At 59.4% G+C, this 56,029-nt stretch carries 52 protein-coding genes, 2 tRNA genes and 2 pseudogenes; 28 read left to right on the top strand and 28 right to left on the bottom strand.

Going from position 1 to position 56,029, the window contains the following annotated elements; genetic code table 11:
* Positions 1 to 100 precede the first annotated feature (100 nt).
* Both HNQ83_RS18540 and mqo read left to right on the top strand, forming a co-directional pair.
* Entirely contained in the window at positions 101 to 334 is a 234-nt protein-coding gene (locus HNQ83_RS18540; RefSeq protein ID WP_175390269.1) for a hypothetical protein, read from the top strand.
* 739 nt (positions 335 to 1,073) lie between these two features.
* Entirely contained in the window at positions 1,074 to 2,582 is a 1,509-nt protein-coding gene (gene mqo, locus HNQ83_RS18535) for a malate dehydrogenase (quinone) (protein ID WP_137803748.1), read from the top strand.
* A 63-nt stretch (positions 2,583 to 2,645) separates the two neighbouring features.
* Here the strand turns inward: mqo and HNQ83_RS18530 are convergent, their stop codons facing one another.
* The 3 genes from HNQ83_RS18530 to HNQ83_RS18520 all read right to left on the bottom strand — a co-directional run bounded on the left by HNQ83_RS18530 (position 2,646) and on the right by HNQ83_RS18520 (position 4,209).
* Complete coding sequence (locus HNQ83_RS18530) at positions 2,646 to 2,933, bottom strand: PA4642 family protein (RefSeq protein ID WP_175390268.1); 288 nt, start codon at positions 2,931 to 2,933, stop codon at positions 2,646 to 2,648.
* A gap of 63 nt (positions 2,934 to 2,996) precedes the next feature.
* Entirely contained in the window at positions 2,997 to 3,482 is a 486-nt protein-coding gene (locus tag HNQ83_RS18525; protein ID WP_175390267.1) for a hypothetical protein, read from the bottom strand.
* A gap of 169 nt (positions 3,483 to 3,651) precedes the next feature.
* Positions 3,652 to 4,209, bottom strand: a complete 558-nt coding sequence (locus HNQ83_RS18520; RefSeq protein ID WP_095192937.1) for a hypoxanthine-guanine phosphoribosyltransferase — start codon at positions 4,207 to 4,209, stop codon at positions 3,652 to 3,654.
* A 165-nt stretch (positions 4,210 to 4,374) separates the two neighbouring features.
* Between HNQ83_RS18520 and upp the strand changes: the two genes are divergently transcribed.
* Together upp and HNQ83_RS18510 are read left to right on the top strand one after the other, a co-directional pair.
* Entirely contained in the window at positions 4,375 to 5,013 is a 639-nt protein-coding gene (gene upp / locus HNQ83_RS18515) for a uracil phosphoribosyltransferase (RefSeq protein ID WP_008060213.1), read from the top strand.
* A gap of 2 nt (positions 5,014 to 5,015) precedes the next feature.
* Complete coding sequence (locus tag HNQ83_RS18510; RefSeq protein WP_175390266.1) at positions 5,016 to 6,290, top strand: uracil-xanthine permease family protein; 1,275 nt, start codon at positions 5,016 to 5,018, stop codon at positions 6,288 to 6,290.
* An 86-nt stretch (positions 6,291 to 6,376) separates the two neighbouring features.
* On the opposite strand, the gene hemH is transcribed toward HNQ83_RS18510, so the two are convergent.
* Both hemH and HNQ83_RS18500 read right to left on the bottom strand, forming a co-directional pair.
* Positions 6,377 to 7,399, bottom strand: coding sequence for a ferrochelatase (gene hemH, locus HNQ83_RS18505; protein WP_175390265.1), 1,023 nt, complete (start codon positions 7,397 to 7,399; stop codon positions 6,377 to 6,379).
* A 13-nt stretch (positions 7,400 to 7,412) separates the two neighbouring features.
* Positions 7,413 to 8,315: a TIGR01777 family oxidoreductase gene (locus HNQ83_RS18500; RefSeq protein ID WP_175390264.1), complete on the bottom strand. Its 903-nt coding sequence runs from the start codon at positions 8,313 to 8,315 to the stop codon at positions 7,413 to 7,415.
* Positions 8,316 to 8,512: 197 nt separating this feature from the next.
* On the opposite strand from HNQ83_RS18500, the gene HNQ83_RS18495 reads away from it, so the two are divergent.
* The 6 genes from HNQ83_RS18495 (at position 8,513) to HNQ83_RS18470 (ending at position 14,359) form a co-directional block, all read left to right on the top strand.
* Entirely contained in the window at positions 8,513 to 9,499 is a 987-nt protein-coding gene (locus tag HNQ83_RS18495; RefSeq protein ID WP_175390263.1) for an NAD(P)/FAD-dependent oxidoreductase, read from the top strand.
* Between the two features lie 176 nt (positions 9,500 to 9,675).
* Entirely contained in the window at positions 9,676 to 10,635 is a 960-nt protein-coding gene (locus HNQ83_RS18490) for a DUF523 and DUF1722 domain-containing protein (protein ID WP_175390262.1), read from the top strand.
* Positions 10,635 to 11,576, top strand: a complete 942-nt coding sequence (locus tag HNQ83_RS18485) for a MerR family transcriptional regulator (protein ID WP_175390261.1) — start codon at positions 10,635 to 10,637, stop codon at positions 11,574 to 11,576. The genes HNQ83_RS18490 and HNQ83_RS18485 overlap by 1 nt, the downstream gene beginning before the upstream one ends.
* Before the next feature lie 13 nt (positions 11,577 to 11,589).
* Complete coding sequence (gene phrB, locus HNQ83_RS18480) at positions 11,590 to 13,035, top strand: deoxyribodipyrimidine photo-lyase (protein ID WP_175390260.1); 1,446 nt, start codon at positions 11,590 to 11,592, stop codon at positions 13,033 to 13,035.
* Positions 13,036 to 13,185: 150 nt separating this feature from the next.
* Positions 13,186 to 13,962: an SDR family oxidoreductase gene (locus tag HNQ83_RS18475; protein WP_175390259.1), complete on the top strand. Its 777-nt coding sequence runs from the start codon at positions 13,186 to 13,188 to the stop codon at positions 13,960 to 13,962.
* A 91-nt stretch (positions 13,963 to 14,053) separates the two neighbouring features.
* The gene (locus HNQ83_RS18470; RefSeq protein WP_175390289.1) at positions 14,054 to 14,359 is read left to right on the top strand and encodes a YkgJ family cysteine cluster protein; all 306 of its coding nucleotides are present in this window, start codon (positions 14,054 to 14,056) and stop codon (positions 14,357 to 14,359) included.
* Between the two features lie 66 nt (positions 14,360 to 14,425).
* Here HNQ83_RS18470 and HNQ83_RS18465 read toward each other — a convergent pair whose 3' ends face one another.
* From HNQ83_RS18465 to hemA, 6 genes are all read right to left on the bottom strand, one after another.
* Positions 14,426 to 14,944: an acyloxyacyl hydrolase gene (locus tag HNQ83_RS18465; protein WP_175390258.1), complete on the bottom strand. Its 519-nt coding sequence runs from the start codon at positions 14,942 to 14,944 to the stop codon at positions 14,426 to 14,428.
* Positions 14,945 to 15,059: 115 nt separating this feature from the next.
* Positions 15,060 to 15,851: a glutamate racemase gene (gene murI, locus HNQ83_RS18460; RefSeq protein WP_175390257.1), complete on the bottom strand. Its 792-nt coding sequence runs from the start codon at positions 15,849 to 15,851 to the stop codon at positions 15,060 to 15,062.
* Positions 15,844 to 16,599 (bottom strand): molybdopterin-synthase adenylyltransferase MoeB, encoded by a 756-nt coding sequence (locus HNQ83_RS18455; protein ID WP_175390256.1) that lies wholly within the window; start codon positions 16,597 to 16,599, stop codon positions 15,844 to 15,846. The genes murI and HNQ83_RS18455 overlap by 8 nt, the downstream gene beginning before the upstream one ends.
* Positions 16,593 to 17,423, bottom strand: a complete 831-nt coding sequence (prmC, locus tag HNQ83_RS18450) for a peptide chain release factor N(5)-glutamine methyltransferase (protein WP_175390255.1) — start codon at positions 17,421 to 17,423, stop codon at positions 16,593 to 16,595. Before prmC ends, HNQ83_RS18455 begins: the two co-directional genes overlap by 7 nt.
* Positions 17,424 to 18,506: a peptide chain release factor 1 gene (prfA, locus tag HNQ83_RS18445; RefSeq protein WP_175390254.1), complete on the bottom strand. Its 1,083-nt coding sequence runs from the start codon at positions 18,504 to 18,506 to the stop codon at positions 17,424 to 17,426.
* Positions 18,503 to 19,792, bottom strand: a complete 1,290-nt coding sequence (gene hemA, locus HNQ83_RS18440; RefSeq protein ID WP_175390253.1) for a glutamyl-tRNA reductase — start codon at positions 19,790 to 19,792, stop codon at positions 18,503 to 18,505. Before hemA ends, prfA begins: the two co-directional genes overlap by 4 nt.
* A gap of 236 nt (positions 19,793 to 20,028) precedes the next feature.
* Here hemA and HNQ83_RS18435 point away from each other — a divergent pair, with 236 nt between their 5' ends.
* The 8 genes from HNQ83_RS18435 to ychF all read left to right on the top strand — a co-directional run bounded on the left by HNQ83_RS18435 (position 20,029) and on the right by ychF (position 26,946).
* The gene (locus HNQ83_RS18435) at positions 20,029 to 21,753 is read left to right on the top strand and encodes a tetratricopeptide repeat protein (RefSeq protein ID WP_175390252.1); all 1,725 of its coding nucleotides are present in this window, start codon (positions 20,029 to 20,031) and stop codon (positions 21,751 to 21,753) included.
* 4 nt (positions 21,754 to 21,757) lie between these two features.
* Entirely contained in the window at positions 21,758 to 22,375 is a 618-nt protein-coding gene (gene lolB / locus HNQ83_RS18430; protein WP_175390251.1) for a lipoprotein insertase outer membrane protein LolB, read from the top strand.
* Between the two features lies 1 nt (position 22,376).
* The gene (gene ispE / locus HNQ83_RS18425; protein ID WP_175390250.1) at positions 22,377 to 23,228 is read left to right on the top strand and encodes a 4-(cytidine 5'-diphospho)-2-C-methyl-D-erythritol kinase; all 852 of its coding nucleotides are present in this window, start codon (positions 22,377 to 22,379) and stop codon (positions 23,226 to 23,228) included.
* A 36-nt stretch (positions 23,229 to 23,264) separates the two neighbouring features.
* Positions 23,265 to 23,339 (top strand) — tRNA-Gln (locus HNQ83_RS18420).
* Positions 23,340 to 23,386: 47 nt separating this feature from the next.
* The gene (locus tag HNQ83_RS18415) at positions 23,387 to 24,328 is read left to right on the top strand and encodes a ribose-phosphate pyrophosphokinase (RefSeq protein ID WP_003171603.1); all 942 of its coding nucleotides are present in this window, start codon (positions 23,387 to 23,389) and stop codon (positions 24,326 to 24,328) included.
* Between the two features lie 141 nt (positions 24,329 to 24,469).
* The gene (locus tag HNQ83_RS18410) at positions 24,470 to 25,069 is read left to right on the top strand and encodes a 50S ribosomal protein L25/general stress protein Ctc (protein ID WP_175390249.1); all 600 of its coding nucleotides are present in this window, start codon (positions 24,470 to 24,472) and stop codon (positions 25,067 to 25,069) included.
* A 169-nt stretch (positions 25,070 to 25,238) separates the two neighbouring features.
* The gene (gene pth / locus HNQ83_RS18405) at positions 25,239 to 25,823 is read left to right on the top strand and encodes an aminoacyl-tRNA hydrolase (RefSeq protein WP_007905795.1); all 585 of its coding nucleotides are present in this window, start codon (positions 25,239 to 25,241) and stop codon (positions 25,821 to 25,823) included.
* A 22-nt stretch (positions 25,824 to 25,845) separates the two neighbouring features.
* Positions 25,846 to 26,946, top strand: coding sequence for a redox-regulated ATPase YchF (ychF, locus tag HNQ83_RS18400; RefSeq protein ID WP_175390248.1), 1,101 nt, complete (start codon positions 25,846 to 25,848; stop codon positions 26,944 to 26,946).
* 187 nt (positions 26,947 to 27,133) lie between these two features.
* Here ychF and HNQ83_RS18395 read toward each other — a convergent pair whose 3' ends face one another.
* Complete coding sequence (locus HNQ83_RS18395) at positions 27,134 to 28,351, bottom strand: MFS transporter (RefSeq protein WP_175390247.1); 1,218 nt, start codon at positions 28,349 to 28,351, stop codon at positions 27,134 to 27,136.
* A 333-nt stretch (positions 28,352 to 28,684) separates the two neighbouring features.
* On the opposite strand from HNQ83_RS18395, the gene HNQ83_RS18390 reads away from it, so the two are divergent.
* Positions 28,685 to 30,742 (top strand): methyl-accepting chemotaxis protein, encoded by a 2,058-nt coding sequence (locus HNQ83_RS18390; protein ID WP_175390246.1) that lies wholly within the window; start codon positions 28,685 to 28,687, stop codon positions 30,740 to 30,742.
* Between the two features lie 116 nt (positions 30,743 to 30,858).
* A tRNA-Met gene (locus HNQ83_RS18385) sits at positions 30,859 to 30,935 on the top strand.
* Between the two features lie 189 nt (positions 30,936 to 31,124).
* Here the strand turns inward: HNQ83_RS18385 and HNQ83_RS18380 are convergent.
* Positions 31,125 to 32,234, bottom strand: a complete 1,110-nt coding sequence (locus tag HNQ83_RS18380; RefSeq protein ID WP_175390245.1) for a DUF2817 domain-containing protein — start codon at positions 32,232 to 32,234, stop codon at positions 31,125 to 31,127.
* A gap of 165 nt (positions 32,235 to 32,399) precedes the next feature.
* Between HNQ83_RS18380 and ggt the strand changes: the two genes are divergently transcribed.
* A complete protein-coding gene (gene ggt / locus HNQ83_RS18375) occupies positions 32,400 to 34,244 on the top strand; it encodes a gamma-glutamyltransferase (RefSeq protein WP_175390288.1) in 1,845 nt (614 codons plus the stop codon).
* 64 nt (positions 34,245 to 34,308) lie between these two features.
* Here ggt and HNQ83_RS18370 read toward each other — a convergent pair whose 3' ends face one another.
* The 9 genes and pseudogenes from HNQ83_RS18370 to HNQ83_RS18335 all read right to left on the bottom strand — a co-directional run bounded on the left by HNQ83_RS18370 (position 34,309) and on the right by HNQ83_RS18335 (position 41,068).
* Positions 34,309 to 34,737: a molybdopterin-binding protein gene (locus HNQ83_RS18370; protein WP_175390244.1), complete on the bottom strand. Its 429-nt coding sequence runs from the start codon at positions 34,735 to 34,737 to the stop codon at positions 34,309 to 34,311.
* An 85-nt stretch (positions 34,738 to 34,822) separates the two neighbouring features.
* Entirely contained in the window at positions 34,823 to 35,917 is a 1,095-nt protein-coding gene (gene ddlA, locus HNQ83_RS18365) for a D-alanine--D-alanine ligase (protein ID WP_175390243.1), read from the bottom strand.
* Positions 35,918 to 35,927: 10 nt separating this feature from the next.
* Positions 35,928 to 36,566 (bottom strand): LysE family translocator, encoded by a 639-nt coding sequence (locus HNQ83_RS18360; RefSeq protein WP_175390242.1) that lies wholly within the window; start codon positions 36,564 to 36,566, stop codon positions 35,928 to 35,930.
* Between the two features lie 69 nt (positions 36,567 to 36,635).
* On the bottom strand, positions 36,636 to 36,848 hold the full coding sequence (locus HNQ83_RS18355; RefSeq protein WP_175390241.1) for a helix-turn-helix transcriptional regulator: 213 nt from the start codon (positions 36,846 to 36,848) through the stop codon (positions 36,636 to 36,638).
* A 7-nt stretch (positions 36,849 to 36,855) separates the two neighbouring features.
* On the bottom strand, positions 36,856 to 37,416 hold the full coding sequence (locus HNQ83_RS18350) for a DUF2975 domain-containing protein (protein ID WP_175390240.1): 561 nt from the start codon (positions 37,414 to 37,416) through the stop codon (positions 36,856 to 36,858).
* Between the two features lie 139 nt (positions 37,417 to 37,555).
* Positions 37,556 to 38,155 carry a flavin reductase family protein gene (locus HNQ83_RS18345; RefSeq protein ID WP_175390239.1) on the bottom strand — a complete coding sequence of 200 codons (600 nt, stop codon included), beginning with the start codon at positions 38,153 to 38,155 and terminating at the stop codon, positions 37,556 to 37,558.
* A gap of 159 nt (positions 38,156 to 38,314) precedes the next feature.
* Positions 38,315 to 38,752: pseudogene (locus HNQ83_RS31680) on the bottom strand (methyl-accepting chemotaxis protein); the annotation flags it as partial.
* Positions 38,753 to 38,902: 150 nt separating this feature from the next.
* Positions 38,903 to 39,541, bottom strand: a pseudogene (locus tag HNQ83_RS31675) (PAS domain-containing protein); the annotation flags it as partial.
* Between the two features lie 213 nt (positions 39,542 to 39,754).
* Positions 39,755 to 41,068, bottom strand: a complete 1,314-nt coding sequence (locus HNQ83_RS18335) for an MFS transporter (protein WP_175390237.1) — start codon at positions 41,066 to 41,068, stop codon at positions 39,755 to 39,757.
* A 200-nt stretch (positions 41,069 to 41,268) separates the two neighbouring features.
* On the opposite strand from HNQ83_RS18335, the gene HNQ83_RS18330 reads away from it, so the two are divergent.
* The 3 genes from HNQ83_RS18330 (at position 41,269) to HNQ83_RS18320 (ending at position 44,613) form a co-directional block, all read left to right on the top strand.
* On the top strand, positions 41,269 to 42,687 hold the full coding sequence (locus tag HNQ83_RS18330) for a TIGR00366 family protein (protein WP_175390236.1): 1,419 nt from the start codon (positions 41,269 to 41,271) through the stop codon (positions 42,685 to 42,687).
* A gap of 96 nt (positions 42,688 to 42,783) precedes the next feature.
* Entirely contained in the window at positions 42,784 to 43,956 is a 1,173-nt protein-coding gene (locus tag HNQ83_RS18325; RefSeq protein ID WP_175390235.1) for a hypothetical protein, read from the top strand.
* 141 nt (positions 43,957 to 44,097) lie between these two features.
* Positions 44,098 to 44,613: an SET domain-containing protein-lysine N-methyltransferase gene (locus HNQ83_RS18320; protein WP_175390234.1), complete on the top strand. Its 516-nt coding sequence runs from the start codon at positions 44,098 to 44,100 to the stop codon at positions 44,611 to 44,613.
* 18 nt (positions 44,614 to 44,631) lie between these two features.
* Here the strand turns inward: HNQ83_RS18320 and can are convergent, their stop codons facing one another.
* Entirely contained in the window at positions 44,632 to 45,276 is a 645-nt protein-coding gene (gene can, locus HNQ83_RS18315; protein ID WP_175390233.1) for a carbonate dehydratase, read from the bottom strand.
* 140 nt (positions 45,277 to 45,416) lie between these two features.
* Between can and HNQ83_RS18310 the strand changes: the two genes are divergently transcribed.
* Positions 45,417 to 45,812 carry a serine kinase/phosphatase gene (locus HNQ83_RS18310; RefSeq protein ID WP_175390232.1) on the top strand — a complete coding sequence of 132 codons (396 nt, stop codon included), beginning with the start codon at positions 45,417 to 45,419 and terminating at the stop codon, positions 45,810 to 45,812.
* 125 nt (positions 45,813 to 45,937) lie between these two features.
* Here HNQ83_RS18310 and rimI read toward each other — a convergent pair whose 3' ends face one another.
* Both rimI and HNQ83_RS18300 read right to left on the bottom strand, forming a co-directional pair.
* A complete protein-coding gene (rimI, locus tag HNQ83_RS18305; RefSeq protein WP_007981794.1) occupies positions 45,938 to 46,390 on the bottom strand; it encodes a ribosomal protein S18-alanine N-acetyltransferase in 453 nt (150 codons plus the stop codon).
* Entirely contained in the window at positions 46,383 to 47,129 is a 747-nt protein-coding gene (locus HNQ83_RS18300; protein WP_175390287.1) for an energy transducer TonB, read from the bottom strand. The genes rimI and HNQ83_RS18300 overlap by 8 nt, the downstream gene beginning before the upstream one ends.
* 219 nt (positions 47,130 to 47,348) lie before the next feature.
* Here HNQ83_RS18300 and mksB point away from each other — a divergent pair, with 219 nt between their 5' ends.
* From mksB to mksF, 3 genes are read left to right on the top strand one after another with little or no spacing between them, the layout of a single operon-like run.
* Positions 47,349 to 48,629 (top strand): Mks condensin complex protein MksB, encoded by a 1,281-nt coding sequence (mksB, locus tag HNQ83_RS18295; protein WP_175390231.1) that lies wholly within the window; start codon positions 47,349 to 47,351, stop codon positions 48,627 to 48,629.
* Positions 48,619 to 49,320, top strand: coding sequence for an Mks condensin complex protein MksE (gene mksE / locus HNQ83_RS18290; RefSeq protein WP_175390230.1), 702 nt, complete (start codon positions 48,619 to 48,621; stop codon positions 49,318 to 49,320). The genes mksB and mksE overlap by 11 nt, the downstream gene beginning before the upstream one ends.
* Positions 49,317 to 52,157, top strand: coding sequence for an Mks condensin complex protein MksF (gene mksF / locus HNQ83_RS18285; protein ID WP_175390229.1), 2,841 nt, complete (start codon positions 49,317 to 49,319; stop codon positions 52,155 to 52,157). Before mksE ends, mksF begins: the two co-directional genes overlap by 4 nt.
* Positions 52,158 to 52,308: 151 nt before the next feature.
* On the opposite strand, the gene HNQ83_RS18280 is transcribed toward mksF, so the two are convergent.
* Genes HNQ83_RS18280 through HNQ83_RS18270 form a run of 3 tightly spaced genes read right to left on the bottom strand, consistent with a single transcriptional unit; the run spans position 52,309 to position 55,874 of the window.
* The gene (locus HNQ83_RS18280; RefSeq protein WP_175390228.1) at positions 52,309 to 54,612 is read right to left on the bottom strand and encodes a PqiB family protein; all 2,304 of its coding nucleotides are present in this window, start codon (positions 54,610 to 54,612) and stop codon (positions 52,309 to 52,311) included.
* Positions 54,605 to 55,228: a paraquat-inducible protein A gene (locus HNQ83_RS18275; RefSeq protein WP_175390227.1), complete on the bottom strand. Its 624-nt coding sequence runs from the start codon at positions 55,226 to 55,228 to the stop codon at positions 54,605 to 54,607. The genes HNQ83_RS18280 and HNQ83_RS18275 overlap by 8 nt, the downstream gene beginning before the upstream one ends.
* Positions 55,215 to 55,874 (bottom strand): paraquat-inducible protein A, encoded by a 660-nt coding sequence (locus tag HNQ83_RS18270; RefSeq protein ID WP_175390226.1) that lies wholly within the window; start codon positions 55,872 to 55,874, stop codon positions 55,215 to 55,217. The genes HNQ83_RS18275 and HNQ83_RS18270 overlap by 14 nt, the downstream gene beginning before the upstream one ends.
* Between the last annotated feature and the right edge of the window lie 155 nt (positions 55,875 to 56,029).

Here is a 56,029-nt window from a genome sequence, read left to right as displayed (position 1 = left end):
TAGGTCGGGGTTCGATGTCACACATCGTTCACCCTCCTTTCACCGGCGCGTCACGACTGGCTGACAATGTAGATGGCAATCACCCACAAGGTCATTTGCCATGCGCTTTCTCATCTCAATGTTCGCACCACGCCCGTTGCATCGCTGCTTCGCCCTGCTCGACAGCAACGGTCATTGCCAGGCATTCAAGCAGTGCAGCCTTCAGCCCATGGGCGATGGCTGGGTCGAAATCGAGGAAATCCGCCTGAACTGGTTGCACCAGCCGCTGCCCGCCAGCGCCCGCGTCACCCAGCGCCAGCCTCGCTCACGAGGGCAGCAACTGTTAACGACCTGACCAGACGCCTAATAAAAGTCATCAAACACGACCAATTCCCCGCGTTTCTTCGCTACAATCTCCCCCCGATTATAAGGACGTCTCCTGATCGGGCCTCGCAGCATCGTCAATGCCCTGGTATTGACACCCCGCACCGCCCACAGAGAGCCGCCCACACAGATCGAGTGAAGCTGGCGCGCTTGCTGTTCTTGAAGCAAAAACTCCACTTTTCGCGAATCTGCAGAGCTGTCATTACGCTCGGTCACTGAGCTGTTTGCCCGATTTGCCCGCCATGTATTGCCTGGCGGCCAACCATCCGGGCACGGTGCCAGGCTGGGACAGCCCTTTTTGAGGTTCACGTCTTCAAAAGAGCGTGAAAAAAACGGGTTTTCACAACTTCACAAGAGTGTGGCGAGCAAATGAATAGTTTTGCGTCTGAACATGCACCATTAGCGTCTACAACAGCCCGACGACACAGGACCGAGTACACCTCGAATACCGGAGCCTGAAGCCTGTCCGCTACGGATTTGGTTGCACAAACGGATGTATCGACCATAAGTCGAATTGCCAGCCGCTCGTTGAAATGAGTTCATGGGACTCTGATTAGACCCGGCAGGTAGCGTCCGTCGAAGTTGCAAAAAATTGCGAAGATTCGGACATGGCGATCCTGCCATGGGTACCTGGGGCAACACAGACACGCCCCGTCACTCCTGGCAGCCATGCCGTCAATTTGGTGCTGCAGATTTTGGAGACGCGTTAAATGGCGCATAACGAAGCAGTCGACGTAGTACTGGTTGGGGCCGGCATCATGAGTGCCACCCTCGCCGTACTGCTCAAAGAGCTCGACCCCGCGATCAAGCTGGAAGTCGTCGAGCTGATGGATTCCGGTGCCGCGGAGAGTTCCAACCCATGGAACAACGCCGGTACCGGTCACGCCGGCCTGTGCGAGTTGAACTACACACCGCAGGCTGCCGATGGCACCGTCGACATCAAGAAAGCCGTGCACATCAACACCCAGTTCGAGGTGTCGAAGCAGTTCTGGTCGTACCTGACCAAAAAAGGCACCTTCGGTTCGTGCAAGTCCTTCATCAGCCCGGTGCCGCACCTGAGTTTCGTTCAAGGCGACAGCGGCGTTTCCTTCCTCAAGGAACGCTTCAAGGTGCTGAGCAAGCACCACGCCTTCGCGGACATGGAATACACCGAAGACAAGGCGAAAATGGCGGAATGGATGCCGTTGATGATGCCGGGGCGTGACGCTGGCGAAACCCTCGCCGCCACCCGTGTAATCAACGGCACCGACGTCAACTTCGGCGCCCTGACCAACCAGTTGCTCAAGCACCTGACCAGCGCACCCGATGCCCAGGTCAAGTACTGCAAGCGCGTCACTGGCCTCAAGCGTAACAACGGTGGCTGGACCGTCAGCATCAAGGACGTCAACAGCGGCAACACCCGTGACGTCGACGCCAAGTTCGTCTTCCTCGGCGCAGGCGGCGCGGCATTGCCGCTGCTGCAGGCTTCGGGCATCGAAGAGAGCAAAGGCTTCGGCGGCTTCCCGATCAGCGGCCAGTGGCTGCGTTGCGACAACCCGGAAGTGGTCAAGCATCACCAGGCCAAGGTGTACAGCCAGGCTGCCGTGGGTTCGCCACCGATGTCCGTGCCGCACCTGGACACTCGCGTCGTCGACGGCAAGAAATCCCTGCTGTTCGGACCGTACGCCGGTTTCACCACCAAGTTCCTCAAGCACGGCTCCTTCATGGACCTGCCGATGTCGGTTCGCGCCGGCAACATCGGTCCGATGCTGGCCGTGGCGAAAAACAACATGGACCTGACCAAATACCTGGTCAGTGAAGTGATGCAGTCGATGGAGCAGCGCCTGGAGTCCCTGCGTCGCTTCTACCCGGAAGCGAAAGCCGAAGACTGGCGCCTGGAAGTGGCTGGCCAACGGGTTCAGATCATCAAGAAAGACCCGAAAAAAGGTGGCGTTCTGCAGTTCGGTACCGAACTGGTCGCGGCCAAGGACGGCTCCCTTGCCGCCCTGCTCGGTGCTTCGCCAGGTGCGTCGGTGACCGTTTCGATCATGCTGGAACTGATCGAGAAGTGCTTCCCGGGCAAAGCCAAAGGCGAGTGGGCTGCCAAACTGGCAGAAATCTTCCCGGCCCGCGAGAAAGTCCTGGAAACCGACGCTGCGCTATATCGCAAGATCAACACGCAGAACAACGTCGCCCTGGAACTGGTTGAAGCCAGCAGCGAAACCGAAAGCTACGCTTGATCCAGCTCCAATAAAAACGCCCCGTCCTCATTGAGGGTGGGGCGTTTTTTTTGCCTTTTGATCTTAACCGCGAGCCTTTTCAATCAGCTCGATGTATTCCGGCGCATTGCGCTGATCCTTGATCAGGGCAACGAAGTCATTGCCGTGCTCATCCTTGCCATTCACGTCGTAACCGGCCTCGACGAAGAACGTCAGGAAGCGCTCGAAGTCATCGATACGCAGGCCACGGTAAGCCTTGATCAGCTTGTGCAACGAAGGCGAAGTGGCGTCGACCGGTTCGAAATCGAGGAACAACTTGATCTGCTCGTCGCCAATCTCGTCACCAATCACTTGTTTCTTATCTTTACGCATTGCCGACTCCAGCTCGCAGACATTTCACGGGGCAGGCAGTTTACCCCTGCGCGAGCCCGGCACTCAACGCGGACGAACACTGCCAGTGTGCAGATCGGCCCAGACATGACCATTGGCGTAGCTGAGGAACTGGCAGTACACCGTGTCATTGCGCAACAAGTCGATGACCACCCGGTACTGCGCCATCGGGTAATAAAGCGTCAGGGTTTTGCTCTGTTCGTCGTAGATCGGTTTTTTCAGGCTTTTGCTTTCGCCATCGAAATTGACCAACACTTGATTGATCGTCGCGCCTTTATTCAGGGATTTACCCTTGAGGCGGATCAACAGTGGCGAGGTGACCGGTATCGGTTGCTGATTGGACTGACGCTGACTGCCGACCACCACGGAATAGTCGGTGACCTGCAGCAGTTGCTGCTGCTCGGGTTCGGCATCGCGCAAGTTCAGGTCGTCCGGAGGCAGGAACTGCCCATGCATGGGTGCCGGGGCGGCAGCCAAAGGCAAGCTGAGGGTCAGCAACAGGGCGGCGCAGCTGCGGATCAAAAGGCTCATGACGGGCTCCGGAATCGGGGCCGAGCACTCTAGCATGGCTATCCGGAAGCACATGAAACCATTGTGGGAGCGAGCCTGCTCGCGAATGCAGTTTGCCAGCCCCATTAATCTGACTGACACGACACCTTCGCGAGCAGGCTCGCTCCCACAGGGGGACTTGCGGCGGGGCTTACATGCCTTTAACGGCAAAAATCCCGTTGGCGTTGCGCCAGTAGCCTTTGTAGTCCATGCCGTAACCGAAGATGTAACGGTCGATGCACGGCAAACCGACGAAATCGGCTTTCAGGTCCGGGCGAGCCTTGCGGTCGTGGTCCTTGTCGATCAGCACCGCGGTGTGCACTTTGCGCGCGCCGGCGTGCTTGCAGAAGTCGATGATCGCGCCCAGGGTGTGACCTTCGTCGAGGATGTCGTCGATGATCAGCACGTCACGGTCGATGAACGACACTTCAGGCTTGGCTTTCCAGAACAGCTCGCCACCGCTGGTTTCATTGCGATAGCGGGTGGCGTGCAGGTAGGACGCCTCCAACGGGAAGTGCAGATGGGTCAGCAGTTTGCCGGAGAAAATCAGGCCGCCGTTCATCACACAGAACACCACCGGGTTGCTGTCCGCCAGTTGATCATTGATTTGCGCACCGACGCGGGCGATGGCCGCCTCGACTTCAGCTTCGGTGTACAGGCAGTCAGCCTCTCGCATGATTTGACGGATATGCTCGAGATCAGCGGACATGGCGCTCTCCAGGGGGGTGTCGGTTTCGGAAAAGCGGGCAAAGGTACGCATCCCGCACGGCCAGATCAAGCGTTTGTGGACTAACGTACAGTAATGTCTATAGGACAACACCCACGGATAGATTAATCTAGGCCGGTTTTTTTGCCCGCCGCCGGAGCCTTTCCCATGCCCATCCTCGAGATCCGCCATCCGCTGATCCGTCACAAACTTGGCCTTATGCGCCGCGCAGACATCAGCACCAAGAATTTCCGTGAGCTCGCTCAGGAAGTCGGCGCCCTGCTGACCTATGAAGCCACCAAAGACCTGCCGCTGGAAACCTACGATATCGAGGGTTGGTGCGGCACGGTGTCGGTCGAGAAAATCGCCGGCAAGAAGATAACCGTGGTGCCGATCCTGCGCGCCGGTATCGGCATGCTCGAAGGCGTGCTGAGCCTGATCCCGGGCGCCAAGGTCAGCGCCGTGGGCGTGGCCCGCAACGAGGAAACCCTCGAAGCCCACACCTACCTCGAAAAACTGGTACCGGAAATCGACGAACGCCTGGCCATGATCATCGACCCGATGCTCGCCACCGGTGGCTCGATGGTCGCCACCATCGACCTGTTGAAGAAAGCCGGCTGCAAGGACATTCGCGCCATGGTGCTGGTTGCCGCGCCGGAAGGCATTGCCGTGGTCGAGAAAGCTCACCCGGACGTAATTATCTATACCGCCTCCATCGATCAAAAACTCAACGAACACGGTTACATCATCCCCGGTCTGGGCGATGCCGGTGACAAGATCTTCGGCACCAAGCAGAAGGACGCGTGACCATGCAGGATGAGTTCAACGATCCGCTCTGGCGCACGGTGCTGTCCGGCGCGCAGATGCTGTTCGTGGCGTTCGGCGCCCTGGTGCTGATGCCGCTGATCACGGGCCTGGACCCGAACGTGGCACTGTTTACCGCAGGTCTGGGCACGATTCTGTTCCAGATCGTCACCGGGCGTCAGGTGCCGGTGTTCCTGGCGTCGAGCTTTGCCTTCATCACCCCGATCATTCTCGCAAAGGGCCAGTTCGGCCTGGCGGCGACCATGGGCGGCGTCATGGCGGCAGGCTTCGTCTACACCTTCCTCGGCCTGGCCGTGAAGATCAAGGGCACCGGCTTCATCGATCGCCTGCTGCCTCCGGTGGTGATTGGTCCGGTGATCATCTCCATCGGCCTGGCCATGGCGCCGATTGCCGCCAACATGGCAATGGGCAAGGCTGGCGACGGCACCGAGCTGATTCATTACCAGACGGCGATGATGATCTCGATGCCCGCATTGCTGACCACCCTGATCGTCGCCGTGTTCGGCAAAGGTATTTTCCGCCTGGTGCCGATCATCTCCGGCGTGTTCGTGGGCTTTGGCATGTCGTTCTACTTCGGCGTCGTCGATACGGCGAAGATTGCCGCTGCGCCGTGGTTCGCGTTGCCGCACTTCACCGCGCCGGAATTCAACTGGCAGGCGATCCTGTTCATCGTTCCGGTGGCCCTGGCTCCGGCCATCGAACACATCGGCGGCGTGATTGCCGTGGGTAGCGTGACCGGTCGCGATTACCTGAAGAAACCCGGCCTGCACCGCACGCTGCTCGGCGACGGCATTGCCACTACCGCAGCCGGCCTGTTCGGTGGTCCGCCCAACACCACCTATGCCGAAGTCACCGGCGCGGTGATGCTGACCAAGAACTACAACCCGAAAATCATGACCTGGGCAGCGATCTTCGCCATCACCCTGGCGTTCATCGGTAAATTCGGCGCGTTGCTGCAAAGCATTCCGGTGCCGGTCATGGGCGGGATTCTCTGCCTGTTGTTCGGTTCGATTGCGGCGGTCGGCATGAACACGCTGATTCGCCACAAGATCGACCTGGGCGAAGCACGCAATCTGGTGATCGTTTCGGTGACCCTGGTGTTCGGCATTGGCGGCGTACTGGTCGGCACCGGCACCGGGCCCGATGACTTCGGCCTCAAAGGCATCGCACTGTGCGCGGTGGTGGCGATTGCGCTGAACCTGATCCTGCCGGGCAATGACAGCTGGAAGCACAAGAAGGCGGATGAGCCGCTGATCTAAGCAGGTCTCTGGAATGCCATCGCGGGCAAGCCCACTCCCACAGGGATTACGCTGAACCTGTGGGAGCGAGCTTGCCCGCGATGCTTTTAGAGGGCCAACGGCGCTCGCTCACACAGCGTATTCAAGGCCTTCGCCCACTGCGGATCATCATTGAGACACGGCACTAGCACCAACTCCTCGCCCCCCGCTTCGCGGAACTGCTCCAGCCCGCGATCACCGATTTCTTCCAGTGTTTCGATGCAATCGGCAACGAAGGCCGGGCACATCACCAGCACCTTCTTCACGCCGCTTTTGGCCAGCTCATCGAGACGCGCTTCGGTGTAGGGTTCGATCCATTTGGCGCGCCCCAGGCGCGACTGGAATGACACCGACCACTTGCCGTCCGGCAAGCCCATGCGCCTGGCAAACTCCTTGGCGGTACGCAGGCACTGACCGCGATAACAGGTGGCGACCACTTCCGGCGGCGCACCGGCGCAGCAATCGCCGCCGCCTTCAAAGCTGTGGCCCGGATTGAGTTTCTTCAGGTGCCGTTCCGGCAAACCGTGGAAGCTCAGCAACAAGTGATCGTAATCCTGCTGCAGGTAAGGCTTGGCTGTGGCCACCAGGGCATCGAGGTATTCCGGCTGATCGTAGAAGGGCTGGAGCACCGACAGCTGTACGTCGAGTTTTCTCTCGCGCAGTACACGCTTGGCTTCTTCGATCACCGTCGTCGTCGTGCTGTCGGCGAATTGTGGGTAAAGCGGGGCCAGGGTGATCTTTTTGTGGCCTTGGGCTGCCAGGCGCACCAACGCTGACTCTATGGACGGTTCGCCGTAACGCATGGCCAACTCAACCGGTCCGTGGTGCCATTGGGCAGTCATGGCCTGTTGCAGGCGCCGGCTGAGCACCACCAGTGGCGAACCCTCCTCCCACCAGATCGAAGCATAGGCATGGGCCGACTGTTCGGGACGTTTGAACAGAATCAACGACACCAGCAGACGCCGCACCGGCCATGGCAGGTCGATCACATACGGGTCCATCAAAAACTGGTTGAGGTAACTGCGCACGTCCGCCACCGAGGTGGAGGCAGGTGAGCCCAGGTTGACCAGAAGCAACGCGTGATCGGTCATGCAACGTCCTATTTCAGAGGCGGCCGGACAGATCGTCCAGGGCCGCGCGCAAATCGGTGAACTGGAAAGTGAAACCCGCTTTGAGCAAACGCGCCGGCGTCGCCCGCTGACCACCCAGCAGCAACAACGACAACTCGCCCAGGCCGACCTTCAACACAAGGGCCGGCATCGGCATGAACGCCGGGCGGTGCAATACGCTGCCCAGGGTTTTGGCGAACTCGCGATTGCGCACCGGCTTCGGTGCGCAGGCATTATATGGACCACTGGCTTCATTGCGATGCAGAAGAAAATCAATCAGGGCGATTTGATCGTTGATGTGGATCCACGGCATCCATTGCCGACCATTGCCAATCGGCCCGCCCAGCCCCAGTTTGAACGGCAACAACAGCCGCGACAAAAAGCCGCCCTCGGCGGACAATACCAAGCCGGTGCGGATGAGCACCACGCGAATACCCATGGCTTCAGCGCGCTGGGCGGTTTCCTCCCAGGCGATGCACAACTGGCTGGCGAAATCATCGATGACCGGTGGCGAATCCTCAGTCAGCTCACGCTCGCCGCCATCACCGTACCAACCGACCGCGGAACCGGAAATCAGTACCTGCGGTTTCTGCTCACGGCTTTCGAGCCAGGCCAGCAGGGTTTCAGTCAGCGTGATGCGGCTGCTCCAGAGCAGCGCTTTACGTTTTGTGGTCCAGGGACGGTCGGCGATCGGGGCGCCGGCAAGGTTGATGATCGCATCGACGGGCTCCTGCCCCAAATCTTCGAGTCGAGCGATACCACGCACTTGAGCACCACAGACTTTGGCAACCTTTGCCGGCGTTCGACTCCAGACCGTCAGGCGATGACCCTGACTCAACCAGTGCCGACAGAGCTGACGTCCTATCAAACCAGTACCGCCGGTCAGCAATATGTGCATGACTTCTTCCTCGCGTGGCGTTTTACCCTGATCACTAGTCTATTTTTATAAGCAAGGGATCTTTGATATCGGGCAGGCTCTGTGTTTAACAATAGGCCAAGCTGTCGGAACTAGAACGCTGAAAGTTATACCTAAAAACAATATTGTACAGGTTTCAACCCCGGCGTAGTCTGTACAGAAAGGTAAACGAGGCCCTTATGACTGTACCTATCGCAATCATCGGCACCGGCATTGCCGGACTCTCAGCCGCACAAGCCCTGACAGACGCAGGGCATGTCGTGCAACTTTTCGATAAAAGTCGTGGCAGTGGCGGACGCATGTCGAGCAAACGTAGCGATGCTGGCGCGCTGGACCTGGGCGCGCAGTATTTCACTGCCCGCGACCGCCGTTTCGTCACCGAAGTCCAGCGCTGGCAAGCCAAGGGCTGGGTCGCCGAGTGGACGCCACAGCTGTACACCTATCATGGTGGCCAGCTCAACCTGTCACCGGACGAACAGACGCGCTGGGTCGGTACGCCACGAATGAGTGCCATTACCCGCGCCCTGATCGGTGATCTCGAAGTGCATTTCGCCTGCCGGATCACCGAGGTTTATCGGGGTGAAGAACACTGGCACCTGCAGGATGCCGAAGGCTTTACCCATGGTCCGTTCAGCCACGTGGTGATCGCCACGCCAGCCCCGCAGGCGACGGCGTTACTGGCGTCTGCGCCGAAGCTCGCCGGTGCTGCCGCCGGCGTGAAAATGGACCCCACCTGGGCCGTTGCCCTGGCGTTCGAAACACCTCTGGACACCCCCATGGAAGGCTGCTTCGTGCAGGACAGCCCGCTCGACTGGCTGGCGCGCAACCGCAGCAAACCCGGGCGCGACAACACACTGGACACTTGGGTGCTGCATGCCACCAGCGCCTGGAGCCGGCAGCACATTGACCTGCCAAAAGAAGCCGTGATCGAGCAGCTGCACGGTGCCTTCGCCGAATTGCTGCATGATTCGATGCCCCCGCCGACCTTCAGCCTCGCCCATCGCTGGCTCTATGCCCGCCCCAACAGCAGTCACGAGTGGGGCACGTTGGCCGATGCCGACCTGGGTCTGTATGCATGTGGCGACTGGTGCCTGTCCGGACGTGTCGAAGGCGCCTGGCTCAGCGGCCAGGAAGCCGCCCGCCGTCTGCATGCGCACCTGCAATGAACCGCATCGATCCTGGCCAATGGCTGCTGTCGAAATGGACAGCAGTCCGCCCGCACGAAAGGTTTACGACGGAGAAGTCTGTACAAAAAATTTGACTTGTACACCTTTGAATCTATGATGAACCTAAGTTGTACATATTTATCAATGTGTACAAGTTTTGATTCCGAGGTGCTCCGATGCTCCCTCCCGCCGCCAAGCCGAAAATCGCCATCAGCGCCTGCCTGATGGGTGCCGAGGTGCGCTACAACGGCGGACACAAAGCCTCACGACTGTGCAGTCAAATCCTCACCGATTACTTCGATTTCGTGCCGGTCTGCCCGGAGGTGGCCATCGGCCTGGGCATTCCTCGCGAACCGATCCGCCTGGTGGGTGATCCGGCTCAGCCCGAAGCCGTCGGCACGGTTGATCGCTACCTCAATGTCACTCGACCGCTGGCTGACTTTGGCCAACGGATGGCGGCGGATCTGGTCGACATTTGCGGCTACATCTTCATGCAGAAGTCCCCGTCCTGCGGCCTGGAACGGGTCAAGGTCTACCGCGCCAATGGCACAACGCTGGACGGCGGTGGCCGGGGCATCTATGCCCAGGCGTTCTGCGCATTGCATCCGGATTTGCCGGTGGAAGAAGACGGCCGGCTCAACGACCCGGTGCTCCGAGAAAACTTCCTTACCCGCGTATTCGCCTACAGCGCTTGGCAACATCTACTAACGGAAGGCCTGAGTCGTCGCGGCCTCACGGATTTTCACTCGCGCTACAAGTACCTGTTAATGGCCCATAACCCGGTGCAATACAAAACGCTGGGCGCGTTGCTGGGCAATATGGGCCGCAGCGACCCGCAGGAGCTCGGACCGCACTATTTCAGTGAGCTGATGGCCGCTCTGAAAAAATGCGCCACGCGTCGAACCCATACCAATGTCTTGCAACACCTCAGCGGCTATCTCAAACAGGCGATCAGCGCCGAGGACAAACAGGAAGTGCAGCAGGTCATCGGTCAGTATCACCAAGGCATCGTGCCATTGGTGGTGCCGCTGACGCTGCTCAAGCATCACTTTCGCCAGCACCCGGATCCTTACATCGCGCAGCAGGTTTACCTGCAACCGCATCCGGAAAACCTCAGCCTGCGAAACGCCATTTGATGAACGTCCCCCTCGACAGCAGCGCCAGCGATGGCCACGGCGCGGCGTTCAAAAAAGCCCTCGATGAAGGCTGGCTGCCGATTCGCGAAGTGGCCCGGCAGACCGGTGTCAACGCCATCACCTTGCGCGCCTGGGAACGGCGTTACGGTTTGATCGTGCCGCAGCGCACACCCAAGGGGCACCGTCTGTTCTCGGCCGAACATGTACAACGTATTCTGACGATCCTTACCTGGCTCAATCGTGGCGTTGCCGTCAGCCAGGTCAAGCAACTGCTCGACACCCCGCAAACCTTTACCGAATCCGCGGAAAACGATTGGCAACTGCTGCGCCAGACGCTGCTGCAGGCGGTCTCGCGACTGGCCGAACGGACCCTGGACGATACCGTCAATCAGGCCATGGCGCTGTACCCGCCGCGGACCTTGTGCGAACAATTGTTGATGCCATTGCTGGCAGACCTGGAACAGCGCTGGCAGGGCCAGTTCGGCGCACAGATGGAGCGGGTGTTTTTTTATTCCTGGCTGCGCAGCAAATTCGGCGCGCGCATCTACCATAATAACCGGCAGCTAAACACCACACCCATGTTGTTGATCAACCACTCGGATTTGCCACTGGAGCCGCACCTGTGGCTCACGGCATGGCTGATCAGCAGCGCCGATTGCCCGGTGGAGGTGTTCGACTGGCCGTTGCCCGCTGGCGAACTGGCGCTGGCGATTGAACATCTGCTTCCCCGAGGCGTACTGCTGTATTCCAGCAAAGCCATAAACCTTTTACATCTGACGAAACTTTTGAAAGGCGTCAGTTGCCCAAAAATGATCGTCGGACCAACGGTGTGCATTCACCAGACCGAGTTGTCCGAAAAAACGTTCGTGATTGCTGATTTGTACCTGGCCGAAGATCCGTTGTTGGCACACCAGGCGCTCGTTCAGCGTGGGCTCATTTAATGTGGTTACCACCATGCAATTGATCTGGCTGCGCAGCGATTTGCGCGTAAACGACAACACAGCCCTCTCGGCCGCCGCTGCGGTTGGCCCGAGCATCGCGGTGTACCTGCTGAGCCCGGAACAATGGCTGGAGCACGACGATGCACCGTGCAAAGTGGACTTCTGGTTACGCAACCTTGATGAGTTGAGCCAGGCGCTGGGCAAGCTGAACATTCCCCTCTTGATCCGTTCGGCACCGCGCTGGGAACAGGCCTCGAAGGTACTGCTCGAACTGTGCCGTCAATTCAAGATCGACGCCGTGCATTTCAATGAGGAATACGGTGTCCATGAAAGCCGCCGCGATGCTGCGGTGATGCAGACGCTGCAAGCCGAAGGCATTGCCGTTCACAGCCACTTCGATCAGTTGCTGTTCAAGCCGGGAAGCGTGCTGACCAAAACCGGCACCTACTTCCAGGTCTTCAGCCAGTTCCGCAAGGTCTGCTACGAACGCCTGCACCGGTCGTTGCCCCGCCTGGTCAGCGCCCCCATGGCGCAAGTGCCGCTGAACATTTCCAGCGACAAGGTCCCGCCCAGCATCAATGGGTTCACGCCACCGACCGACCGCTTGCGGGCACTGTGGCCGGCCGGTGAGGTCGAAGCACGGCACCGTCTGGACACCTTCACCGACGCCCGGATCGATTACTACAAGAACGAACGGGACTTCCCGGCGAAGCCCGGCACCAGCCAACTGTCGGCCTATCTCGCTGCCGGGGTCATTTCCCCACGTCAATGCCTGCACGCGGCATTGCAAAGCAATCAGGGCGAATTCGAAAGCGGCAAGGTCGGCGCCGTGACCTGGATCAATGAACTGTTGTGGCGCGAATTCTATAAACACATTCTGGTGGGCTACCCAAGGGTCTCGCGGCACCGTGCTTTCCGCCCGGAAACCGAGGCTCTGGCCTGGCGTGATGCGCCGGCAGAGCTGGCCGCCTGGCAGCAAGCCCGCACCGGCGTGCCCATCATCGACGCAGCCATGCGCCAACTGTTGGAAACCGGCTGGATGCACAACCGCCTGCGCATGGTCGTTGCGATGTTCCTGACCAAAAACCTGTTGATCGACTGGCGCGAAGGCGAACGCTTTTTCATGCGTCATCTGATCGACGGCGACCTGGCCGCCAACAACGGCGGCTGGCAATGGAGTTCATCCACCGGTACCGATTCGGCGCCCTACTTCCGGATTTTCAATCCACTGAGTCAGTCGGAAAAATTCGACGCTGAAGGACTGTTCATCAAACATTGGTTACCGGAGCTGGCAGGACTGAACAAAAAAGAAGTGCACAACCCGGCGAATCTGGGCGGTTTGTTTGGTGTGGCGGATTATCCGTCCCCGATTGTCGACCTGCACGCCTCCCGGGCACGGGCGCTTGCCGCGTTCAAGAACCTGCCCCCACGGCAAAACGCCGGGGGTGGCCATGAGTAGCTGTGTGCAGTCCACGCAGCGCTCTCCGGCAACCGTGGTTTGGCACGAAAAAGTTTATTGCCACCGGGACGCTTGCAGGACCGGGGCACTGTTTTGTGAACTTTTATCAATATGGGGCCGGGTGATTGCCCGGGTGATGGGGAGAATGGAATGAGCCTTACACCACCACGAAGATACTGGCTGACCGGGGCAAGCAACGGCATTGGCGCAGCGTTGGCTGAAGAAATACTGAAAACCGGCGCCCATCTGGCAGTGAGTTCACGCTCGGGGGAGCCGTTGAGCGTTTTGTCCCAGCGCTTTCCAGGCCAGGTACTGATAGTGGCTGGCGATCTGACGGATAGTCAGACCGTGCGGGAAATCGGTGAACAGATCGCCGAAGCCTGGGGCTCCCTGGACACGGTCATCATCAACGGTGGCACCTGCGAATACGTGGACGCCAAACAGCTCGACGCTTCGATTGTCGAACATGTGGTGCGCACTAATTTGCTCGCCAGCAGCTTTTGCATCGAAGCCGCCTTGCCACTGTTGCAGAATGGTATCGCGCCGCATCTGGTAGGTATGGCCAGTTCAGTGACTTTCCTGCCGCTGCCCCGGGCTGAAGCCAAGGGCACTTCAATAGCCGGGATGCGACATCTGTTTGAATCCCGGCGCATAGCACTGGCACCAGAGGGCATCGAAGTCACGGTTGTCGGCCCCGGTTCTGTCGATAAGTCGCCGACGATGAACAACGATTTGCAGATGCCGCACAGTTGGCCAGCGGATAAAGCCGCACGACACATTTTCGCCCAACTCAAGGATCGTCCGCTGGAAATCGCGTTTCCAGGGCTGTTCATGGCTGCGCTCTGGCCGCTCTCGAATATGCCTGATCAGGTGAAGTGGGAAATCGGCGAGCGCATGGTACACAGCAGTCCGCCGATCAAGGACTGACCATAAGCGCACGACTCAAGCCTGGCGGATGAAGCAGAGCGTCCGTCAGCGCTTTCACACACTGGCGGCCGACTGCCTTACACTGCGCGCCATGAATACCATTCCCCACACGCAAATCACCGAGACGGCCGTCACGTGCTCGACCTGCGCAGCCTGTTGTTGCCAGCTTGAAGTCATGCTGATCACCGACACCGGTGTGCCCGAGCGATTTATCGATACCGATGACTGGGGCGGGGAAGTCATGTTGCGTCTGGATGACGGCTGGTGCGCCGCATTGGATCGCGACACGATGATGTGCACCATCTACGAAAAACGCCCACTGATCTGCCGGGAGTTCGAGACGGGCGCACCGGAATGCATTGAAGAACGCCAGGGAATCTTGACGGCGTATCGCTGAAGACAGTGTTCTCTGGATACCTGTGGGAGCGAGCCTGCTCGCTCCCACATTGAAAGCATCGGCGGATTACAGCGGCATCGTGTAATGCAGCGCGTAACTTTCTACACCATCGTTCGGGCTGGTAATCCCGGCATTGGAATAGTGCGTTGCGCGAATCCCGACTTCATGTCCGCCCGCAAAGCGCAAACCGACACCGAATCGATCTTCGAACTGAAACGCACTGCCCAGATTGTTGTTTTCGACTTCGGTGCTGGAAAACACCGCAACCCCCACGCCCAGCTCAACGTACGGCTTGATGTTCTGGCCGGCAAACTCGTAAACGAATACGGGAGAGAACGACAGGCTGTGATTGCTGGAGGTTTTGTCGCCGTCCCAATAGGTGTAGGCACCGCTCCAGTAACCGGTCAATCGACCCAGGTCACTCTGCCACCAGCTCTTGTCCCAATCGAATTGCATGCCCAAGCGATAGGTCATGGTCGACTCGCCCGTCTGGCCGACCCCGAACTCAACGCCTGCCGCTTGCGCGGTAAAACTGTGCCCCATCAGTGCGACCGCAATCGCGGCCAAGCAAAATAGTCGCTTCATAGAAACATCCTTTCCGCCCGATTTCGTTTGTTTTTTTTGTTGCTTGACGCACACAGCTATAGAAGTCGACGGTTTATCAGAAGTTCACCCCATCTGTTGGCTTACCCCAATGTGCTTACCCTTGAAAGCTTTGCACAATGCCAGCGGTATTCCACAAAATAGGTAAGATATTTCTGAAATGATCCGGATCAGCACTGGTCCAGAACTGCGCAGCACGGACAGGCCCATCGGCAAGCAGCTCTCGCTCGGCCAGCAAGCGTTGGAGCTGTCGTGCTACAGCGGCGCCGGTGTCGATCAGGCTGATGTCGTCGGGGATCATCTGCTGGAGCAGCGGTTTGAGGAAGGGGTAATGGGTGCAGCCGAGGATGATGGTGTCTGCACCCGCGCCGAGCAGAGGACGCACATAATCTTCAAGCAACTGGCGCAGGGCGGGACTGTGCAGATCGCCCTTCTCGATCAGCTCGACCAACCCCGGGCAAGGTTGGGTGATCACCCGTACATCGGCAGCGAAGCGATCGAGCAACGCCGCGAACTTGGCGCTTTGTAGCGTGCCCGTCGTGGCCAGCACCCCGACCACACCGCTGCGGGTGGCCGCGGCGGCGGGTTTGACCGCTGGCTCCATGCCGACGATGGGCCATTCGGGATAATCCCGGCGCAGGTCTGCAACGCCCGCGACCGTTGCGGTGTTGCAGGCCAGTACCAGTGCCTTGGCGCCCTGCCGTTGAAAAAAATCGGCCATGACGCTGCAACGCTGTCGGATAAATTCCGGGGTTTTCTCGCCGTAAGGAATATTCCCGCAATCGGCGACGTACAAAAGAGATTCATTGGGCAACAAACGCTGGATCTCGGCCAGCACCGAAAGCCCGCCGACACCAGAGTCGAACACGCCTATGGGCGCTTCACGCATGCTTGGACCCACAGACGCTGCAGCCCGGATCGCGCTTGACCCGCAACTCACGGAAGCGCGAGCCCAACGCGTCGATCAACAACAGGCGCCCTACCAGCGGTTCGCCAAAACCCGCCAGCAGCTTCAGTGCTTCGAGGGCTTGCAGGCTGCCGACCAGCCCCACCAACGGACCGACCACTCCGGCTTCGCTGCAGGTCAATTCCGCCTCGCTGCCGTGCCCGTATAAACAGTGGTAGCACGGGCTCTCCGGACGTCGCGGATCGAACACCGACAACTGCCCCTCAAGACGTATCGCCGCGCCACTAACCAGTGGTTTTCCGGTGGCGACGCAAGCTGCATTGACCGCTTCACGGGTGGAAAAGTTGTCGGAACAGTCGAGGACCAGATCTACTCCCGCCACAACAGCAGCCAGGGAGTCTTCATCCAGCGCTGCGCGATGGGCGACCAGTTGAATCTCGGGATTGATGGCCGTCAGGCGCTTGATCGCCGAATCGACTTTGCTCATGCCGACGCTGTCGGTGTCATGAATGATCTGGCGTTGCAGGTTGGTCAGATCGACCGTATCAAAGTCCGCCAGATGCAACTCACCCACACCCGCCGCCGCAAGGTACAGCGCCACCGGCGCACCAAGACCGCCAAGGCCGACGATCAATACCCGGCTGTCTTTAAGCCGCAACTGACCGTCGATGTCGATGTGCGCCAGCAGAATCTGCCGGCTGTAACGCAGCAATTCCTGATCATTCAGCACGGCAAACGTCCCAGACTGATGCGTTGATGACCGCCAAGATCGGTGCGGCTGTGGACCTCTTCAAAACCACGGGTCAACAACAGGTCGCGTACCGCCTCGGCCTGGTCGTATCCGTGTTCGAGCATCAGCCAACCACCGACCTCCAGATGATCCGGCGCCTGGGCGACGATCAAGCGCAGATCGTCGAGCCCGTCGATGCCGGCCACCAATGCACTGGCCGGCTCGAAACGCACGTCGCCCTCCACCAGGTGCGGATCGGTCGCGGCGATATACGGCGGATTGCTGATAATCAGCTGAAAACGCTGGCCTTCCAGAGCGCTGAACCAGTGACTGCTCAGTACCGTGGCGTTGTTCAGGTGCAGGCGCTGGCGATTGCGCTCGGCCAGGGCCACAGCTTCGAGCACGCGATCCACGGCGGTCACCTTCCATGCCGGACGCTCGCTGGCCAGGGCCAGAGCGATGGCGCCGCTACCGGTGCCAAGGTCCAGCACTTTTGCCGGTGTGGCCGGCAGCAGTTCGAGTGCGGCCTCCACCAACAACTCGGTGTCTGGACGCGGGATCAGCGTGTGCGGCGCCACTTCCAGATCGAGCTTCCAGAAACCTTGCTGACCGAGAATGTAAGCCACCGGCTCACCGCCACGGCGACGCTGCAGGTACTCGGCGAAGGTCAGTGCCGCTTCGCTCGGGACGATGCGCTCGGGCCATGTGTGCAGAAAGCTGCGGGACTTGCCCAACGCTGCCGCCAGCAACAATTCGGCATCCAGACGCGCCGTGGGCGAATCGGGCAAATCGGCGGCGCGCAACAAACTGGCAATGATCGTCATTTACTCACCTATCGCTGCCAATTGATCGGCCTGGTATTCGGCCAGCAGCGGCTCAATCACTGCCTCGACGCCTCCGGCGAGGATTTCATCGAGGGAGTACAGCGTCAGGTTGACCCGATGATCAGTCACCCGCCCTTGGGCAAAGTTGTAAGTACGGATGCGTTCGGAGCGATCACCCGAGCCCACCAGCAACTTGCGTTCGCTGGCGATGGCATTGGCGGCGGCGCTGGTCTGCTGGTCATTGAGCTTGGCGGACAGCCAGGCCATCGCCCGGGCACGGTTCTTGTGCTGCGAACGCTCTTCCTGGCACTCGACCACGATACCGGACGGCAAGTGGGTGATGCGGATCGCCGAATCGGTCTTGTTGACGTGCTGACCGCCGGCACCGGAGGAGCGGTAGGTATCGATCCGCAGGTCCGCCGGGTTGATTTCGATCGCTTCCTGTTCGTCCGGCTCGGGCAGTACCGCCACGGTGCAGGCCGAGGTGTGAATGCGACCCTGGGACTCTGTCGCCGGGACCCGTTGCACGCGATGGGCGCCGGATTCGAACTTCAGCTTGCCGTAGACGTTGTCGCCTTCGACCCGGGCGATGACTTCTTTATAGCCGCCGTGCTCACCCTCGTTTTCCGAGAGGATCTCCACCCGCCAGCCACGCCGCTCGGCATAGCGCGAGTACATGCGGAACAGGTCGCCGGAGAAAATCGCCGCCTCGTCGCCACCGGTGCCGGCGCGGATTTCGAGGAACACGTTGCGTCCGTCGTTCGGATCCTTGGGCAGCAGCATGCGTTGCAGGTTGGCTTCCAGTTCGACCAGGCGCTCCTTGGCCTCACGGACTTCTTCCACGGCCATTTCACGCATGTCCGGGTCGCTGTCCTTGAGCAGTGCCTGGGCACCTTCGAGGTCAGCCTGCACCTTGAGCAACTGTTTATAGGCTTCGACAACCGGTTCGACTTCCGCATATTCCTTGGAATAAGCGCGAAACTTGTTCTGATCGGAAATGACTTCGGCGTCGCCAAGCAGCGCGGTCAGTTCTTCGAAACGGTCCTGGAGAATGTCCAGTTTATTGAGCAGTGACGCTTTCATTGCGGTTTTTTATCCGAAAAGCTTTCCGATGAGCCCTCATTAAGGGCAAAGAGTTCCTGGGCCATCGCCAGCGCATCGAGGCGACCTTCGGCAGAGAGCTTTTTCAACTGCACGCTCGGTGCGTGCAACAGTTTGTTGGTCAGGCCACGCGCCAGTTGCACCAGCACTTCTTCGGCACTGCCGCCATTGGCCAGCAGGCGCTGGGCCTTTTGCAGTTCTTCGTCACGCAGGCGTTCGCTCTGTTGACGATAGGCCTTGAGCACGTCCACTGCCGCCAATTCGCGCAGGCGGACCATGAAATCCTCGGCACCGACCGAGACCATTTCTTCCGCCGCTTGCGCCGCGCCCTGACGGCTCTTGAGGTTCTCGGCAACCACTTCGTGGAGATCGTCGACGCTATACAGGTAAACGTCGTCCAACTCGCCGACTTCTGGTTCGATATCGCGAGGAACGGCGATATCCACCATGAAAATCGGCTTGTGTTTACGCAGTTTCAGCGCACTTTCGACAGCGCCCTTGCCGAGAATCGGCAATTGGCTGGCGGTCGAACTGATCACGATGTCGCTGCGCACCAGCTCTGCCGGAATGTCGGACAACAGCACCGCATGTGCGCCGAACTGTTCGGCCAGGATGCTGGCGCGCTCCAGGGTGCGGTTGGCCACGACGATGCGTTTTACCCCGAGATCATGCAGGTGTCGGGCGACCAGGGTGATGGTCTCGCCCGCGCCAATCAACAAGGCCTGGCTGCGTTGAAGGTCGCTGAAAATCTGTTTCGCCAGGCTGACCGCGGCAAACGCCACGGACACCGGGTTTTCACCGATGGCCGTGTCGGTACGCACCTGCTTGGCCGCGTTGAACGTGGCCTGGAACAGCCGCCCGAGCAACGGCCCGATGGTGCCGGCCTCGCGGGCCACGGCGTAGGCCGATTTCATCTGGCCGAGAATCTGCGGTTCGCCCAGCACCAGCGAATCGAGCCCGGAAGCGACGCGCATCATGTGACGAACTGCCGCATCATCTTCGTGCACATAACTGCTCGCGCGCAGCTCTTCGAGGCTCAATTGATGATATTCGGCCAGCCAGCGCAGTACGATATCCGCCGACAGGTGATCCTGTTCTATATAAAGTTCACTGCGATTGCAGGTGGAGAGGATCGCAGCTTCGCGGCTGTCGGTGAGTCGGCAGAGCTGCTGCAAGGCCTCAACCAGCTGCTCAGGGGTAAAGGCCACGCGCTCGCGGACGTCTACTGAAGCAGTCTTGTGGTTAATACCGAGTGCAAGGAAGGCCATTCAAAGTCGCTGATGGTGACGTGAAGCCGGCAATTGTCCTACTTCGTCAGATTCAGAACAACTACTCGCTATCTATCGCTTCGTTAGTCAGTCGCAGGGGTTGCGAGCGGTTCTCGTTTACACGGACGTCGGTGCCTCCGCAGAGTGCCGCACCGGGTAAATTGGCGGGCCGGTTATGTTTGACCGAAGGCTTGTGTCATGATGATCCGACCGCAGGTTAGTCGTCCTCTTCCTATATGAATAGATCTTCCGCGTTGCTTCTCGCTTTTGTCTTCCTCAGCGGCTGCCAGGCCTTGGCACCCGTATCGTCGGACGGTACGCCGCCGGCTGAAGACAGCACCCCGGCGCCTGAAAAACCCAAGGTTTACAGCTCATTCAGCGAAGACACGGTCTTCAGCCTGCTGAGTGCGGAACTGGCTGGTCAGCGCAATCGTTTCGACATTGCGCTGGACAACTATGTAACCCAGGCCATCAATACTCAGGACCCTGGCATTTCCGAGCGGGCATTTCGCATTGCCGAATACCTGGGCGCCGATCAGGCAGCCCTGGACACCGCACTGATCTGGGCAAAGAACGCCCCGGACGACCTTGAGGCGCAACGGGCCGCAGCGGTGCAACTGGCGCGTGCCGGGCGCTATGACGATTCCATGGTTTATATGGAAAAAGTCCTGCAAGGCAAGGGCGACACCCATTTCGACTTCCTGGCCCTGTCCGCGGCCGACACCGACCAGGACACACGCAACGGTTTAATGAAGAGTTTCGACCGTTTGCTGCAGCGCCATCCGAACAACAGCCAGCTGATTTTCGGCAAGGCATTGCTGTTGCAACAGGACGGCGACTCCCGAGGCGCGCTGACCCTTCTGGAAAACAATCCACCGGACGATGGCGAGATCGCCCCGATCCTGCTGCGTGCGCGCCTGCTGCAAACCCTCGATCGCGGCGATGAAGCCTTGCCGCTGCTGCAAAAAAGCATCAAGAAATACCCTGATGACAAGCGCCTGCGCCTGACCTACGCCCGCATGCTGGTCGAACAGGACCGCATGGACGATGCCAAAGCCGAGTTCTCGAGCCTGGTCCAGCAGTACCCGGAAGATGACGAGCTGCGTTACTCCCTGGCGCTGGTTTGCCTCGAAGCCAAGGCCTGGGACGAGGCCAAAGGTTATCTGGAAGACCTGATCGCCCGCGAAAGCCACGTCGACTCCGCGCACCTGAACCTCGGGCGCATCGCCGAAGAACGTAACGATCCACAGGGCGCGCTGATCGAATACGGCCAGGTCGGCCCGGGCAACGATTACCTGCCGGCCCAATTGCGTCAGGCCGATATCCTGATGAACAACGGCAAGACGGCCGAAGCCCAGAGCAAACTCGCGGCCGAGCGCGATGAACAACCGGAATACGCGATCCAGCTGTACCTGATCGAAGCCGAAGCCCTGTCCGCCAACAAACAGGGCGATAAAGCCTGGAGTGTCCTGCAAAAAGCCCTGCAGCAATACCCGGACGACCTCAACCTGCTATATACCCGAGCCATGCAGGCGGAAAAACGCAATGACCTGGCGCAGATGGAAAAGGACCTGCGACTGATCATCAAGCGCGACCCGGACAACGCGATGGCGCTCAATGCCCTCGGCTACACGCTGTCCGACCGCACCACGCGTTATGCCGAAGCCAAGGCCCTGATCGAACAGGCGCACCAGATCAACCCGGAAGATCCGGCGGTACTCGACAGCCTTGGCTGGGTGAATTTCCGCCTGGGCAACCTCGACGAAGCGGAACGCCTGCTGCGTCAGGCGCTGGAGCGCTTCCCCGACCAGGAAGTCGCCGCGCACCTGGGTGAAGTGCTGTGGGCCAATGGCAAGCAGCGCGAAGCCAGACAAATCTGGGGCAAGTTCCTCAAGGAACAACCCGACAGCCCTACCCTGCGCAGCACCATCAAGCGCCTGACCGGATCAGAGACTCTTTAAGATTATGTTTTTGCGCCACATCATCGTTTTCAGCTTCATTGCTCTGCTCGCCGGTTGCGCGGGCTTTGGTTCCCGCGAATCGGTCGGGGGGCACGGTAACGCCACCCAATGGCGCGAACACAAACAGCAACTGACCAACCTGGACGGCTGGCAGATCGACGGCAAGATCGGCATTCGCGCGCCAAAGGATTCCGGCAGCGGCACACTGTTCTGGCTGCAGCGCCAGGACTACTACGACATTCGCCTCTCCGGCCCCTTGGGTCGCGGTGCCGCACGCCTGACCGGGCGCCCCGGCAAGGTGTCCCTCGAAGTCGCCAACCAGGGCCGCTACGAAGCGCCGACCCCGGATGTGCTGCTTGAAGAGCAGTTGGGCTGGAAGCTGCCCGTTTCCAATCTGGCCTGGTGGGTCCGCGGGCTACCGGCTCCGGACAGCAAAAGCCGCGTGACCCTGGACGGCGACAGCCGCCTGGCCAATCTGGAACAGGACGGCTGGCAAGTCGAGTACACCGCCTATACCGAGCAAAACGGTTACTGGCTGCCCGAGCGGATCAAACTGCACGGCACCGACCTGGATGTCACCCTGGTGATCAAGACCTGGCAACCGCGCAAACTGGGGATATGACATGCCGGCCAATCGACTGACCCTGCCCTCCCCGGCCAAACTCAACTTGATGCTGCACATTCTCGGTCGCCGCGAAGACGGCTACCACGAACTGCAGACGCTGTTTCAGTTTCTCGATTACGGCGATGAAATCACCTTTGCCCTGCGCGAAGACGGTGTCATTCATCTGCATACCGAATTCGAAGGCGTCCCGCACGACAGCAACCTGATCGTCAAAGCCGCAAAAAAGCTCCAGGAACAATCCGGCTGTACGCTCGGTATCGATATCTGGATCGAAAAAATCCTGCCCATGGGTGGCGGTATCGGCGGCGGAAGTTCGAATGCGGCGACAACACTGCTCGGCCTGAATCATCTCTGGCAACTGGGTTGGGACGAAGATCGGCTGGCCTTGCTGGGCCTGACGCTGGGCGCCGACGTCCCGGTTTTCGTGCGCGGCCACGCGGCTTTTGCGGAGGGCGTGGGAGAGAAACTGACGCCGGTTGACCCCGAGGAACCCTGGTATGTCGTGCTGGTGCCGCAAGTCTCTGTAAGCACAGCAGAAATTTTTTCCGATCCGTTGTTGACACGTAACACGCCGCCCATTAAAGTGCGCCCCGTTCCCAAGGGAAACAGTCGTAACGACTGCTTGCCGGTGGTAACAAGACGTTATCCAGAGGTACGTAACGCCTTGAATTTGCTAGGTAAATTTACCGAAGCAAAACTCACCGGAACTGGAAGTTGTGTGTTTGGGGGCTTCCCAAGCAAAGCTGAAGCTGATAAAGTCTCGGCCCTTCTTACAGAGACCCTTACAGGATTTGTAGCAAAAGGAAGCAACATTTCGATGTTGCATCGCAAGCTGCAAAGTCTGCTCTAAAGGAATCGAGTACACGGTACTCGTTGCAACAGATACAGGGGCGTCGCCAAGCGGTAAGGCAGCAGGTTTTGATCCTGCCATGCGTTGGTTCGAATCCAGCCGCCCCTGCCATTTTCCTATACTCATCCAGGTATACCCTCAGCCTTCAGGTACTGCGCGTGTCCAAGATGATGGTCTTTACGGGGAACGCTAACCCCGATCTGGCTCGGCGTGTCGTACGTCAGCTGCATATCCCTCTCGGTGACATTTCTGTCGGTAAGTTCTCCGACGGCGAAATCACAGCCGAGATCAATGAAAACGTCCGCGGTAAAGACGTCTTCATTATTCAGCCGACTTGCGCTCCGACCAACGATAACCTGATGGAACTGGTAGTGATGGCTGATGCCTTCCGCCGCTCCTCGGCTACTCGTATCACTGCTGTTATTCCTTACTTTGGTTATGCCCGTCAGGATCGCCGTCCGCGTTCCGCACGTGTGGCTATCAGCGCGAAAGTCGTTGCTGACATGCTTACCGTAGTCGGCATCGACCGTGTTCTCACGGTTGATCTGCATGCTGACCAGATTCAGGGCTTCTTCGATATTCCGGTAGATAACATCTACGGCTCCCCGGTTCTGGTGGATGACATTGAAGATCAGCGCTTCGAAAACCTGATGATCGTGTCCCCGGACATTGGCGGCGTCGTGCGTGCACGTGCCGTTGCCAAATCCCTGGGCGTGGATCTCGGGATCATCGACAAACGCCGTGAGAAAGCCAATCACTCTGAAGTGATGCATATCATCGGTGATGTCGAAGGGCGTACCTGTATCCTGGTCGATGACATGGTCGATACCGCCGGCACCCTGTGCCACGCGGCCAAGGCCTTGAAAGAGCATGGCGCTGCCAAGGTTTTCGCCTACTGCACGCACCCTGTGCTGTCGGGTCGGGCGATCGAAAACATCGAAAATTCCGTGCTGGACGAGCTGGTGGTGACCAACACCATCCCGCTGTCCGCTGCAGCACAAGCCTGTGCGCGTATCCGTCAACTGGATATCGCACCGGTAGTTGCCGAGGCGGTCCGCCGCATCAGCAATGAAGAATCGATCAGCGCGATGTTCCGCTAAGGGCCCTGCCCTTCTCGAACCTCTCGTTGACGAAAAGCGCCCCGCCCCGGCATTCCTGTCGGGGCGGGGCTTTTTTGCCCATATCGCCTTTAGCGCTGGTCGCAAACGCTGGGGCGAATGTGGTTATTTTGGAGATACAACATGAACGATTTTACTCTGAATGCTGAAGTGCGTTCCGACCTGGGGAAAGGTGCGAGCCGCCGCCTGCGTCGTCTCGCAAGCCTGGTTCCAGCTGTAGTTTACGGTGGCGAAAAAGCCCCTGAATCCATCAGCATGCTGGCTAAAGAAGTTGCCAAACTGCTCGAAAACGAAGCGGCTTACAGCCACATCATCGAGCTGAACGTTGGTGGCACCAAGCAAAACGTAATCATCAAGGCACTGCAGCGTCACCCGGCCAAAGGCCACGTGATGCACGCTGACTTCGTACGCGTTGTAGCTGGCCAGAAACTGACCGCTATCGTGCCTGTACACTTCGTTGGCGAAGAAGCTCCGACCAAGAAAGGCGGCGAGATCTCGCACGTTGTTTCTGAAATCGAAGTGTCCTGCCTGCCGAAAGATCTGCCTGAATTCATCGAAGTTGACCTGGCTAACGCCGAAGTCGGCTCGATCATTCACCTGTCCGACCTCAAAGCCCCTAAAGGCGTTGAGTTCGTTGCTCTGGCACACGGCGATGACAAGGCTGTTGCCAACGTCCACGCTCCACGTGTTGCTCCAGAAGCTGCAGAAGGCGCTGCAGAGTAATTTTACTCTGTACGCCGGAGTGACCGGAAACATCGCGGACTAGAGCGTAGCGAGAAAGCGGGCGAGAACGCGGAGTTTACATCATGGTAAATGAGCAATTTTCGTCCACTTTCGCCGCACTCCCCGATCGCGGCGATGTTATCCACCACTCCAAGGAAGGGCCCCTATCGTGACTGCCATCAAACTGATCGTTGGCCTGGGTAATCCAGGCGCCGAATACGAACAGACCCGGCATAACGCAGGGGCCCTTTTTGTTGAGCGCATCGCGCACGCACAAGGCGTCAACCTTGTGGCCGATCGCAAGTATTTCGGCCTGACCGGGCGCTATTCGCACCAGGGTCAGGATGTTCGTCTGCTGATTCCCACCACCTACATGAACCGCAGCGGCCAGGCCGTAGCGGCACTTGCCGGTTTCTTCCGCATCAAGCCCGAAGAAATCCTGGTGGCACACGACGAACTCGACCTGCCTCCGGGCGTTGCCAAACTCAAGCAGGGCGGCGGCCATGGCGGTCACAACGGGTTGCGCGACATCATCGCGCAATTGGGCAATCAGAATACCTTTCACCGCTTGCGGCTTGGCATTGGCCATCCGGGCGTTGCCAGTATGGTTTCAAATTTCGTCCTGGGTCGTGCGCCACGCGCCGAACAGGAAAAACTCGATGCCAGCATCGATTTTGCCCTCGGCGTGCTGCCGGATATCCTCGCCGGTGAATGGAACCGTGCGATGAAAAACCTGCACAGCCAGAAGGCCTGACTTTTACCCGAGGGGAAACACCATGGGATTCAATTGCGGCATCGTCGGCCTGCCTAACGTCGGCAAGTCCACCCTGTTCAACGCCCTGACCAAATCCGGTATCGCGGCCGAGAACTTCCCCTTCTGCACCATCGAGCCCAACAGCGGTATCGTGCCGATGCCGGATTCGCGTCTGGATGCCCTGGCAGCCATCGTCAATCCGAAGCGCATCCTGCCGACCACCATGGAGTTCGTCGACATCGCCGGCCTGGTTGCCGGTGCATCGAAAGGTGAAGGCCTGGGCAACAAGTTCCTGGCCAACATCCGCGAAACCGATGCCATCGCCCACGTGGTCCGCTGCTTCGAAGACGAGAACGTGATTCACGTCTCCAACAGTGTCGACCCGAAACGCGACATCGAAATCATCGACCTGGAACTGATCTTCGCCGACCTCGACAGCTGCGAGAAGCAACTGCAGAAAGTCGCGCGTAATGCCAAGGGCGGTGACAAGGATGCCGTGGTCCAGAAAGGCCTGCTGGAGCAACTGATCGCTCACTTCACCGAAGGCAAGCCGGCGCGCAGCCTGATGAAGAACATGGGCACCGACGAGAAAGCCGTGATCAAGGGCTTCCACCTGCTGACCACCAAACCGGTCATGTACATCGCCAACGTCGCTGAAGACGGTTTCGAAAACAACCCGCACCTGGACGTGGTCAAGGCCATCGCCGAAGAAGAAGGCGCCGTGGTTGTTCCGGTGTGCAACAAGATCGAAGCGGAAATCGCCGAACTGGATGATGGCGAAGAGAAAGACATGTTCCTCGAAGCCCTGGGCCTCGAAGAACCTGGCCTGAACCGCGTGATCCGCGCCGGCTACGAAATGCTGCACTTGCAGACTTACTTCACCGCCGGTGTCGAAGAAGTCCGCGCCTGGACTGTTCGCGTCGGCGCCACCGCACCACAAGCCGCAGGCGTGATCCACACCGACTTCGAAAAAGGCTTCATCCGCGCCGAAGTGATCGCCTACAACGACTTCATCCAGTACAAGGGTGAAGCCGGTGCCAAGGAAGCCGGCAAATGGCGCCTGGAAGGCAAGGAATACATTGTTAAAGACGGCGACGTGATGCACTTCCGCTTCAACGTGTAAGACACAACGCCCAAGAAAAAGCCGCGTTTGATACGCGGCTTTTTTGTGCCTGAAACTTTATCCACCGCACCACCGAAGTACTGTGGGAGCGAGCCTGCTCGCGAAGCGGGCGTGTCAGTCAACACATCCGCAGCTGACACTCCGCCTTCGCGAGCAGGCTCGCTCCCACAAGGGAAATCTGTAGGGCTCAGGCCTTTTTGGTTCTTGGCAGGAAGATCGCCAGCACACCCAGCAACGGCAGGAACGAACACAGGAAGTAGACGTATTCGATGCCGTGAATGTCCGCCAAATGCCCCAACAGTGCGGCGCCGATCCCGCCGAAACCGAACATCAGGCCGAAAAACACCCCGGCGATCATCCCGACATTGCCCGGTACCAGCTCCTGGGCATAAACCACAATGGCCGAGAACGCCGACGCCAGGATGAAGCCGATCACCACGCTGAGAATGCTGGTCCAGAACAGGTCGACATGCGGCAGGATCAGGGTGAACGGTGCGACGCCGAGGATCGAGAACCAGATCACCGCCTTACGCCCGATCTTGTCGCCGATCGGTCCGCCAAAGAAGGTCCCCGCCGCTACCGCCCCCAGGAACAGGAACAGGTGCAGCTGCGAACTGGCCACCGACAAGTCGAACTTCTCGATCAGGTAAAAGGTGAAGTAACTGGTGATACTGGACATGTAGAAGTACTTGGAAAACACCAACAGCCCGAGTACGACCAGCGCGCTGATCACCCGGCCCTTAGACAGGCCATGAGTCGCCGCCTGGCCTTGTTTGAGCTTGAACAGGCTCAAGTGATTGGCGTACCAGCGACTGATCCGGTAGAGCACGAATAGCGCGAAAACAGCAAACAAACCAAACCAGGCTACATGACCCTGCCCATAGGGAATGATGATCGCCGCCGCCAGCAAGGGACCGAAGGCCGAACCCGCATTGCCGCCAACCTGAAAGGTCGATTGTGCCAGCCCGAAGCGCCCGCCCGAGGCCAGCCGCGCCACGCGAGAAGCTTCAGGGTGAAAGGTTGAAGAACCAATGCCGATCAGCCCTGCGGCCAACAGAATCAACGGGAAGCTGCCCACGACTGACATCATCAGAATACCGATCAATGTGCAAACCGTGCCGGCCGGTAGCAGCCAGGGCTTGGGATGGCGGTCGGTGTGATAACCCACCCACGGTTGCAGCAACGAGGCTGTCAGTTGAAAGGTCAGGGTGATCAGGCCGACCTGGGTGAACGTCAGGCCATAACTGGCCTTGAGCATCGGGTAAATCGACGGAAGCACCGATTGAATCAGGTCATTGATCAAATGCGCCAGCGCCACCGCGCCGATGATGCGCATGACCAGCGGACTGCTTTGCGAAGAAGCGGACGCCGACGCAGGGGCGGACTGAACGTTACTGATAGCCATGAGGAATTCCGGACAACAGGTAGGTGCACACAGGCAGGTGCGCCAATGTGCCATTTTTCGGTGCAGTCGCGCCATCCCCTTAGCCTGCTAACGACTTCGATGTTCGCCGCCGAAAAAGTGATAGCTCATAGCCATGGTCTGAATCTTGCCTTGGTTATCCGCTTGAACGCGGCCCCCTTACAAAGGGGACCGAGAATGGGAAGTTTCGCCACAGAGTCGGCCTACAGAGCGGGCAAAGGTGAACTTTCGAGGCCTTTTAAAGGGGCACACGTCAGGGGCGCAAACACCCCGACGCACGCCATCGGTGCGTGGTGTCCAAAGGAGTCATGGGGCATGCAGGCTTTTTTATCACCGGGGATCGGACTGCTGGGGCGTTTTGGGTTCGCGCGTAAATTCCAGCTGTTGTTTCTACTGTTTATCCTGCCGCTGGCCGGCAGCCTGTGGATGATCGGTCAGGATTATCGCGACAAGCTGAACCTGATCTCCGGCGAACGTGCCGGGGTTCGACAACTGCTTGCCCTCGATGCGCTCGATAACCTGCTGGCGGCACAACGTGATCGCGCAGCGCGTTGGCGCGCGACCGAAACCAATCGCCAACCGACACCTGCCACCCTCGCCGCCATGGCCGCGTTCGATGCCGTGCAACCTGCTGTCGCAAAGGCTGCTGCGGATCTGCATGACACGTTGCAAAAAGAAGGTGCCGAGGGCGAAACCCTGTCCCGTTACCAGGCGTTGCAAACTGCGCTCAATGGCCTGGACTCCAAGAGCTTGAGCAGCGTTGGCTGGTGGCCGGATGGCTACGATCGCTTCACCAGCGCCTTGAGTGCCTTGCAAGCCTTGCGCGAACAAATCGCCATGGACAACCGCCTGACACTGGCGCCATGGCTGGAAACCTATCTGCTGACGCAGATTTCCACGCAACACGCACCAGACCTGATCGAACGGGTCGGCCGTCTGGCCAGTGTCGGCCAGGCCTCGGTAGTGTCCGGGCAATTCACGCTGCAAAGCCGTCTGCAACTTCGTGACTTGCGCAGCCGAATCGGCGATGCCCGTGAGCAGTTGGTGAAAACCGCCGGTTTGCTCGAAGCGCGACTGCCCGCTGCCCTGCAGTCTTGGGCCGGTCAGTACCATGACAGCCTCAAGCACCTCGATGCAGGCCTGAAAGTCCTGGATGACGGTGTGTTCGGCGGCAGCATCAACCTCAAGCCGGAAGACTTCGAGCGCAGTCTGGACGCCCTGCTCTCTGACCTCGCGGCGTTGCGCCAGCAATCGCTGGTATCGCTGGATCAACGCCTGGATTATTACCACGACTCGGCGATTCGCCAATTCATCGTCGTGGCGAGCATTTTCGGTTGCCTGCTGCTGGCCGCGCTGTACCTGTTCATCTGCTTGCAGGCATCAATCCGCCGCAGTGCCAGTGGCATCACCTTGCTGGCCGAAGCCCTGCGCGACGGTAATCTGAGCCTGCAAGTGCCCGTACAAGGCCGGGACGAATTGGCTGCCATCAGCACCGCGCTCAATGTCGCCGTCCTGCAACTGCGGACCAGCTTGCTGGGGGTCGATCACGAAACCCTGCAACTGAGCCATGCGGTGCAAACCCTCAATCATCACTCCAGCGGCGCCCTCGGCGAAGTTGAAGCCCAGCAACTGCAGATCAGCCAGATTGCCGCCGCGGCGACGCAATTGGCCGCGACCTCCCAAGGAGTGGCCGAGAGCTGTGAACGGGCCTCTGGCAGCGCCCAGCACACCCAGCGCATTGCCGCCGACAGCAGCCGTGACAGCCAGCGCACGACGGCGAGTATCCAGCAGCTCAATCAACGTTTGAACGACACCGCTGCCGCCCTGGGACGGGTCAGTGAACAAGGGCAGCAGATTCAACTGGTGGTCGATACCATTCGCGGCGTTGCCGAGCAAACCAACCTGCTGGCACTCAATGCCGCCATCGAAGCCGCTCGCGCGGGCGAACAGGGTCGCGGTTTTGCGGTGGTGGCCGACGAGGTGCGCAGCCTGTCACAACGTACCCAGTCATCAACCGCCCAGATCGCCGGGACGGTCGACAGCCTGCGAAGCACGGTCAACGAAGCGGTCAGCCTGATGGAAGCTGCCTGCGGCCAGGCACAATCCGATGCGCAATCCGTCACCGGCCTGGGTGAACGCCTGGGTGAAATTGCCAGTGCCGTGCAGGGCGTCACCGACACCCTGGCGCAGATCGCCACGGCGGTCGACGAACAGGCGAGCACCGCCGACGAAGTCAGCGGCAACATCCAGCAAGTCGATCAGGCGGCGGTTCGCTTGCTTGAAGGCGCACGAGCGGTGAACCTGGCAGCCGACACCTTGAGCCAGGGCAGCAAGGCCTTGAGTGCCAATACCGGCAGGTTCCAGCTCAATTGACGCCCTCCTCCAAGCCGTTTTTTCGGCTCAGGAGGATAAGCGGTTGAAAGTGTAGAGAAATATTTTAGATTTATGCTTGACGCATCTGCATTACCGGTGAATAATGCGCGCCACTTGGCTACATAGCTCAGTTGGTTAGAGCATAGCATTCATAATGCTGGGGTCCGGGGTTCAAGTCCCTGTGTAGCCACCAAGTACTAAAAACGGCTTACCGAAAGGTAGGCCGTTTTTTTATGCCTCGAGAAAATGGTCGTTCATTGGCGCATGAAAATTGTAGGAGCGAGCATGCTCGCGATGGACTCAAGAGCACCGCGCTCAACCAGTAAGCACGCGTAATCGTTGACGACCATCGCGAGCAAGCTCGCTCCTACACGAAACAGCCTCAGCTATGAATCGTCGGCAGCGCCGACAATGCCCGCTCCCATATCTGCCAGGTGCGCAGCCAGACCATGGCCTGCCAATCGCTATCCGCCGGATAGAACTGCTCAAGCAGATTCAGTTTGATCTCGCGCCCTACCCCATCACTCGGATTGCCATGCAAATGCAGCCAGTGATCATCGCGCAAGTAACGATGCACCTGCGGGCCCGGATACGTCCCGCACTCGATGACGAATGGCATCAACCGCACCTGCGGCAGTGCGTTGAGCAATGCCTGCGAGGTGTAGCCGGTCGCAGTGGCCGCAACGCCGGTTTCGCTCAGCGTTTGCGCACCGGTCTGCAAGGTGTAGAGCCACGGACCATAAATTGCCTGGGCATCGGCCAGCGCCGGATAAACCGCCTCGGTGATGGTCAGCAACATCGGATGACCGTACTCCCCCGCCCCCGTGTGCAAGTCGAAGCACAGGGCGACATCGGCATGAGATACATGCTTCTGAACGATCTGGTGCAACGTTCGGTTCGACCAGCTCGGCGCCAGCCCGCCGTAAAACAATCCATCGGGATACGCATGCTGACCGCCCTCGACAATCGACATCACCGCCGGCCAACCGTGCCTGCGGAGTTGATCATCGAGCAACGCATCCGCGCGATCGCGCTCGGGGCCTTGCAACTGCGTACAGGCATAGATTTCGTGCAGCGCATCGTAGGCCTTGTTGTCCGGCAATGATTTCTCGAAGTTCAGGTGATTGCGGTTCAGGTCGATATTGTCTTCGTTCACCCGGCGCAACCACGCCATGCCCCATGGGTTGATCGAATGGATCATCACCACGGCGACATCGGCCGGCAGCGAGCGTTTGCCCAACTCCTGTAGCCATTTGATCTGACAACCCGAGCCATAGAAGCCTTCGACGCCATGGGTGCCGCTGAGCGCAATCAGCAGGCGCTTGGCGCCAGGATCGCCCAGTACCGCCACGTCAGTGCTCAAATGCTCGCCGAACGGCCCTTTGAGCGGGTGTGGATACTCCGTCAATGTCGCCCCGGCCGCGGTGGCCGCCGCGAGGAATTGTTCACGCTGGGAGCGATAGCTGGGCTGGGTCGGAAACTCGGTGTGCATGTGCGCCTCTTGTTGATTGTTCTGGCCTGGCTGTTGGCAACGACCCTACAGAAATTCCGCCCATTCATGAAGGACAAAAGCGCCTTTGTCGCCGGTCTCGGTTTGCGCCATTGGGTGGTGGCCGATAAAGTCCCCAGACCCTTTTCCCAGGACGGAGTGCCCAACGTGTTTTCAGCCTTCCACTTGAGCCGCTTTCGCCTGTCGGCACTGTCGCTGATCGCCGCCGCGATAACCCTGGGCGCCTGCAACGCTCCACCCTCTTCGCCGTCGATCTCGAAGCTGCCACTCGCACCGGAAAGCGCCTCAGGTTATCGCACCGACCTGCAGACCCGGCACGCCTCGAAACACATGGCGGCAGCCGCCAACCCACTGGCGGCCGAAGCCGGGCGAGAGATGCTGCGCCGCGGCGGCTCGGCCATCGATGCGGCGATTGCCATGCAGGCGGTATTGACGCTGGTCGAGCCGCAATCGTCGGGCATCGGCGGTGGCGCGTTGATCGTGCTGTGGGATGGCAAGTCCGTGCGTACTTACGATGGTCGCGAAACGGCACCGGCCGGCGCCACCGAGAAACTATTCCTGCAAGCCGATGGGCAACCGATGGCGTTCACCCAAGCGCAGATTGGCGGTCGCTCGGTGGGGACGCCCGGCGTGTTGCGCGCTCTCGAACTGGCCCATCAAAAACACGGTCGCCTGCCATGGGCGCAGTTGTTCGAACCGGCCATCGATCTCGCCGAACAAGGCTTTGCCATCTCGCCGCGCCTTCATCTGTTGATCGCCTCGGACTCAAAGTTGCGCCACTCACCCGACATGGCGGCGTATTTCCTGAATGCCGACGGCAGCCCGAAAGCCATTGGCACACGCCTGAAAAACCCGGCGTTGGCCGCCGTGTTCCGACGTATCGCCAAGGAAGGACCTGACGCCCTGTACAAAGGCATCATTGCCGAAGAAATCGTGAAGAAGGTTCAAGGCCACACCAACCCGGGCAGCCTGTCGCTGACCGACCTCAAGGGCTACAGCGCCAAGGAACGCGATCCGCTGTGCACCGACTACAAACGCTGGCAGGTTTGCGGCATGCCGCCGCCATCATCGGGCGGGATCGCCGTGGCGCAGATTCTGGGGACGTTGCAGGCACTGGAAACGCGCGATAAACGTTTCGCCCTGGCACCGATGAAGCCACTCAAGACCCACTTCCCCGCCGGTATCGAACCGTCCGCCGACGCTGTGCACCTGATCTCCGAAGCCGAGCGCCTGGCCTATGCCGACCGCGCCCAATACGTGGCCGACACGGACTTTACACCGGTACCCGTTAAAGGCCTGGTGGACCCGGTCTATCTGGCCAGCCGCGCCGCGCTGATCGGCGAGCGCAGCATGGGTACGGCCCAACCGGGAACGCCACCGGGCATTCAGGTGGCTTACGCGACGGATCGCTCACCGCTGCGAATCTCCACCTCGCAAGTGGTGGCCGTCGATGACCAGGGTGGCGCCGTGTCCATGACCACCACCATCGAATCCGCCTTCGGCTCGCACCTGATGGTCCAGGGCTTCCTGCTCAACAACGAGATGACCGACTTTTCGTTCATCCCTGAAGAGAACGGGCAAAAAGTCGCCAACCGCGTCGAGCCGGGCAAACGCCCGCGCTCGTCCATGGCCCCAACGCTGATCTTCGACCGCCAGACTGGCGAATTCGTCGCCAGCGTCGGCTCTCCCGGCGGCTCGCAAATCATCGAATACGTCGCCAAAACCACCGTCGGCCTGCTCGACTGGAACCTCGATGCGCAAGCGGCCATCAACCTGCCCAACTTCGGCAGCCGCAACGGCCCGACCGAACTGGAACGCGGGCAGTTCAGCCCGGCACTGATTCAGGCGTTGAAGGACAAGGGCCACAACGTGAGCGAAATCGACATGACCAGTGGCACCCAGGCGATTGTTCGGGTAAAGGACGCGCAGGGCAATGCGTCACTGGCGGGCGGCGCCGATCCTCGGCGGGAGGGAGAATCGTTGGGGGATTGATTGGTACGCAGACGTGAGAAAGGGCTTACCGTGCGGCAGGCCCTTTCTCATGGAACATCTGAAATCAGGCCGGCACGCCCAAAATGATATGTGACGCCTTGATCACCGCCGTCGCACTCACGCCCGGCGCCAGGCCCAGTTCAGCCACGGCATCGCGGGTGACGATCGAGTAGACCTCGGTGCCGCCGTCGAGCTTGATCACCACCTCCGCGTTCACCGCGCCATCAGTGACGCTGGTGACCTTGCCTTCAAGGCAGTTGCGCGCCGACAGGCGAATGTCGCTGGAATCGGTCATCAGCATGACCCATGGCGCCTTGACCAACGCGACCGCTTCCTTGCCAACCGCAAGGCCGAGGTTCTTCACGCTTTCCATCGTGACCACGGCCACCAGCTCATTGCCACCGGGCAACTTCAGGGATATTTCCGCGTTGACGGCACCGGACTGCACTTGGCTGATGGTGCCTTTAAACACGTTACGGGCGCTGACCTTCATGATTTTGTAGCCTCTGCTGGTTATTATTGTATACAACCTACAGCATCATTCTGTCTGAGCGGGCATGACGCAATGTCACACCCACTTAACGACTGATTTTCAGCGCTTGTCGAGCCTGGTGTTTTTCCAGCGCCAGGTCGATCAACCGCGTGACCAGCTCACTGTAGGTCATTCCAGTGGCTTGCCACAGTTTCGGGTACATGCTGATGCGAGTGAATCCCGGCAGTGAGTTGATTTCGTTGATCAGCACCTCACCGCTGTCGGTCAGAAACACGTCGACCCGCGCCAGCCCGGAACAACCCAACACCTGAAACGCCTCGACGGCCATGGCACGGATGCGCTCGCTGGCCTCCACACTGATATTGGCTGGCACCACCACTTCGGCAGCCTTGTCGTCGATGTACTTGCTGTCGTAGGAATAAAACCCGCTGTGCACCACGATCTCGCCACAACCGCTGGCGATGGCGTCGTCATTGCCGAGCACGGCGCATTCGATCTCGCGGCCGCTGACGGCGGACTCGACCAGTACTTTTTCATCGAAACCCAATGCCAACCCGATAGCCGCCGCGTATTCGGCCTCGTCGGTGACCTTGCTCACGCCGACGGAAGAGCCCTGGTTCGCCGGTTTGACAAACAGGGGCAATCCCAACTTATCCACAACATCGGTGAATTGAATCCGAGCCGCAGAGGCACGGTTCAGCGTCACGAACGGCGTGACCGCCAGTCCGGCATCCCGCAGCAGGCGCTTGCTGATGTCCTTGTCCATGCACACCGCCGAACCCAGCACATCGGAGCCGACAAACGGCAAATCAGCCATGCGCAGCAGTCCTTGCAGGCAACCGTCTTCACCAAGGGTGCCGTGGACAATCGGGAAGATCACATCAACATGCCCCAGCAGCTCCTGACTGGAGGTTTCCACTAACTGCTGGCTGGCCTTGCCCGGAACGACCGCCAATTCGCGGTTGGATTGATTGAGGGCGATCAGGGCCGGATTTTCCTGATTGAGCAGGAAATTCGAAGGGTCGTTGAGGTGCCAGTGGCCTTGTTTGTCGATACCGATGAGCACCGGCTCGAAACGCGAACGGTCCAGGGCATCGACGATGTTTTTCGCCGATTGCAGCGACACTTCATGCTCAGCCGAGCGGCCCCCAAAGATGATGCCTACACGCAGTTTGCTCATTCAAAACACCTCAACGATTGGCCACCAGATGCGCGCCGAACAGCAGGTAACAACTGCCGGCAAAGCGATCCAGCCATTTGTGTGAACGGTCGTAGATCCGCGACATCCGACGGCTCGAGAACAGCAGCGCCACACTGCAATACCAGCTAAAGGACAAGGTCGCCATGGTCAGCACGGCCAGCGCCAGCAGTGTGGGCGGTATTGAAGCGGGCATGGCGGTGGCGAAGATTGTCGCCACGAACAGGGCTGCCTTGGGATTGGTCATGTTGCCCAGAAAACCCTGACCATACACCGACAACAAGGTGCGTGCCGGTCCGCCACTCGAACCATCAGCCGCCGTCATCGCAGCTTTGCGCTTGAACTGTTTCAAGCCCAGATAAATCAGGTAACAACCACCGGCGATCTTGAAACCCAGATAAAGCGTCGGTGCCGCGCTGAACAGCGACTTGATGCCCATGCCTCCCGCCAGCCCCCAAAGCACCGTACCCGTCGCCACACCCAGCGAGGCGACGACGCCATGACGCTTGGACTGACTGACGGCCAATTGCGCGATGTTGAAAAAATTCGGCCCGGGCGTCACCACCGCGACCGACCACAGCAACGCCAGCGACAACAACGGTGCAACATAGCTCACGTTCAAGTGTTCCATTGCATTGATCACTGTGTGGTTAATGAGTTGGATGCAGCGCCAGGGCAAACCCGACCGCAATACCTGCTTTTACTCGCCGTCAGGTACGTGAATCAACAGGTCTCCGGGCTGGCAGTCCAGATGTTTGCAAATCGCATCCAGAGTCCCAAGCCTCAGCCCCTTGACCTTGCCTTGCTTCAACAACGACAGGTTCGCCTCGGTAATGCCAATAGCGGCAGCGAGGTCTTTGGATTTGACCTTGCGCATCGCGAGCATCACATCCAGCTGAATGACAATTGACATAGAAATCTCAAACGAAGTTGCGGTATTCGGAGTCCACTTCACTGGCCTGCCTGAGAATACGCGCGATGATCGCTATACAGGCAGCCAGAAATAAAGCCACGAAGGTGGGCGCCGTGACACTGATGGTTATCAGCCGCTCACCCACGGGAGCGTTCATCGTCACCCAAAGGCTGAGCAGTGGCTCGCATAGAAAATCGAACACCACCCAAAGTGCTACGGCCCTTCCAACCAACCCCAAATGAACGGCGGCCGCGCTGGAAAAATAATCACCGCGTGAATAGCTTTGGAACAAGCGACGCAAGTGTGCCAAACCGTACGCCAGCGCCAGCAACGGTACACTCGACAACAAAATGCCCCCCAGTTTCTGCCACCATGGAAACAACATTGCCTGCTCAGTGATAGGTGAGAGCTGGCGATCGGTCAACGCGAAACCGAGCCTCCATCCGTCCTGCGCCGCCAGAAACGGAAAGAGCCACAGCGCGCTATTGATCGCCAGCATTGCAACGATAAGAAAAAGCGTCACCGCAGCCATGCGTTGACTCAGTTGAGCGAGACGATTGGAAGTCACGGCACTACCCCAATAGAAATGGATGTGCGTAAAACCTAAGCCAAGAATTATCGCAAAACAATAATTTATTACTGCAATACACATATAGAAACGCATCTGCGTGCACTGCGCATGATTCAGAATTGCGTAACCGTGTTGCTTACGGCGACAGGATTTTGCCGTCCAGCGGATCGCCAATGGTCAGGAAATGCCCACCCGCCACGTGGTGCAAAGTGCGCAACGCATCCTGACCTTCGAAGTGCCAGCGCCCGTCGCTGAACACGCGTTCGTCGGCCTGAGCGGCAATCACTTCGGCCAGGAACAGATCATATTGTTGATGGTTATCGGGCTCCGGCAGCAGACGGCATTCCAGCCAGGCGACGCAGCCTTCGAGCATCGGCGCCTCGATCAACTCGGCATTGAAGGTCTGCAAGGCATAGGTCTGGAACTTGTCACGTCCTTGATCCCGAGTCAGCTCCAGGCCGGACGTCGAACCGACGGTTTGCACAATATCGGCCTGCGCGGCGCAGGGAACGTTCAACACGAAAGTGCCCGACGCTTCCAGCAGTTGGCGGGTCCAGGTGGACTTGTCCAGTACCACGGCGATTTTCGGCGGTTCGAAATCCAGTGGCATGGCCCAGGCTGCCGCCATGATATTGCGCTCGCCACCATGGGCGGCACTGACCAGCACGGTCGGCCCGTGATTGAGCAAACGATAGGCTTTGGGCAAAGGGACCGGGCGGCGGTGGGAGGCACTCATGGATGTCTGCTCCTGGGGAAAAGAGCCGATTGTAGCGGGTCCTTCTGTCTGTAGGAGCGAGCTCGCTCGCGATGGGTGTCATGTCTACGCGGGCATTCAGGGCGCACGCGTTATCGTTGAAGACCATCGCGAGCGAGCTCGCTCCTACAGGAAGACTTCTCAGGTCGACAGCTGATTGGCGAACTGCCCCACCGCATTCACGACTTTCTGGGCGCCATCCTGGATCTCGACAATTACCGTGCCCGCTTCCGCCGCGAGCGCCAGCCCCTGTTCCGCCTGGAGCTTGCCGTCGGTCATCAGGGCCACGGCGTTGCGGGCCATGTCCTGGTTTTGACGCACCACCAGCACGATCTCATCGGTGGCCTGGCTGGTGCGCGAGGCCAGTTGCCGAACCTCGTCCGCCACCACCGCAAAACCTCGTCCCTGCTCACCGGCACGGGCTGCTTCGATAGCAGCGTTGAGCGCCAGCAGGTTGGTTTGCTCGGCGATACCGCTAATGGTTTTGACGATGGTTCCAATGACCAATGACTGCTCGTTCAGAGCTTCGATGCCGTCGCCCGCGGTTTGCATGTGCTTGGCCAGATCACGCATCACGTTCACCGCCTGCGTCACCACCGCATTGCCACGCTGGGCGCTTTGGTCGGTTTGCTGCGACGTGCTGTAGGCAATGTTCGCGGCGTCGGCAACGGCTTGTTCCTGATTGACCTGATCGGTAATCACCGTGGCGAACTTCACCACTTTGTAGAGCTTGTTGTTGGCATCGACGACGGGGTTGTAGGACGCCTCCAGCCAGACCGTACGACCATGGCTATCGATACGCTTGAAACGACCAGCCACGTACTCTCCCGCGTTCAGGCGGCGCCAGAAATTCTGGTACTCGGCACTGTTGGCCTCATCCGGCAGGCAGAAGGTGCGGTGATGCTTGCCCTTGATCTGCGCCAGGCTGTAGCCCATCCCGGACAGAAAGCGATCGTTGGCGGCCAGCACATTGCCATTGAGGTCGAACTCGATCACCGCCGTCGAACGCACCAGCGCGCCGATGAGGTTTTCATGTTCACGGGAGGCCTCGATGGTGCGGGTCAGGTCGCTGGAGAAAATCGAGAATTGCTTGATCCGGCCATCCGAGGACCGCACAGGCTGTACGATTGAACGCAGCCAGGCTTCCTCGCCGGTACCACGCAACAGGCGCACTGCACCGGCAAAGTGCTCGCCACGGGTCAGCGCGGTTTTGAAACGTTGGTGGAATTCATCGGTTTTCACATGATCAGGGACGATATCCTCGATGTGCCGGTCGATCAGCTCGTGGCTCTTGTAGCGCATTTCATCGAGGAAGTTCTGATTGACCGATTGCACCCGCCCATCAGAACCAAGGGTCAGCACGAGCATCTCGCTTTCCAGACTTTCCTTCACTTGCTGAAGGCTGGAAAGTTCTTCACGAAGAGCCGACAGCTCCTGCTTCAAGCGTTTATTGAACATGGGACGCACCGATGGGATAGAAAGCGATATGCAGCCTAGCCATCGGCCTTGTGGGTCTTTTCTGAAGAGCGTTTCAGCTTTGTCCTACAAAAAAAGTTGCACAGCGTCAGCCGCTCCCTTCGATCACAGGGTACCGGCGGCGGAGCAACCGGCCATTCTCGGCATACGCGTACCGAAGTACGCAGCACTGCTCGCGCCCACCGCGCCCATCACCGCACAGAAAATCACGCAGATCCATGGGCTCCACGGCATCAGACCGATCAATAGCAGCGGTGTGATACTCGCCCATGCGGCGTAGGCAATGTTGTACGTGAAGGAGATACCCGACACGCGAATTCGCGCAGGGAACAGACTGACCATCACCGACGGCACTGCACCGACCACCCCGCAACCAAGCCCCGCGACCGCATAAGCCAGACCGATCCAGTGACCACCGCTGATCAGGCAGCTATAGAGCACGCCGATGCCCAGCGGCAGCAGCAAACTGTAGAGCATGACGGTGCGCCAGGCGCCAATGCGATCGACCAGCAACCCCGCGAGCACGCAGCCAATGTTCAGAAAAACGATGCCCAGTGCACTCAGGGCGAACGTGTGGCTGGCGGTCATGCCGAAGGTTTTCTGCATCATGGTCGGGGTGATCACCACGAACACCACAACGGCCGAAGTCAGCACGCAGGTCAGAATCATCGCCGGCCACATCGCCAGCCGATGCTCACGCAGGACTGCCCGCAGCGGCAGTTCGCCGACCTCCTCACGCCGGGCCTGCATGGCCATGAACACCGGGGTTTCGCTGAGCCAGCGACGCAACCAGACGCCAATCACACCGAACACACCGCCCAGCAAAAACGGGAAGCGCCAGGCGTAATCGAGAATTTCTACCGGAGTGAAGGCTTGGGCCAGGAACGTCGCCGTCAAGGCGCCGAGCAGGTAGCCAAAGGTCAGACCCGCCTGCAAAAAACCCAGGGCGTAACCACGATGGCCAACCGGCGCGTGCTCGGCAACAAATACCCAGGCGCTCGGCACCTCACCGCCCACGGCCGCCCCCTGCAGGACTCGCAGCAGCAACAGCAGCAGGGGGGCGAAATAGCCGATCTGCGCGTAAGTCGGCATGATCCCGATCAGCAGACACGGCAGTGCCATCATCAGGATGCTCAGGCTGAACACCCGCTTGCGCCCCAGTCGATCGGCGAAATGCGCCATCAGGATGCCGCCCAGAGGCCGTGCCAGGTAACCGGTGACAAAGATGCCGAAGCTTTGCAGCAATCGCAGCCATTCCGGCATTTCCGGCGGGAAGAACAGCTGGCTCAAGGTCAGCGCGAAAAATACGAAAATGATGAAATCGTAGATTTCCAGCGCCCCGCCGAGGGCCGCAAGCCCAAGGGTTTTGTAGTCCGAGCGGCTGAACGGCGCCGGACGCGAATCGATGTTGGCAGTCATTGAAAGAACTCTGACACAGGCAAAAACCAAGGCGCCCATGGTCTACGCAAACGCGCCTGCGGACAACCCGTTAGACCAAAGTCCCATAGCCGCAAATCAGCCCCGCAAAAGACCAGCGGTTGATTTACTGTTAGTGCCTGTCCAGACGGGCCCGTGCCGCCCCGAGGACCACAACAAACATAAAAATCCGAGGTATTCCCGTGGCCGCTGATATCGAAGATAGCCGCTCCGCCCGCTTTGCCCTGCGCTGCTCAAGTTTTGCCGAACGCTGGTTCCCCGATTCCTGGGTGTTTGCCGCCCTGGCGGTGATTATCGTCGCCGTGGCCACCATGGCCATGGGTGCCAAACCCACCGACGCCGCCATGGCGTTTGGCGATGGTTTCTGGAGTCTGATCCCCTTCACCATGCAGATGGCGTTCGTGGTCATCGGCGGTTATGTGGTCGCCAGTTCGCCACCGGCGGTGAAACTGATCGATCGCCTGGCGAAACTGCCGAAAAACGGCCGCTCCGCCGTGGCCTGGGTCGCATTGATTTCCATGGTCGCGTCGTTGCTGAACTGGGGCCTGTCACTGGTGTTCGGTGGTTTGCTGGTGCGCGCCCTCGCCCGCCGGACCGATCTGAAAATGGACTACCGTGCCGCCGGGGCGGCGGCTTACCTCGGTCTGGGTGCGGTGTGGGCCTTGGGCCTGTCGTCGTCGGCAGCGCAATTGCAGGCCAACCCGGCCAGCCTGCCGCCGTCGATCCTGTCGATCACCGGGGTGATTCCGTTCACTCAAACCATCTTTCTCTGGCAATCCGGTGTGATGCTGCTGGCGTTGGTCGTCATTTCGATCATCATTGCGTATGCCACGGCCCCTGGCCCGGCTTCGGCGCGTGACGCCAAGGCCTGCGGCGTCGACCCGAGTTTCAATCTGCCGCCCCTGCAACCGCGCACCCGTCCCGGCGAATGGCTGGAGCACAGCCCGCTGCTGACTATCCTGTTGGTGCTGCTGGCCGCCGGATGGCTGTTCCATGAGTTCTCGACCAAACCGGCGATCAGTGCGATCTCCGGCCTGAACACCTACAACTTCCTGTTCATCATGCTCGGGGCCCTGCTGCACTGGCGTCCGCGCAGCTTCCTCGATGCGGTGGCCCGTGCGGTGCCGACCACCACAGGCGTGCTGATCCAGTTCCCGCTGTATGGCTCGATCGCCGCGTTGATGACCACGGTCAAAGGCGCCGATGCGCAGACGCTGGCTCACCATATCTCGACCTTTTTCGTCAGCATTGCCTCCCACGACACCTATGCGGTGTTGATGGGCGTCTACTCGGCGATTCTCGGCTTCTTCATCCCGTCCGGCGGCGGTAAGTGGATCATCGAAGCGCCGTACGTGATGCAAGTGGCCAACGACTTGAACTACCACCTGGGCTGGGCCGTGCAGATCTACAACGCCGCCGAAGCACTGCCTAACCTGATCAACCCGTTCTACATGCTGCCGCTGCTGGGTGTGCTGGGGTTGAAGGCACGGGACTTGATCGGATTTTCGTTCGTGCAGTTGCTGGTGCACACGCCGCTGGTGCTGGTGTTGCTGTGGGCACTGGGGACGACGCTGGCGTATACGCCACCGGTGATGCCGTAAAACCCAAAGGAGCCGATATTTCTATCGGCTCCACTCTTTGTCCGGTCATGTCTGCTTCAATAAGGTTTGGATCTAAACGCTGAAAAGGACCTGTGCATGTTCAAACTTGCAGGACTCTCCCTCGCCGCCCTCGCCCTGAGCGCCACCGCCCACGCCGATGTCAGCCTGAAGCTGGGCAACACCGAACGCGTCACCCGGCTGTTTTCTTATCCAAACAATTGCAATGTGATTTGCTTTCGCAACTGGACGCTGGAGCAAACCGTCGAGCATTACCTGACCCAAAGCGTGCAACGCGACGGTTACAGCGACGCGAAGGTTTTGGTCAAAACCGATAAGGGTCAGCTCGTCGCCGACATCAGCGGAGTGCCCAGAAGTTATGAAAAACCTTTGGCCGCGCTGCTCGATGCGGGCGATCTGGCCTATAACGGCGCCAGCAAACTGAATGCCGACGGCAAGTGGGCGTATAGCTGGAACCTGTTCCTGCCACTGGGCCTGGCGCTGGAAAACCGCAGAAGCGTCGAGTTGCTGCACTTCCCCCCGGACTATTCGCTGACCCAAGCCCAGGATTACCTGAGGTCCGACACGACGGATCGCTGGGCCTCGTTGTTGACCATCAACGGTATCCCGGCCGAACAGACGCCGGGCTTCCAGACCATCATCGATATCGCCCCGATTGCCGCGCCATCCAACGCCGGCAAGGACCTGGAAGGTGTCTACGACTATTTCAAGGATTACCAGGCCACGATGGTCAAAAACATCAGCGTGCATGCCAGCGGAATAGCATTGCCGATGGTCGCCTTCGGTACGCCAGTGCGTAACTGGATCAAGCAGCAGTACGGGCCGACCGTGAATGTTCTGAGCCTGGTCAACATCAGCCCGAGCGACGGCGTGAAAGTGCCCGTATTGGGTTCCAACCACCCGAGTTACATCTGGTACGTCGCCGACCCGGCCAGCTATACGGGCAAAGATGCCCAGGCCAAGGCCGATACGGCGGGCCTGAAAGTCATGGGGCAGGATTTGAGTGTCGCCTGCTGGCAAGCCGCCATGGGCCGGGACCCGGAGAGCAATCCCGACATCGAGCTCAAAAGTTGTACCCAGACCTGGCAAGTGGCCCAGAAAGAGAAAACCTGCGAGTTGTTCTACACTTCGATCCGCAACCTGAAGACCGCACAGGCCGTGGCCAAATGCGCGTCAGCGACAATTGCGCCCCAACTCAAGCAGCTCAAGGCGCCAGCGCCGGCCACCGCGCTTCCCCCGCCGCCATTCTAGGATGAACGGCGGTCATCCTGTCAGTTGTGACAGTAGACCGCCCGTTCTATCTGCGAGAGGCTTGGGCCGTACCCATGTGCTGCAGTGCTGACAGGATCGTCAGCAGATGGAGGTCGCAGCACCTAGCCGACAAGGATCGTTATGAAAGCCAATGCATCGCACCACTCTCCCGCACGTCCCCCCGAAGGTGTCTACCCCTTTACCGAGCTGCCCCTACAGTTAGGTTTTCCGTCCCTGGCCGACTTCAAGATCATCACGAACAACACCGGTAAACCGGTGGCCGCCATGGCACTGCGCGAGTTTCCCCGAATGAGCCGAGTCTGCCGAGTGTCGGGGCACTTGCTGCCCTATCGCGGCCAACATACCCGGCAATTGGCGCCCGGCGTACATGTCTACGACCCGCGCTTTTGCGGATTGCTGCAGCACTCGTGTAACCCCAATGTTTATCTCGAATTGATCGATCTGTGGTTATGGGCGCTGCAGGACATTCAAACAGGCGACTCGCTGACGATGGATTACACCGTCAGCGAAGACAAACTGCTGCGCCAGTTCGCCTGTCGCTGTGGCGCGCACAATTGCCGGGGCTGGATCACCGGCTACGATGAGCAGCCCAACGCCGACGGCCAGCGTTTTTTACAACACTGGCGTCGGCTGTAGGAACAAAGCCAACGGGGCTTACAGCGGCTCGAACGGACGCAGGCGGTACTGCGGCGGCAATTGCTCGAAGCCGCTGATGGTGGTGTTCAGGCTTTTCCAGCGACCGTCCTTGATGCCATAAATGCAGCCGTGGATCGACAGGTTCTGCCCGCGATGCCAGGCGTTTTGCACGATGCTGGTGTGGCCGACGTTGGCCACTTGCTGGATCACGTTCAGTTCGCAGAGGCGATCCACCCGTTCCTCTTCGGTGGCCAGTTGGGCGAGTTCATCGCGCTTTTCGTAGTAAAGATCGCGAATCGAACGCAGCCAGCCATCGATCAGGCCAAACTGGCGATCCTGCATCGATGCGCGTACACCGCCGCAGCCATAGTGGCCAGTGACAAGGATGTGCTTGACCTTGAGCACGTCGACCGCGTACTGAATCACCGACAGGCAGTTGAGATCGGTATGCAACACAACGTTGGCCACGTTGCGGTGTACGAACAGATCCCCCGGCAACATGCCAACGATCTCGTTGGCCGGCACGCGCGCGTCAGAGCAGCCGATCCACAGGTATTCAGGTGTTTGCTGGCGAGCCAGCTTGGCAAAGAAATCCGGATCTTCCTTGGTGATTGCGTCAGCCCAACGCTCGTTGTTATCAATCAGGTCTTGTAAGTCGTGCATGCTGGGAAGCCTCAAGAATGATTTGCTGCTTTGACAGACAGCCGCCTGTCGGGGTCACGAAAGGATCACAGGTGTTTTCATTGGAATTCTCATGTGCCCGGTGAGTCCACCTAGTAAGACTCATAGTATGAGGAATGGCCATGACTGAATCACGACGTCCCTACGATGCAGTGCAACCGGAGCCCGTTGATGATAACGAAGACCGCATGGGTTCGGTGCACGAGCTGGATTTCGATGAGGAAGAACCCGGCGCCAAAATCGGTGACGAACTGACGGGCGAGCAACGGATGTCGCGCAGGCGCGTACGTGAAGCTGGCATGACCGGTGCTTCGACCTCTGACCATGAACCCACTGAAGACGACATGAGTCCTGAAACCCTGATCCGGGAAGATGGTGCCCGGGATGCCCATGAAACCGGTGCTGACAGCCAGGCTGATTGGGATTTGAGCATTGTCGATGAAGAGGACATCGGGGGTGGCAAGGGGTTGGATGAAGCGGAACTGGCGCGGCGTGATCCGCTCGACAAAAAGCGCTGATTTTCAGTGCCTGCCAGGACGCCTTCGCGAGCAGGCTCGCTCCCACAAAGACCTGGATGAGTCACAGTATTTATGTACTAAACAGGCTCACTGTGGGAGCGAGCCTGCTCGCGAAGCTTTCAATCTCAATCGACCAAAGTACAGGCCATGACCACCGCATCTTCGCGCCCACCCACCGCCGGGTAGTAATCCCGCCGCCGGCCGATCTCGTTGAAGCCATAGCGCTCATACAACTTGAACGCCGCAGTATTGCTGTCGCGTACCTCCAGGAAACACTCCCGGGCATCGGCCTTGTAGGCAATCGACATCAGATGCTCCAGCAGCGTCAAACCCAGGCCACGGCCCTGGTTTTCCGGTTTGACGGTGATATTCAGCAGATGCGCCTCGTCGAGAATGATCTGCACCACACCGTGGCCGACCTGCTGTTGACCTTCGAACATCAGCCAGATCTGGTACTTGCCCAGGCCATCGAGAAAAATGCCGCGGGTCCAGGGGTGACTGTACGCGGCGTATTCGATTTTCAGTACAGCTTCCAGGTCCGCCTCGGTCATCGGGCGGAACGATACAGCGTCACTCATTCGATTCTTTCCAGCGCGCCATCAGCCGACGCATGGCTTGCCAGACATCAGCCTTACGCTGTGGCTCTTCCATTAATAATTCCAGGCCCGGCAAGGCCCAGACAGAACCCAGGCCTTCGACCTGGAGTTCGCGGTTGTAGGATTCGGCGCTCGCCTCACCGGCAAAGCGCACCGCCGGCAGGCCGATCAGCCACAAACAGACGCACGGTGCGTCTTCCAGTCGAGCCGAGAGAAAACCCTGCACGAAGTCGCGAGCGGCTTCCGGCCCCTGATCCATGGAACCACGCACCAGCAGCGGCCAACGCACCGGCTCACCAACGATCTGTGGGCTGTCCGGCAGACCGGCGGCGCGCAGCATGTCCTTGAGCAGCAAATACGCCGGATCGCGGCTCTGAAAGGCTTCGCCTGTGGGTAACTCCACCAACAGCAGGCAACGCCCGGCTCGCAGCAATTGCAGGGCGAATCGCGGAGGCGGTACAGGTGCGACTTTGGCGACGACCGGCGCCTCTTCGGCCTCTTCCACCGGTTTGGCCCCGGTGCGCGTGCTCGCCAGCGACGGTCGCGGCACCTCGATCTTCACCCGCTCGGCTGGTTTGACCACAGGCTCCGCGGGAACCTCGGCCACAGGCGCTGGTGCTTGCGGGGCAACGACCAACGGCTCGGGCGGCTCCAGCCATTCGGGCCGCGACGGCGCAGCAAAGGGCAATTCGGTACGCGGCAGCCAGTTGACCACCTGCATGGCGCTCAGATAGGCGCGGCGACGGGACTCGATAAGCAAAGGTCAGCCACTTGTGGATAACTAAAGTGCGGAGATTCTACCGCCCTTCGCTAAAGATCGCCTGCTGTTGATCGATAGACTTGACCTAAAGAAAAGCGACAGCCCGTCCCGAGAGTGAATCGACACGCCAGCGATGCAGTACAATCGCGGCTTTTAATCGCCAACCAGCCGGCCATTCCGATGATCGAACCCAAGCGCGTCTTGCGCGCCCTCGCTGAACACTGGGCACTTCTGGAGCCACTGTGCGAGCACTTCGACCAAGGCACCCTCAGCCTCAACGAATTGCGTTCACAGTTGGCCGCCCAGCAACTGGACAGTACGCCGCAGGACATCACCAGCCTGCTGGACGTGTGGATTCGCCTCGACATTCTGGTTCCCGTGGCCAAAAGCCCGAACCGTTTCGAGCTCAATGCGCAGATTCACGACTTCCTCGCCTATCTGCGCCGTGAACACCGCCTGGGCCTGTGCCTGGAGATCGAAGCCTACCTGCGCCACCTCGAACGCCTGGCCGGTTACATCCAGGACGCCTTCGATATTCGCGATGGCAATGACCTCGCGCGCCAACTGCGTCTGCTCGACATGCGTGTGCGCGATGTCTTGAAGAAACTGGCCAACGACGAACAGGCACTGGTGGTCGTCGCCGAGCGGGCCAAGACCAGCGACCGGCAGATCCCGTTGCGCCAGCGTTATGCCGAGGTACTGGCGACCTGGGACGAATACGTCGAGCCGATGATCCAGTTGGTGAACGCTGACGGCGCTTTCGAACAAGGCGTGAGAAAGGTCGAAAACGTACTGCTGAAGATGCTCACCGAACAGCAGCGCCTCGGCCATCTGGTCGACGACGACATGCTGCTGCGCACCCACGCGCGCATTCTCGAAATGCAGACCAGCGCCCAATTGACCCTGCGTCATGCCCGCGAACTGCTGCTGCCGCTGCGCGAAGAAGCGCGCCGGCACAACGCCGTGACCCGGGGGGCCGCGCTGGCCCTGTCGATGATTCGTCGCAAGGGCATCGACGCCGTGCCACAAGCGGCCATGCCGATGTTTACCCGGCCACAAAGCACCTTCCTTGGCAGCGCCAGCCAGGTCGAGGCCTACGTTTACGCCCTGGCCCGTTTCGAACCGAAACCGGCACGCTTCCCTAAGGCGCACAAGACCAACAAGGGCGGCGATGCCCCTCGCGCACCGCGCACGGTCCGGGAGATGCTCGACCGTTGCGAAGACGCCTTGCCGATGCCGGACCTGATGACCTGGCTGCTGGAACAGGAACCGGACGGCGCCACCGACGAATTGCTGTACTGGTTCTCGCGCCTGTCACGGGAAAAACGCTTCAAGCGCGAGCGCCTGGAACGTCGCGACTACTACACACACGAGCACCAGGTCAGCCTGCGCTCCTTCGCCCTGCTCTCGGCCGGTGATGACGCCTCCGAGAATTCTGCGAGCACACCACATGCATCTTGATCTTTCCGAACTGTCCCAGCTGGCGCCGATCTTTCGCGAGCTGTTCAAGGGTTACCACGTCAGCCGTCGCGACCCGGAGCTGTACGCACAGCTGTCGAACTTTCAGGACCAGTACCGCACGCTGTTCAAGGCCCTGGGTTTTGAACTGGTGTGTGACACCCGAGGTTTCTACTACTTCGTTCCGGACCTCGCCGCCGCCGCGGTGAACAAGACCGCCCAGCGCCTGGCGCTGTTCACCTTCATTCTCGTCGAGCATCTGGCCGACCAGGGTCGCGACCCGATCGCCGTACTCGACGGTGGCAGCATCGGCCGCGATGAACTGCCCTCGTTGCTTGAAAAATACCGCGACCTGTTCATCCAGGCCGAAGTGCAGACTCAGGACGAGCTGGAAGAAAAGATCATGCGCCGCATGACCCAGCTCGGGTTTGCCAGCGAAGAAAACGGTGTTTATCGATTCCTGCCGCCCATGCACCGCTTCCTCGACGTATGCCTGTCAGTGCAGCAGGACCGCGACCTCGCCGCCAGCCTGCACAGCGTGCTGCCATTGCCGGCACCGGTGCTGATCGACGAAGACAGCGACGAAAAACTGCTGCAGACCGACGATCCGCTCGACCTTAGTGAATTCGAAGGCGAGAGCGAAGAAGACGCGCTGGCCCGCGCCATTGCCGAAGAACAGGAGCTCGACGCATGAGCAAGGAACGCTACGGCATCCGCCGCTTTGCCCTTTTGAACACTGCCGGCTACAGCCTCGGCCTGTTTCCGCTGGAAGAGCCGCTGTCGGTCTACGGCGCGAACAACCTCGGTAAATCCGCCTCGATCAACGCCTTGCAGTTCCCGATCCTGGCGCGCATGTCGGACATGAGTTTCGGCAAGTACAGCCTGGAACAATCCCGACGTTTCTACTTCGCCTCGGACACCAGCTACATCCTGGTCGAAGTCTCGCTGCCCCACGGCCCGCATGTGATCGGCGTGGTCGGCCGCGGCCCGGGCGGTGGTTTCGGTCACCAGTTCTTTGCCTACGCCGGCAAACTGGACCTGGCCCATTACCAGAAAAACGACACCTGCCTGCGCCAGAAGGAGCTGTTCACCAACCTCGAGCGTGAAGGCCTGAAAGCCTACGAACTCAAGCCGGACGAACTGCGCCGTTTGCTGGTTGGTGGTCACACGTCAATTCCGCTGGACCTGACGCTGATCCCGCTGCGCTCCACCAGCGAACAGAGCCTGAAGACCTTCCGGGCGTTGTTCATCAACCTGCTGCACATGCGCGAAATCACTGCGGCCAAGCTCAAGCAACTGTTCCTCGATGCCTTCGAGCACAGCCTGCGTTCCGGCAGCGTGGACTACATCGCCGCGTGCGAAGAAGCCTTCCGCGATGTACGACGCATGGAACAGGACTACAACTCGCTGGTCGCCGCCGGTCCATTGGTCGAAGCACTGGCCAACGGCGTGAAACAGCGCGACGTGCTGCGCGGCAAACTGCATCGCCTGTCGCCGCTGCTCGACTCGCTGCTCGGCACCTGGTCGGACTACGCCAGTGCGCGCAAGGAAGAGCTGACCATCCAGGCCGAGCACTACCGTCGCGAGCAGGACGAACTGCAAAACGATCAGCGCGGCGGCACGCAGGAACTGATGCGTCTGGAGCGGGAAATCACTGGTATCCAGCGCTGGCTTGGCGAGTTGTCGGTGCTCAAGCATCGCTTCGCCCTGGTCGACGACGTCAAAGTACTTGAGCAACAACTGCTCGCCGCCAAAGATGCTCACGACGAATTGGCCGGTGCTCTGGCCCAGTCGCGCCAGTTCAGCGCCGAAGACCTGGAAGAGCGTCTGCGGGACCTGGAAAAGCGCCTGAAGTCGGTCAAGCAGCAACTCGATCACGCCGACAACAACAGCTACGCCCGCCTGCGCGAAGAGTTCTCGCAACAGGATGTCGAGCGCCTGATGCGTCTGTTCAACAGCGCGCTGTTCAGCCTGCCGCTGGGCGAACATGGCATTGCGCTGGACGAGAATGGCGATTGGGTCAAATCCGTGGAATTGATTCTCGATGGGTTCAAAGGCGAGCGCTTCGAAGTGCCGGGCCTGTCCATCGACCTCTCGCACATCGAACCACCCGCACTGCAAGCCCTGGCTGACCGTGCGGCGTTGCGCGACCAGAAAGAGCGTCTGGACAAAGAACTCAAGCAACTGAAAACCCAGCAAGCCGTGGCCGCCGACCGCGCCGCGAGCAAGACTCAGACTGAAGCGCTGTATCAGCAAGTGCTGGATGCGCAGAAAGCCCTGGAAGACTTCCGTCGCGCGCAAACCTTGAGTGCCGAAGAAGGCGACAAGCTTGAACAGTTGGCGCAGATGGAAGCCGCGCAGGACGAATTGAAGCGCTCCAGCGATGCCTTCACCGAACGCGTCCAGCAACTGTCGGCCAAGCTGCAACTGGTCGGTCGGCAGATCGCTGACATGGAAGCCAAGCAACGCACCCTCGACGACGCCCTGCGCCGCCGTCAGTTGCTGCCGGCAGACTTGCCGTTCGGCACGCCGTTCATGGACCCGGTCGACGACTCCATGGACAACCTGCTGCCGCTGCTCAACGACTACCAGGACAGCTGGCAAGGCCTGCTGCGTGCCGATGGCCAGATCGAAGCGCTGTACGCTCAGGTGCGCCTCAAGGGCGTGGCCAAATTCGACAGCGAAGACGATATGGAGCGTCGCCTGCAACTGCTGATCAACGCGTACGCACACCGTACCGATGAAGCCCTGACCCTGGGCAAGGCCCGTCGTGCAGCCGTGACCGACATCGCCCGGACCCTGCGCAACATTCGTAGCGACTACGACAGCCTCGAACACCAACTGGCGCTGTTCAACCGCGAGATCAACAAGCGTCAGGTGTCCAACCTGCAAAGCTTCCGTATCGTCCTCGCGCCGAACAAGGAAGCGCTCAAGCACATCGACCAGATCATCCACAGCGCCGGCCAGTACGAAGAAGGCGAGACGCTGTCGGTGTTCGACCTGAGCCAGAGCGCGGAACAGGACAACAAGAACGAAGAGGCCAAGGAATACCTGGCGCGCCTGGTCGCCGCCAACCACAACCAGCTCGGCCTCAAGGACCTGTTCGAATTGGCGTTCGAGATCACCAAGGTCAACGGCCAGCCGGTGATCCACACCGACATCGACGGCGCCGCATCCAACGGCACCACCATGACCATCAAGGCGCTGACCAACATGTATTTGTTGCTGCACTTGATGGATCGCGACCTCGCCGGGCGCGTGCGCTTGCCGTACTACCTCGATGAGGCAGCGGACATCGACGAGAGAAACCAGGCAGCCCTGCTGGAAACCAGCCTGCAACTGGGTTTCGTGCCGATCCTGGCGAGTGTGAAGCCGCAAGTCTGCGCCAGTGTCGCCATCGACCTGGAAGGCGGCAGTGGCCCGGCCGGTATCTACATTGACGAAGCGGACTGGAAGTACATTCGTCGTCACGATCAGGTGAAGGCGACGGTCAATGTCGAAGCGGATGAACCGGAGCTGGATGCGGTTTGATTGGCTTTAACTGATGACAACAAAAAGGCCGCGATCCATATTGGATCGCGGCCTTTTTTGTGGGCGTTCATTCGGCTTTTCGGTGCATTCCAGGGCCTCTTCGCGGGCAAGCCCGCGAAGGCGTCATCACAGGCGCACTATCATTTCCCTGCTACTTGCCGAGGGAAATCTTCGGCGCCCAGGTCAGCCATTCCTCTTCAAACTTGTCGAACAGCGGGAACGTCTGCTCCGGACGCACCGCACTGCCCATGCGATCGCCATCCGGCGTGGCAAACGCGACACCGCCCTGAATCATGGTTTCCAGCGATTCAGTACGCACCGTCGCGCCTTTGAACAGACCCACATCAAAATCAAAACCGCTGGTGTTCCAGAAGCGGGTGCCACTACGCACCAACGGCGCATATTTCGGCTCAATGAGGATGTGGATCAACACCCGGTCCGCCGTCTGCCCCAGCTCATACCCCGTCACCTTGCCCACCGTGATTTCGCGATAGGTCACAGGCACCCCGGCCTTCAGCGAGCCACGGCGGGCAGCGCTCAAGACCAGGCTCAATCCGGCTTCGGTCTTGGCGGTCTCAGGCGGACTGGACAGCGCGACAAAGTTCTTCTGCGGACCCAGGTTCTTCGATGCAGGCTGCACTTCGATGTATTGCCCGGTCACCAGTGTCTCAAGGTTCGACGTCTTGATCAGTCCCAGCTCCGGCTTGACCACCCAGAACTCGCTGCCGACCCGGGCGATGCGATCAGGCACTTCAGTGATACGGGCCGTGAGCAGCACCGATTGCAGATCATCGCTGAGGTCAACATTTTCGATCTTGCCGACATCCAGCCCTTTGTAGCGAATCGGTGTCCCGACGCGCAGGCCATCGGCACGGTCAACCTTGAGCGTGATCATTGCGCCTTTTTGCGTGGCGTCTTCATGGCTGGCAAACAACCGGAAACGAGGAATACGCCGCTGCAGCGGGGCCTTGGCCTCCGGTGTTTCAAAGGCAATACCGCCGGCCATCAGGCTTTGCAACGACTCGCTCTTGACTTGAATCCCGCCGGTCAGCCCGCCGGTCAGCGTAATGCCGCTGGCATTCCAGAAACGTGTCGAAGCGTTGACCAGGTTTTCGTACTCCTTCTCGATGTGGACACCGATCACCAATTGGTTTCTCTTGCGCGAAAACTGATAGCTCTGAACCGAACCCACTTTGACCTGTTTGTAGAGAACCGGGCTGCCGACTTCCAGCGAACCGAGGTTTTCAGTGAACAACACCAGGTGCAGGCCTGGTGAACGAAGATCCAGCGGCGGAGCCTTGGGTCGCGCGACGAACTCACGTTGTGGCGCAGCACCTTTGTCTCCGGGACGCACGGCGATGTAGTTACCTTTGACCAACGCCTCGAGCCCCGTGATGCCGGCGAGTGAGATCGAGGGTTTAACCACCCAGAATTGAGTACCGTCGACCAGGTAATCCTCGGCCAGTGGGTCCAACGTCAATTCCGCGCTGGCGGCGTTGAGGTCCGGATCGACCTTCAGCGCCTTGAGTGTGCCGACCTGAATGCCTTTGTACATCACCGGTGTGCGACCGGCCTGCAAGCCTTCGAAGTCACTGAGCTTGACCTTGACCTTGATCCCGGCCGCGGCGGCATCGAAGTCTTCATAGAGACGGAATGGCAGACTTGGATCAGTTGGTGGACTGTCCTTGCGGTTTTCCGGTGTGGCAAAGGCAATACCACCAGCAACGATGCTGGCGAGGGATTCACTGCGTACTTTCACGCCAGACAGATTGGCGTCGATGCTGATACCGCTGGCGTTCCAGAATCGCGTGTGTTTGCGCACCAACTTGGCGTACGTCGGCTCGATGAACACCTTGAGCTCAACAGTGCTCTGGTCCTCGGACAGCAAGAAGCTTTTGATCTGGCCAACCTTGATCTGCTTGTAGAACACCGGGCTGCCACGGTTCAGCGAGCCCAGACGATCGGCCTTGATTGTCAGATGCAGGCCAGGTTGTGCATCGGACAAGGGTGGTTCTTCAGCCAGCGCCTTGAACTTGCGGACAGGCTCCCCTTCGCCCGGGCTGATCGCGACGTAATTGCCTGAGACCAGCGTCTCCAGTCCCGTGATACCGGCCAGGCTCACGCTCGGCTTGACCAACCAGAAGCGTGTACTGGTACGCAGGTACTGCTCCACATCCTTATTCATCTCGATGGTCGCTATCACACCTTTGGAGGCGCCCTCGTCATCGAGTTTGAGCGCCTTCACTTTGCCGACCGACATGCCCTTGTAGACCACTTCGGTCTTGTTGGATTGAATGCCCTCGCCGCTTTCGAAGCGTACCTGGATCTCGATACCGGTCTCGTTGTACGCACGCCAGCCAAGCCAGCCACCAATCATCAAGGCGATCAGGGGCAACACCCAGATGGCGGACCAGTTCGAGGCCGGTCGGGTTTTCGCTACAGGCAAATCAGTCATGGTCGTCGTCCGACTCCGTGTTATCCCAAATTAGTCGGGGATCGAAAGTTACTGCGGCAAGCATTGTCAAAATCACCACGCTGGCAAATGCGATAGCCCCAAGATTGGCCTCGACGCTGGCAAGCCGTCCAAAATTCACGACCGCCACCAGAATGGCGATCACGAAGATATCAAGCATCGACCAGCGGCCGATGAACTCGATGAAGCGGTACATCCAGATGCGCTGCCGGGCCGAGAGTGGCTGATGACGCTGCACGGAGTACAACAGCAGTGCGATGCCTACCAGTTTGAAGGTGGGCACCAGAATACTGGCGATAAAGACCACGGCTGCGATGGGAATCATGCCGTGCTGCACCAGTTGAATGACACCGGACATGATGGTGCTGGGATCACCCTTGCCCAGTGAGCTCACGGTCATGATCGGCAGAACGTTGGCCGGTATGTAGAGAATTGCCGCCGTGATCAGCAACGCCCAGGTCCTCATCAGACTGTTCGGACGTCGGGCATGAACCAACGCACCACAGCGAGTACAGACCTGTTCGTCGGTATCAGCTTCCTGCCTGTTCAATTCATGGCATTCGGCACAAATCAGAATGCCTGCATCAATCGCCCGCATGGGCATCCTCTCCTGATAATGCCTGCCAGATCTGGTGAGGCGACATCACAACCTCCAACCAGACCTGAACCAATAACAACCCGATGAAGCACGCCAATCCAAGACCTACGGTCATGGCTGCCATATCTGCCAGTTTTACGATCGCCACCAGCACGCCCATGAGGTAGACCTCAAGCATTCCCCAGTCTCGTAGATGGTGATAAATCCGATAGAGCAGCAAGCCGTAGCTACGACCGACATCGAAACGGATACTCAGCAGGACGGCCAGTTGACAGAGCAGCTTGAGCAGCGGGATACCCATACTGCACAGGAAGACGATGACGGAAACGCCTTGCATGTCCGTGTTGAAAAGGCCGACAACACCGCTCCAGACAGTATCCTGCGATGACTGCCCGAGTAGATTGAGCTGCATGATGGGTAAAAAGTTCGCCGGGATGTACAGCAAAAGTGCCGCAATCACCAAGGCGAGACTGCGCTGTACGACGTTATATCGATGGGCGTAGAGCTCGTAGCCACAGCGCGGGCACAGGGCTTTCTCGCCGTGGGCGAGTTCAGGCTTGCGCATCAGCAAGTCGCACTCATGACACGCCACCAAATCGTCCAGCGGTAATTCTGACAGCCCGGAGGCATCAACCGGATCTGGCATAAAGACTCTGGCTCCGAAAAAGTTGGGACTATTCTAGTGCCCTGAATCAAAAATAACTGTGCAAATTTGTGCGCAAGCACATCGTGCTTTTCTAGCGGAAAAAACAAAACCCCAACTGCTTTCGCAATTGGGGTTTCGGAATTTAATCTTGACGA

The sequence above is a fragment of the Pseudomonas sp. C2B4 genome, from assembly GCF_013359695.1.
GTDB lineage: Bacteria > Pseudomonadota > Gammaproteobacteria > Pseudomonadales > Pseudomonadaceae > Aquipseudomonas.
Note: the sequence above shows the minus strand (reverse complement) of the source record. Positions and strands in the feature narration are given on the sequence as shown.

Coding starts and splice junctions, on each gene's coding strand:
- upp (WP_008060213.1), top strand. CDS start 4,375: ATGCCCATCCTCGAGATCCGCCATCCGCTGATCCGTCACAAACTTGGC.
- mksF (WP_175390229.1), top strand. CDS start 49,317: ATGAGCAAGGAACGCTACGGCATCCGCCGCTTTGCCCTTTTGAACACT.
- HNQ83_RS18280 (WP_175390228.1), bottom strand. CDS start 54,612: ATGACTGATTTGCCTGTAGCGAAAACCCGACCGGCCTCGAACTGGTCC.
- phrB (WP_175390260.1), top strand. CDS start 11,590: ATGCAATTGATCTGGCTGCGCAGCGATTTGCGCGTAAACGACAACACA.
- mksE (WP_175390230.1), top strand. CDS start 48,619: ATGCATCTTGATCTTTCCGAACTGTCCCAGCTGGCGCCGATCTTTCGC.
- ispE (WP_175390250.1), top strand. CDS start 22,377: ATGCCGGCCAATCGACTGACCCTGCCCTCCCCGGCCAAACTCAACTTG.
- HNQ83_RS18360 (WP_175390242.1), bottom strand. CDS start 36,566: ATGGAACACTTGAACGTGAGCTATGTTGCACCGTTGTTGTCGCTGGCG.
- HNQ83_RS18390 (WP_175390246.1), top strand. CDS start 28,685: ATGCAGGCTTTTTTATCACCGGGGATCGGACTGCTGGGGCGTTTTGGG.
- murI (WP_175390257.1), bottom strand. CDS start 15,851: ATGCGTGAAGCGCCCATAGGCGTGTTCGACTCTGGTGTCGGCGGGCTT.
- mksB (WP_175390231.1), top strand. CDS start 47,349: ATGATCGAACCCAAGCGCGTCTTGCGCGCCCTCGCTGAACACTGGGCA.
- HNQ83_RS18520 (WP_095192937.1), bottom strand. CDS start 4,209: ATGTCCGCTGATCTCGAGCATATCCGTCAAATCATGCGAGAGGCTGAC.
- prmC (WP_175390255.1), bottom strand. CDS start 17,423: ATGACGATCATTGCCAGTTTGTTGCGCGCCGCCGATTTGCCCGATTCG.
- HNQ83_RS18380 (WP_175390245.1), bottom strand. CDS start 32,234: ATGCACACCGAGTTTCCGACCCAGCCCAGCTATCGCTCCCAGCGTGAA.
- HNQ83_RS18500 (WP_175390264.1), bottom strand. CDS start 8,315: ATGCACATATTGCTGACCGGCGGTACTGGTTTGATAGGACGTCAGCTC.
- HNQ83_RS18490 (WP_175390262.1), top strand. CDS start 9,676: ATGCTCCCTCCCGCCGCCAAGCCGAAAATCGCCATCAGCGCCTGCCTG.
- HNQ83_RS18370 (WP_175390244.1), bottom strand. CDS start 34,737: ATGAAGGTCAGCGCCCGTAACGTGTTTAAAGGCACCATCAGCCAAGTG.
- mqo (WP_137803748.1), top strand. CDS start 1,074: ATGGCGCATAACGAAGCAGTCGACGTAGTACTGGTTGGGGCCGGCATC.
- HNQ83_RS18320 (WP_175390234.1), top strand. CDS start 44,098: ATGAAAGCCAATGCATCGCACCACTCTCCCGCACGTCCCCCCGAAGGT.
- can (WP_175390233.1), bottom strand. CDS start 45,276: ATGCACGACTTACAAGACCTGATTGATAACAACGAGCGTTGGGCTGAC.
- HNQ83_RS18525 (WP_175390267.1), bottom strand. CDS start 3,482: ATGAGCCTTTTGATCCGCAGCTGCGCCGCCCTGTTGCTGACCCTCAGC.
- ddlA (WP_175390243.1), bottom strand. CDS start 35,917: ATGAGCAAACTGCGTGTAGGCATCATCTTTGGGGGCCGCTCGGCTGAG.
- HNQ83_RS18345 (WP_175390239.1), bottom strand. CDS start 38,155: ATGAGTGCCTCCCACCGCCGCCCGGTCCCTTTGCCCAAAGCCTATCGT.
- HNQ83_RS18335 (WP_175390237.1), bottom strand. CDS start 41,068: ATGACTGCCAACATCGATTCGCGTCCGGCGCCGTTCAGCCGCTCGGAC.
- HNQ83_RS18475 (WP_175390259.1), top strand. CDS start 13,186: ATGAGCCTTACACCACCACGAAGATACTGGCTGACCGGGGCAAGCAAC.
- prfA (WP_175390254.1), bottom strand. CDS start 18,506: ATGAAAGCGTCACTGCTCAATAAACTGGACATTCTCCAGGACCGTTTC.
- HNQ83_RS18270 (WP_175390226.1), bottom strand. CDS start 55,874: ATGCCAGATCCGGTTGATGCCTCCGGGCTGTCAGAATTACCGCTGGAC.
- HNQ83_RS18310 (WP_175390232.1), top strand. CDS start 45,417: ATGACTGAATCACGACGTCCCTACGATGCAGTGCAACCGGAGCCCGTT.
- HNQ83_RS18275 (WP_175390227.1), bottom strand. CDS start 55,228: ATGCGGGCGATTGATGCAGGCATTCTGATTTGTGCCGAATGCCATGAA.
- HNQ83_RS18530 (WP_175390268.1), bottom strand. CDS start 2,933: ATGCGTAAAGATAAGAAACAAGTGATTGGTGACGAGATTGGCGACGAG.
- lolB (WP_175390251.1), top strand. CDS start 21,758: ATGTTTTTGCGCCACATCATCGTTTTCAGCTTCATTGCTCTGCTCGCC.
- HNQ83_RS18485 (WP_175390261.1), top strand. CDS start 10,635: ATGAACGTCCCCCTCGACAGCAGCGCCAGCGATGGCCACGGCGCGGCG.
- ychF (WP_175390248.1), top strand. CDS start 25,846: ATGGGATTCAATTGCGGCATCGTCGGCCTGCCTAACGTCGGCAAGTCC.
- HNQ83_RS18410 (WP_175390249.1), top strand. CDS start 24,470: ATGAACGATTTTACTCTGAATGCTGAAGTGCGTTCCGACCTGGGGAAA.
- HNQ83_RS18325 (WP_175390235.1), top strand. CDS start 42,784: ATGTTCAAACTTGCAGGACTCTCCCTCGCCGCCCTCGCCCTGAGCGCC.
- HNQ83_RS18395 (WP_175390247.1), bottom strand. CDS start 28,351: ATGGCTATCAGTAACGTTCAGTCCGCCCCTGCGTCGGCGTCCGCTTCT.
- HNQ83_RS18300 (WP_175390287.1), bottom strand. CDS start 47,129: ATGCAGGTGGTCAACTGGCTGCCGCGTACCGAATTGCCCTTTGCTGCG.
- HNQ83_RS18540 (WP_175390269.1), top strand. CDS start 101: ATGCGCTTTCTCATCTCAATGTTCGCACCACGCCCGTTGCATCGCTGC.
- HNQ83_RS18495 (WP_175390263.1), top strand. CDS start 8,513: ATGACTGTACCTATCGCAATCATCGGCACCGGCATTGCCGGACTCTCA.
- rimI (WP_007981794.1), bottom strand. CDS start 46,390: ATGAGTGACGCTGTATCGTTCCGCCCGATGACCGAGGCGGACCTGGAA.
- HNQ83_RS18465 (WP_175390258.1), bottom strand. CDS start 14,944: ATGAAGCGACTATTTTGCTTGGCCGCGATTGCGGTCGCACTGATGGGG.
- HNQ83_RS18355 (WP_175390241.1), bottom strand. CDS start 36,848: ATGTCAATTGTCATTCAGCTGGATGTGATGCTCGCGATGCGCAAGGTC.
- HNQ83_RS18510 (WP_175390266.1), top strand. CDS start 5,016: ATGCAGGATGAGTTCAACGATCCGCTCTGGCGCACGGTGCTGTCCGGC.
- hemH (WP_175390265.1), bottom strand. CDS start 7,399: ATGACCGATCACGCGTTGCTTCTGGTCAACCTGGGCTCACCTGCCTCC.
- HNQ83_RS18435 (WP_175390252.1), top strand. CDS start 20,029: ATGAATAGATCTTCCGCGTTGCTTCTCGCTTTTGTCTTCCTCAGCGGC.
- hemA (WP_175390253.1), bottom strand. CDS start 19,792: ATGGCCTTCCTTGCACTCGGTATTAACCACAAGACTGCTTCAGTAGAC.
- HNQ83_RS18470 (WP_175390289.1), top strand. CDS start 14,054: ATGAATACCATTCCCCACACGCAAATCACCGAGACGGCCGTCACGTGC.